Origin of the sequence: Sphingobium sp. YBL2 (genome assembly GCF_000943805.1) — a bacterium.
Taxonomy (GTDB): domain Bacteria; phylum Pseudomonadota; class Alphaproteobacteria; order Sphingomonadales; family Sphingomonadaceae; genus Sphingobium; species Sphingobium fuliginis.
In genome coordinates this window covers 3,098,357-3,155,125 of sequence record NZ_CP010954.1, presented here as the reverse complement: position 1 = coordinate 3,155,125, position 56,769 = coordinate 3,098,357, and the positions used below count along the sequence as shown (strand labels likewise).

Sequence of the window (56,769 nt, the reverse complement as noted above, 5' to 3'; positions counted from 1 at the left end):
GCTCGCGCGTGTAGTTGGTGCGCTTGTCCTGCCGCGCCTCCATCTGCCGCTCGACCACCATCTGCGTCGCGATGCCGGCATGGTCGGTGCCCACCACCCACAGCGCATCCTTGCCGCGCAACCGTTCGTAGCGGATCGCGATGTCCTGCAACGTGTTGTCGAGCGCATGGCCGATATGCAGGCTGCCCGTCACGTTCGGCGGCGGGTTGACGATGGTGAAGGGCTCTGCGTCGGGTCGTTCCGGGCGGAACAGCCCCTTCTCCTCCCAATGGGCGTACCAGCGGGATTCGATTTCGGCGGGGTCGAAGGTCTTGGGCAGTTCGGTCATAGGCTGGCCTTTACGCAAGGCGGCGGCGGCGTCAACTTTCCGCCGCCTCGGGGGGGACCTTATTTCTTCGTCCACCGGTCCAGCCAGCCCAGCGCCTCATCATACCATTGCAGCGAGTTGCGCGGCTTCAGCACCCAGTGATTCTCGTCCGGAAACACCAGCAGCTTCGATGGCACGCCGCGCCGCTGCAACGCGGTGAAGGCCGCCAGTCCCTGCGTATAGGGAATGCGGAAGTCCTTCTCCCCCGTCACCACCAGCATCGGCGTCTTCCACCGGGTCACATGGTTGACGGGGTTCCATTTCTCGAACTCCTGCGGATTTTCATAATAGGGTCCGCCATGTTCCCATTCGTCGAACCATAGCTCCTCCGTCTCATAGGCCATGGCGCGGGCGTCGAACACGCCGTCATGCTGGACCAGGCATTTGAACCCGTCGGGCCAGTTGCCTGCGATCCAGTTCATCATATAGCCGCCATAGCTGGCGCCGAGCGCGCAGCCATTGCCCGCATCGACCTGCGCATCCTTGGCCGCGGCGGCGGCCAGACCCAGCTTCAGGTCCTCCAGCGGCTTCCCGCCCCAATCCCTGTTGATGCTGTCGGTAAAGGCCTGCCCATAGCCGGTCGAGCCGTGGAAATCGACGATCACCGCCGCATAGCCATGGGCGGCGAACGCCTTGGGATTCCAGCGATAGGACCAGCTATCGTTGAAACTGCCCTGCGGCCCGCCATGGACCAGCAGAGCCACCGGCAGCTTGCCCGCCCCCTCCTTCGGCTTCACGATCTGACCCCAGACGGTGTCGCCATCGGCGCCCCTGAAGCTGAAGCGCTGCACCGACACGTCGTCGATCCCGGCCAGCTTGTCCGCATTCACGCTGGTCAAGCGCACGGCCCTGCCCTTGCCGCCGGGCATCTTCCAGAAATCGGCGGGCGCCTGGATGCTGTCGAGCGAATAGACGAAGCCGCCTTTGGGCAAGGGCAGGACGCTGCCCACATGCCCGGTCCGGGTCAGCCGCGCGACCCTGCCCGACGCAGCGTCCACCCGGAACACCGGATGATCCAGCACATCGTCCGCCGTGACCAGAAGGCCCTTCCCGTCCGCCGCCCAGGCGATGGACGCGACCGACCGGTCCCACGCCTCGGTCAGCGCCCTGGTCTCCCCGGTCGCGATGTTGCGCAGCATCAGCACCTGCCGGTCGCTCTCATAACCGGGCCGCTTCATCGCTGCATAGGCCAGCCATTTCCCGTCCGGAGAGACGGCGGGCATGCTGTCCATCGCATCATTGCCGTCCGTCAGGTTGACGGGCGCCGCGCTGCCGTCGGCGGGAACCGCGAAAATGTCGAGATCGGTCGAAAGGGATTCGATCCGCCCGGCCTCACGCAGCGCGAAGAACAGGGTCTTGCCGTCCGCGCTCCACGCAATCTCCTCTGCGCCGCCAAAGGGCTTGGACGGGCTGTCCCCGACCAGCGCCCCCATGACCGACACCGCCTTGCCGCCGCCAAGCGGCATCACGAATATCCGGGAACGCTGGCCGTCCGCCCACATGTCCCAATGGCGTACGAACAGTTGGTCATAGACCCGGCCCGTGCCCGCGCCGGGCGGCGGGGCCGCCTTCACATCGTCCAATGTCTTCGCGCCTACGGGCCGGTCCGCCCACAGCGCGACCCGATCGCCCGCCGGACTCAGCAGGAAACCGGAAATCCCGCCGGGCGCCTGCGTCACCTGCTCGCTTTTGCCGCCGGTCAGGGCAACCCGCCAAAGCTGGTCGTCGCCGCTCTGGTTGGAGAGATAATAGAGCGATTTCCCGTCCGCCGAAAAGGCAGGCGCGCTTTCATTCTTATCCGCGACGGAGGCGATCATGCGGGGCGCCGCGCCCGCCTGACTCAGGTCCAGCAGGTACAGGTCCGTCCGCCCCCTGTTTCCCGCAAGATCGGTCACGCGCAACTGATAGGCCAGCCATTGCCCGTCCGGCGAAACCGCCGGCGCCGACACGCGGCGGAGGCCGACCATGTCGCTGGGCGTGAATGGCCGGGCAGAGGCCGGCGCGACGGCCAACGCCGATTGGGCCAGGGCCAGAGCGCCAAGTCCCGCCTGCAGAAGATATTTCATGGATGAACACCCTTGGATCGGATCGCGCCGCTCTCGTGCGGGCGGCGTCGACAGCTATGGACAAGGGTGTAGGCAGCGTCCCGCCATGGCGCAAGGATCAACCACCTGAGCGTAACAAAAGAACAAAGATCGCCGGATCATGATGCGTAAGGCACGCAACGCGCCCAGGACCGGCAACCGTTCGCCACAAATAGGCGAATCAGCGCCTGCTGCCGGCTCAACGGCCGGTGATGCGGGCGATTTCCTTGGCCACCATATCCTCGACCATCTGCGGCAGCCGCGCGTCCAGCCATTCCTTCAGCATCGGCTTCAGCATCGAACGCACCAGCCCGTCCAGCGTATTGTCCTCGCCTTCCCTGGGCGTCACGAGCATGGAGGACAAGGCGGACAGCGAATGCCGGGCCGCCACTTCGCTCTCGACGGACAGGATGGACGCATCCTCCTGCTCGGCAACGGGCCGGGGGGTGCGGGACGTTCGGTGGGCGGGCATGGGTTCCTCCACAGCAACCTCGTCGGTCAGTTCCAGCACTTCGTCGCTGGCAGGGTCGGACATCGCCTCCGCGACCGGCACGGGCCTGACCTTCTGCGCGGCCTCGCCGCGCACGCGGCGCGGCAGGGTCTGCACCGCTTCCTCGCCCTCTTCAGCGATGATCCGCTTGATGGACGACAGGATGTCCTCCATCGAGGGTTCCTTGCTCATGTCGCCCATGGTCAACCCCTGTTCCAGTCCCCGTTAACGCCATAGCACCAAAGGAACGCCTTCGGGGTTAAAATTGCGTTAAGGCTGCGCCAAACCGGGGTCCACATTGGCGTTTTGCGCCGGGGAGTCAACGGTCCGCGTCGATTGGACCTTCGGTGCCGGGTCGAAATCCCAATCGAACCACTTGCCCTTCACCCGCTCATAATTGACCATCGGATCATAGAGGGTGCCGGTTTCAAGGTTCAGGTCGTCGGCCTCCGCATGGCCCATGGCCGCCAGCAGGCTGAAGCCGGCGACATAGGCATTGCGCCGCGCCGTCACCAGTTGAACCTTGGCGTTCACCGCCTCCTGCTCGGCATTCAAGATGTCCAGGATGGTGCGGCTGCCCACGGAATTCTCCGCCCTCACCCCTTCCAGCGACAGGTTCGCCGCGTCCACCGCCTTCTGGTTCGACTGGATGCTCTCCAGCGAGGCCTGCCAGCTCGCATAGGCGGATCGCGTCTGCGCGATGACGCCGCGCTCGACCTCGATCTCCTGTTCCATGGCCTGCGATTCGAGCGCCTGCCGCTGCCGCACCTGCGCGGCCGGACGCCCGCCCTGGTAGAGCGGAACGCTGATCTGCACGCCCGCGGACGCCTGCTTGTTGATCTGCGATCCGTTGGCGCTGTTCACGGCGTTGAGCGAGTCGAGATAATTGGTGTAGCCCGCCTGGGTGAAGGCGGAGAGCGTGGGCGACACCGCCGCCTTCGCCGCCCTCACATCATAGGCCGTCGCTTCCCGGCTCTTGGCCGCGGCCAGGATGTCCGGATTGTCCTTCAGCGCGACCTGCACCGCGGCGTCGGGCGTCGCGGGCAGTCCGGGCAGTTCGGGCGGCGGCTGAAGATCGCCCGGCGCCTCACCCACCAGCGCGATGTAATTTTCCCGGCTGGCGATCAGGTTCGCTTCCGCCGTCTGGAGATTGGAGCGGGCGAGCGCCAGCCGCGACTCGGACTGCGCGACATCCGTCCGGGTCACGTCACCCACTTCGAAACGGTCGCTGGTCGCCTGGAGATTGACCTCCAGCGCCTTCACATTGGCCTGGTTGAGCGCGACCACCGCACTGTCGCGGATCACGTCCATATAGGCGGCCACCACCTGCGAGAAGACGCTCGCCTCGGTCCCGCGCAGATCGGCCTGGCCCGCGGCAACGCGGGTCTTCGCCGCCTTCACGCCGTTGCGCACGGCGCCGCCGGAATAGACCGGCACGGTCAATTGCGCGTTCGCATCCACCGTCCGCTGCGGCGAGGTAAAACTGATCGTCGGCTTGAGAATGCTCTCCGTATAGGTTCCGGTCGCTCCCAGAGAGGGCCGACCCGCCGCCTTCTGAAGCGGCACATTCTCGTCGGTCGCCCGCTGCCCGGCACGCGCGCCCGTCAACGTCGGGTTGGACCGGTAGGCCTTGGCCAACGCCCCCTGCAACGTCTCCGCATGGGCCGCGCCCGCCAGCGTGGAGGACATCGACAGCAACAGGATGAGGGCGGCGCGCCCCGGAAGCTGAACTTTTGCCGTCATGTCCTCCCCAACAGGCCCTTTCAGAACACAAATCTTTCCGGCGCGGCGAAGCCCGGAAGCACAACCATTTCGATGTCGGCGAGGCGGGAAAGACCCAGCACGCCCGACACCACCCGGCCGCTGCACAGACGGGTGACGCCGCGCTCGACGATACCCGTCACCACCCGCGCGCCATCGGCAAGCTGCTGAACGAGCGCGGCGGGCACTTCCTCCACCGCGCCGTCGACAAACAGCACGTCATAAGGCGCGCCGGCCGCGGAACCGGCATTCAGGGGGCCGCGGACAAGGGTGATGCCGTCGACCGCGATCTGCGGCCCGCCCTCTTCCTCGACGGCGGTGACCTGCGCGCCCAGCGCCGCGAGCAGCGCCGCGCTGTACCCGGTCGCCGCGCCGATCAGCAGCACCTTGTCGCCCTTGAGGATCTGCGCTTCCTTGAGCAGGCGGCCCGTCACCAGCGGCGGATTGAGCGCACGCCCGTTCGCCAGCGGGACCGGCCGGTCGACATAGGCCATCGCCCGCCGCTCGGCCGGCACGAATTCCTCGCGCGCCACATGCGCCATCGCCGCGATCACGCGCTGATCATCCACATCGCTGGTGCGAAGCTGGCTTTCGACCATGGCGGTCCGCATCGATGAAAAATTCTGCTCGGTCACCACAATTCCTCGACTGGGATAGCTTTTAGAAAAGCTGTATTAGGAAAGCAATACAGCAAAGATATAATCGGACCTCTAAATCAGCGGACAAGCCACGCCAAGCGGCTTTGCGCACCGCGGCGCCAGAATCTTGCGCCCCAATATAACAGCGCTGCTTGACTTTGCATCAAAAGCCGCACATTTGCGGCCACCCATGCCGAGGCCCGATGGCGGAGTGGTGACGCAGCGGACTGCAAATCCGTATACGCCGGTTCGATTCCGGCTCGGGCCTCCAAAATCCTGTCAGCGCGAGCGTGTTGACAGTTGAAAAAATCCCAGATTTCCGCTAGTTTAAGGCTACTCGTCGGTTGTCGGCGATGGCCTCCATTTGCCTGTAGCCGCGAATGATGGGGGCCTTTTCTCGGGGCCTCACGAGGCCCCCACAGAAGCGAGGCCCCCAATGGCGCTGACCGACACGGCAATCCGCAACGCCAAACCAAGAGAAAAGCCCTACAAGATCACGGACGCGCAAGGACTTTATCTTCTGGTCAATCCAAAGGGCAGCAAACTCTGGCGCGTCAAATATAGAATGGACGGCGTGGAGCGAAAGCTGGCGCTGGGATCATATCCTGAAATCACACTGGCCGAGGCACGATCGGCGCGCGATGCGGCGCGCAGGCAACTCGCCCATGCGATCGATCCTAACGTCGCCAAGCGTCAGGCTCGCATTGAGGCCAGCATCCGGGCCAACAACAGTTTCGCTACCGTGGCCGAGGAACTGATTGAGAAGAAAACGCGGGAGGGGTTGGCGGAACCGACACTGGAAAAGATGCGCTGGTTCGTGAAGCTGCTTGGCGGCGATTTCGGCAAGCGTCCCGTCGCTGAAATCACGCCGCAGGAACTGTTGCATGAATTGCGTAAGCATGAACGACGGGGCCGGTTGGAGACGGCGAATCTTCTCCGAGCGTTCGCCAGCCGTGTGTTTCGCTATGCGGTGGCGACAGCGCGGGCCGAGCGTGACCCGGGCCAACTGCTGATAGGCGCGCTGACTACGGCGAAGGTCAAGCATTTCCCCGCGATCACCGATCCGGTAGCTTTCGGTGCATTGCTTCGGGCAATCGAGGATTATCAGGGCGATCCCGCTGTCATGTATGCCCTAAAACTGACACCTCATGTTTTCCAACGTCCGGGCGAAATCCGACAGATGGAATGGGCCGAGGTGAATTTTGAAAAGGCGGTCTGGATCATCCCGGAAGGGAAGATGAAGATGCGCCAGTCCCATTCGGTGCCCCTATCCCGCCAGTCGCTGGCAATCCTAACTGACATGCGGTCCCTGTCCGGCTCCGGGCGTTATGCCTTCCCGTCGATCAGGACACGGACAAGGCCGATCAGCGATAACACGATCAACGCCGCCTTGCGCCGCATGGGCTTTTCCAAGGATCAGATGACCGCCCATGGATTCCGCACGTCTGCGTCCTCGCTGTTGAACGAATCCGGCAAATGGAACCCCGACGCCATCGAACGGGCGCTGGCGCATATGGTCGCGGGTAGTGTTCGGCGCATCTACAACCAGTCGGCCTATTGGCCGGAGCGGGTCGAAATGGCCCAGTGGTGGAGCGATTATATCGATGAACTGCGTGAAGGAGGAAACCGATGCATGGCGGCAAGACACCCGCTCTCTCCCAAATAGAGCGTCCCGGTAGCGATCATCACCGCGCCCTTCCGCACATTGCTGCAAGGCTTCTGTATGCCAAGGAGGCAGAACGCGAGGCGCTTCTTGAGATCGACAACATTGCTGCCGGGATTGAGCGAAAGGTTCAAACCAGATTTCTGTTTTGCGCCATTGTGTTTTCCCTATCCGCATTTTTTGCGCTGATTGGCTTCTCAGTTTGGGGCGCGGAAACTTTAGCCCAGCATGATCTTGGCCAAAGGCCAGCCTACCTTATTTTCCCTTTGATCCTGATCGCTGCCGCAGCCGCCATATACTGGCGAAATTTTCAGTATGGGCTTGGCTTGGTTCGGCATAAACGCCCGGCCCTGTATGGAAAAGGCCGTCAGTCCACTATCGATACGCTTGAAAGGCTTTTTGACTATCTTGGCGACCGAACCGGTCCCAAAGCCTATTTTTATGATCGAAAAGGCACCAGGCATCCGGTTAGCCGTCGCCATTTTTTTGGCCGGTTGAGGGGGTTGCTCCTCTCTGAAGAACCCGGCGCGCGCTGCCTTGTAATGCCTCCCAAGGGATTTTGGTTCAGCGCACAGATATTCGTGGAAGCGGAACCGGAAGAAATCATCCGCGCCCTTAAGGTCAGGCCGCAGGCGGGAGGACGGCCAAAGGAATATGACTATGAGGCAATGCTCCTGACCCTGATCGAGCATCCGAGCCTATGCGCGATTGATCCCGAAAGCAGCCGTGTCGAAGCACAGATCATGAAATTGATCCATGCCCGCTGCGATCCCAGCGAGGATCATTGCAACAACATTTCGGTGCCTGAACCTACGGAATTGCGGAAATTCGCCAAGAGAATCATCGCGGCGATAAAAAATAACCGAAATCCACCTACTCCATGAAAGACCGCATTACCGAAAACGCGCGGGAAAACGTCGGTTCTCTCAAAACCGATTTACCGAACTTTTCGAACATTGGCGGATTCAGGCGGCTTTCAGGTTCCCGCACGACCCAGCCCCAGCCTTGTGCAACTTGAGGCGTCTCCCACCGCGAATCATCAACTACGGAGGCTCACATGGAACCACTTGCCATATCCATCAATGATACCGCCAAGGCGCTGGGCGTCGGGCGATCATCGGTTTACGCCCTGATAAAATCCGGCGGACTGGATGCGATCAAGATTGGCAGGCGAACCCTGCTGACCACCGAGTCAATCCGGCGCTTGGCGCAATCGCGAACCGTCATCTGACCCGCAGGCGCTACGCGACCCCAGCCTTTTGAGTTGGCGGGCCGCTCCGCGCCTACGTGCATCCCCCGAGCCCTGAACTCTCGCAACCGTGTTTTCACGGAAGGAGGCCCTATGCTCATTTTCCGCAAGGCAGTTGATCGACTTGCCGACCTGCTGCGCCGGGACCGCAACGTCACCTATCGCGCATTCATCAATGCCCGCATTGCGCCCTATGTAACGCCGCTGCTCGACAGGATTGTTGCCGACAACGAGGACGGCGACACGCTCCGCAATTCCCTGATCCCGTGGGGGCGAGGCGAACGTCCTTCCATCGCCATCTATCGCGGCGATATTTCCACATGCCGGATCGACGGGCCTTGGCAAATAGCGGACGATCATTGGCTTCCGTTAGGCGGCCTGATCGTCACGACAGGCGTGACCGCACATTTGGACCCGTTTGAGGCGCAGGAACTGCATAAGCGGATGCAGCGGGCAATCGAGGATGTGACCGTCGCATGGGTCCACGAGTATGAGCTTCGCAGCCACCCCCGAGGACCGGAGACCATCGACCGGAGCGTGTCCGATCTAGTCGCCAAGGCGATGATCGCGGCATGGATTTTCGGCAAGCGTGAAGCCGACACCAAGCCGGACCCAAGCCCGGACATGGCCCGCGATTCCTGTTTCGACGACCCCGGCGACCGCTTGTGTGCCCTTTGCCGGAAGGGACTGGGTCATGCCTGATCCAGTAGCCCAAATGGCAAGGTTGCTGGGCTGCGATGCTACGCATCGAGCCGACAATTCAGATACACACCTCACGCACGGGTGCATCCAGCATTTTTGCGGGTTTGACGGGATGCGGATAGCATCCCGTCAAACGGGAGGGTGCGGAAGTGGCGCAATTGCGCCATTTCCCGCGATGGCGAATAGCATCTCGGCTGGAGCGGCATCATGAGCGCCCGCGCCCAGACCGTGCGGCTCTCTCCAGCCCAGCACCGCACCCTTGCCGGCTTCGCCAGGCAGCGCGGCCTCAGCGAATATGCCATGCTCGCCCGCGTCGTGGACACGGGACTGGCCGCCCTCGTCCAGGGGACGGGTCGAGGGCTCGACACCCGCGAGATCGTCACCGAACTGACATCGGTCAGCACGCGCATCGTGGACGTAGAGCGGATGCTGGACCGCGCGCTGTTCACCGCCTGCGCCGCCTATTGCTACGCCCGCAGTGCGGCCAGCGGCGCGCGCAAGAGCGACGCGGTCGTCACCGAGGAGATCACCGCCGCCTACAATCGCCAGCGGCGGCTCGCGCGGGAGAACCGGCCATGACCCGCCCCGACGATCACCGCAACCATGCCGATGCCTTGCGCAAGCATCATCTCAGCACGCAAGGAGCCCGCCTCAAGCGGCAGGCGCTTGTCATGCTGGCCTCGGTTGCTCTCGGCGGCGTAGCACTGCCCAACGTGATGCTGGGCCGCGACACGATGCTTGCCGCCGGCACCTACTACTGGGCCAGGACCAAGCTCTGGGCCGTGTCCGGCTGGGAAGCCGATACCGGGATCGACGTGCACTTTCCCGACCATATCGAGGAAGGACGATCGGCGCGCCAGATCATCGCCCATCCCTATTTCCGGCGGCGCGTCGATTTGGTCTGGGCCTGGGCCAAATGGGGATGTTGGCTGGGCTTCGGCATCTGGTTTGCGGGCTTGATCGCCTCACGCGGCGCGCTGGCGCGGCGGCGCGAGCGTCTGCTGGCCGATCGCTGGATCGGCGGAACGCAGGTGGTGGACGAGAAGCAGCTTGCGAGGCTGACCGGCAGGCAAGCTGACGCCCGCACACTGTCGATCGGCAGGGTGCCGATCCCCGCCCGTCTGGAAACCCGGCATATGGCGATGATCGGCACCACGGGTAGCGGCAAGACCACCGCCTTGCGGCAATTGCTCGATGGCATCGAGGCGCGCGGCGAAGCCGCGCTGGTCTACGACACCAGCGGTGAGTTCATCGCGCACTATTACGATCCGGCGCGCGGCGACGTGATCCTCAATCCGTTTGATGCCCGCTGCGCCTTCTGGTCGCCCTTTGCCGAGATCGCCCATCCGGCAGACGCCGACCGCATCGCCCACCAGTTGATCACCGAGACCGGCCAGCACGACAGCGACGTGTGGCTAGATACCAGCCGCATCCTTGTCGCCAATATGATCCGGGCTTTGTGGCAGGAGAACAGGCGCACCCTGCCTGACCTGCTCCACGCCCTCAAGAACCGGCCCAAGGACGACTTGAAGGAATGGCTCGCGACCAGTTCGTCGGCGCGGACTTTCGCCGACGATGCCGACCGGGCCACCGGCAGCGTGCTGTTCATGCTGGCGAAGGCAGCGGACCTGATCCAGTTCCTGCGGGCCGAGGACGGCAAGGCCAAACCCTTCGCCTTCCGCAGCTTCATCGAAGCGCTAGACCGGCATCCCGGTGCGCGGCCATGGATATTCGTGCCGAGGAAGGAGGATTACTTCGAAGCCTCCAAACCCCTTCTCGCCTGCTGGCTGGAATGTGCGGCCAGCGCGGTGCTGGGCCTCCGCCCTTCCGAGGACCGGCGTATTTGGTTCGTGCTGGACGAACTGGCCGACCTGCCGCGCGTCGACAATCTGGCGCGGCTGCTGCCCGAGGGCCGCAAGTTCGGCGCAGCAGTGGTGCTGACCTTCCAGGCGCTGGGGCAGATGCAGCACCGCTATGGGCCGCAGATCGCTGAATCCATGCTGGGCTGCTGCAACACCAAGCTGTTCCTGCAAACCATCGACAGCGACACCCGCCAATGGGCCAGCCAGACCATTGGCACTTCAGAGATGGAGATCCGCACCAAGACCGACATGCTGGGTGACGGCGATGAAGGCCACCGCATCAATCTGGGCCGGATGCGCGAGGTGCGGCCCGCCGTCATGGAGAGCCAGCTCCGCCTTGCGCGGCACGACGGCTATCTCCTGCTCCCTGACGGCCTGCCGGTGGCCAGGATCAGGCTGGCCGCCGATCACATCGCGCGGCGTGGTGCGCCCCGCCAGCTGGGGTTCATTGCTGCCGATCCGGCGACCATGCTCTGGGGACAGGCTGCGCACGCAGCGCCGCCATCACCAGCGCCGTCCTCACCCTCCCCGAAGCCTGACAGTCAGGGACCGGTGTGATGGTGGCTTCCGTCTCTGCCCTCACCAGTTCGGCGCAGGCCAGCAGCTATTACGAGGCCGACGACTATTATGCCGAGGGCGGGCTGTCGCCCTCCCAATGGCATGGGGCTGGCGCGGAGGCGTTGGGTCTGTCCGGCGAGGTGGATCGCGGTGAGTTCCGCGCTCTGCTCGACGGCCAGATCGGCGATCAGCAGCTTGGCACGTTCCGCGACGGTCAGTTGGAGCATCGTCCCGGCTGGGACGTGACCTTGAGCGCGCCCAAGTCGGTGTCGATCATGGCCGAGGTAGCGGGCGACCGGCGGTTGATCGAGGCGCATGGGCAAGCCGTGAAAACCGCAATGACCCATGTCGAACGCCATATGGCCGCCACCCGTATCCGCGATGGCGGCACCGTTGCCCGCGAGGCGACCGGCAACTTAGTGATCGCGAGCTTCCTGCACGGCACCAGCCGTGCCCAGGACCCGCAGCTTCATACCCACAATGTCATCCTGAACGCGACGCACGGCGAGGACGGTGCCTGGCGCAGCCTGGAACCGCGCGCGATCTATCAGCTCCAAAAGCAGATCGGGGCGATCTACCGGCAGGAACTCGCCTTGAAGGTCCGGGAATTGGGCTATGAGATCGAGGCGGGCAAGGAGTCCACGTTCGAGATCAAGGGCGTCTCCAACCAAGTCATCGAGGCGTTCAGCACGCGGAGCGCGGAAATCGAGGCAGCACTTTCCGAGCGCGGCACGTCCCGAGAGACCGCCAGCGCCGCGGAGAAGCAGGTTGCCACGCTCGACACCCGCGAGGCTAAGGTTGCCGCTGATCATGCGGGGCTTGTTGCGGAGTGGCGAGAGACGGCAGCCAAAGCGGGGTTTGGGGCGGAGGTAAGATTGATGATGGTCAGGGAGGCCGAAGTCAGGGCGGCCGATCCCACCCATCGTGCGGCAATGGAATTTCAGGGCGAGAATGCCGCCGCCGGCACCGTCGCCCATGCCGCCGACAAGCTGGGCGAGCGGCAGTCGGTGTTCTCCGCCGCCGCCTTGCAGGAGGAAGCCGGAAGGATCGGACTGGGTCGGATCGGGTACGCCCAGATCGGGGCGGCGATCGAGGTGGCCACCAAGCAGGGCGATTTGATCGACCGCACCCATATCGACCGGCGTGGTGCGGAATTTGCCGGGTTCACCACGCGTCAGAATGTCGAGACCGAAGCCAGGATGCTGCGGATCGAGGCCGAGGGGCGCGGCGGCCTCGCCCCGATCGCTTCGCCGCTTGCCGCCGCCAGAGCTGTTGCCAGCGCAGCGGCGCAGGCCGGGCGCACAGGCCATGACTGGAATCCCGATCAGCGCGCCGCCACCGAGCAGTTGCTGACCAGCCGCAACCGGATCACCGCCGTTCAGGGCTATGCCGGCACCGCCAAGACCACAACCGTGCTGGCGACCTTCGCCCGCGAGGCCGAGGCGCGGGGGATAGCGGTGACCGCCCTGGCTCCGACCGCGTCAGCGGCGATGGTGCTGGGCGAGACCCTGGGCACGCGCGGCGATACCGTTGCCCGGCACCTGCTGTCGCCAGAGCGTGGAGAGCCCACCCGGCCCGCCGCGTGGATCGTGGACGAGGCATCGCTGTTGTCGGCGCGCGATACCGCGCGGCTGTTCGACCTCGCCGCGAAGCATGACGCCCGCATCGTGCTGGTTGGCGACGTGAAGCAGTTGGGTTCGGTCGAGGCGGGCGCGGCCTTTGCCCAGTTGCAGGGCGCTGGCATGGAAACCGCCAGGCTGGCGGAGATCGTACGGCAGAGCAATCTCGCCACCAAGGAGGCCGTGCTGGCGTCGATCGAGGGGGATGCCAGGAAAGCCATGGCCGCGCTGGACCGGGGTGGTGGGCAGATCATCGAGAGCGCGGAACGCTCGACACGCTTTGCGGCCATCGCCGAGCGGTACGCCGGGCTCGACAAGGCAGGGCGTGCCCGCACCATCGTAATCGAGCCGTCGCGCGAAGGGCGCGATGCGTTGACCGCCGACATTCGCGCGGCGCTCAGCGCATCGGGGGCGCTGACCGGGCCAGCCGTCACGGTGGAAGCCCTCGTCAACAAGGGGCTGACCCGTGCGGAGGCGCGCGATCCCTTGAGTTACGACAGGGGCGACGTGGTCCGCTTTAATCGCGACTATGCCGACAAGGGCGTGGTGCGGGGTGCAGCCTATCGCGTCGAGCGCATCGATCCGGCCAGGGCCGCCATCGCGCTCAAGGCGGAAGATGGGCGCGAGGTGGACTGGCGCTTGCGGCAATGGGGTGCAGGGCATGCCCAGGCCTTCTCGGCCCAGCCGATTGACCTGAAAGCGGGCGATGCCGTCCGGTTCATCCGCAACGACCGCGAAGCGGGACGGATCAACGGTGCACGTGCCGAGGTGATTGCCGTGGATCAGCAGGCTCGCACCGCGACCATCCAGACCACGCATGGCAAAAGGGAAACGCTTCATCTCGATTCCGCCCGCGACCGGCATATTGCTCACGCCTATGTCGATACCGCCTTTGCTGCCCAAGGGCGTACCGCCGACCACGTCATCATCCATGCCGACAGCAAGGCCACCAACCTGGTCGATCAGAAGTCCTTCTACGTGGGTATATCCCGAGCCAGGGAATCCGCGACCATCTTCACCAATGATCGCGGCAAGCTGGTCGCCGCGATCGGTGAACGGGCCGGCCAAGTGCAGACTGCTATTGCTCAGGTCACGGTGTCGGGGCTAGCCGCTGGTAACGCGAAAGGAGTTGGAATGGGATGAAGCTCGGCTCGCGTCCACGAGCCTGACCCGGCGGAGAAAATCAGTTATCCCACCCTGCCTTTCTAATCCGGCATTTATTTGTCTGCTTCAGCGCAATGGAATGACTAGTTCGACAGATGAATCAGACCGGCTTACGTTCGGCTTAGGAGGCACTCAGTCGCCAACTATTGAAAAGTGACATAGGTTGATCGGCATTAATGCATGCAATAAGGGTGATCAAGATGCATGATCGTAATAAACCGTCCCCATATGTACACGTTATCGTAGGAGCTCTCATACCACTTGCAAATCACGATATTAGACCCTCAATATAAGGCAAGAATCAAGGGGGTGTAAAATGCCAAATTATGACAAGACTATACTTTGCCTTGCCAACTCTCGGAAGACCAGTGGCCGGTGCATCGCTGGGAGGGAAATAGCCAACGGCAATCTGGGTGCGTGGATTCGTCCGGTGAGCGCCCGTGAGAACGCGGAACTGTCGGAAGAGGATCGTCGGTTCGAGAACGGACGCGATCCACGCGTTCTCGATATTGTCCGGATCACGCTGATTGAGCCGAAGCCACATGCTTTCCAGATCGAAAACCACCTGATCGACGCCGACTATTACTGGACCCTCCAAGGCAGGGCGACATGGCAGCAGGCGCGCGCCGCAGTGGACGGAACGGGGCGGCCGCTGTGGAGCAACATGTCGTCGAGCTATAGCGGCGTGCATGATCGCGTGGCAGAGGATCAAGCCGTCCCCGCCGACGGCTCCCTACGGTTGATTGAGGTGCATGATCTGCAGGTCAATGTCGTAGTGGAGGGCGCAGAGTTCGGCAACGGCAAGCGCAAGGTCCGCGGCCGTTTTACGCATGGCGGCGTGCAGCACTATCTGTCGATCACCGATCCGCCCGTGGAGCGCCAATATCTCTTGGGGCAAAACGGAGCGATCCAAGTGGGCCATGCTTTGCTTTGCATCAGTCTCAGCGAGCCGTTTAATGGCTGGGCATACAAGCTCATCGCTGCTGTCATCACTCCGCAAAACTGATAATCTGGCCGCCAAACACAGGAATCGACTAAACGGATATGATGCACGTTCTGAGCATAGGCCATTCGACACTCGACTATGAGCAGTTCGCTGCACGGCTCAATGCAGCAGGCGTCACCGCCATAGCCGATGTGAGAACGTCGCCCTTTTCCCGGAACTTCGCTCATTTCAATCGGGACGTGCTGAAGGACGCACTCGCCCGCGATGGAATAACCTATGTATTTTTGGGTAAAGAACTGGGCGGCAGGCCAAAGGGGGAGGAATATTACACCGATGGCATCGCGGACTATGAAAAGATGGCGCAGTCCGACCTGTTCCAAAAAGGGCTGGAGCGAGTCGAGCAGGGAGCCCGCAAATATCGCATTGCGATGATGTGCTCCGAGCGCAACCCACTGGATTGCCATCGCTGCCTACTGGTCGGGCGGTCGCTGGCCGAACGCGGCGTGACCGTGAGCCACATTCTTTCCGATGGAAGGACCTTGACACAGTCGGACATCGAGGAGCAGCTTCTGATCATGGCCGGAAATGAGCAGGACGACATGTTTGCCTCGGCGGCCCAGCGTCTCAACGACGCATATCGGGGACGCGCTCGCAAAGTCGCGTTCGCCGAAGCCTCACCGCCTTCCGACGCGGTGGCTGCCGAATAGGAGATTTATGTCCAAGACCTTCGTGACCACGATCGGCTTCACCAAGACCAATGCCGAAGGCTTTTTTGAACGACTCCTCAGCGCCGGAGTAAAGAAGGTGGTTGATGTGCGGCTGCACAACACCTCCCAACTAGCGGGTTTCGCTAAGGCTGACGATTTGTCGTATTTTCTTCGGAAGCTCGGGGCAATTCAATACGTCCACCAGCCGTTGCTGGCTCCCACCGACACGATGTTGAAGGCTTACAAGAAGGAGAAGGGCGAGTGGAGCGTCTATGAAGATCGTTTTCTCGGGCTCATGCGGGAGCGCAAGATCGAGACGCGATTGAAACCGGAAATGCTGGAGGGCGCTTGCTTGCTATGTTCCGAAGCGACCCCACACCATTGTCATCGGCGGCTCGTGGTCGAGTATCTCAACGGCAAATGGGGCGAAACGCTTGCCGTGAAGCATCTCTGAGAGGCCGACTAATGAGCAGCGTTTCCCCCGCTGTGAAGTTCGGAGAACAAGTCTTGAAACGCATGGTCAGCCCCCCACGCCTGGGCGGACGTGAACGCCAGCATCCGTTTCTGATCGGGTGTAAGCACTCCACCCTCGGGCTTATACCCGAGATCGTGATTTGCCTCCGACCAGGCGTGTTGAAATAGGGTCTTGATCTGAAGCTCGAAGAATTGGGGGATGCATTCTTTCGGCCATTCGGGAAGGATAAGCTCCTGTGGAAACAGGCATACAGAATGCCAGCCGAAATAGCCGAACTCCCACTCGGATGCGGGCACGAGATCCTTCGTCTCTACAGGCCTGAGATAACGCAAGAGGATTGCCCGGACGCGCTCCACATCTGCCTTGTAGAACACCGTCACGCGCGCGCCGACCTGGTCCTGAATCTGCGAGAGCGGCTCGGAATATTTGCGTATACCGGCGCCATCGACATTTTCCGCCTTTCTCAGAAACCGCTCGACCCCCTTGGGCCTGGCGCTGATGCGGTCGATCCGGGGTTCGCCGTTCAGATGTTCTCCGATCAACTCGGCAAGAGATGCCGCTAGCGGCACCAAGACCGCGTCATGGCGGGCCCGGTAGTCTGCCTCGACCGTCACCGTGAAACTCTCTCGAACTTGGTGCTGACTACTCGGCCCGTGGCGGAATAGGTCACATCCCCATTTTCATCGGGCTCGCCATGATCGAACACATTGTCGAACTCGGTCGCGGCGGCGGTCAGTATCGCTCCGGAGTCGAGCTCGACCGACTTGTAGGGAAGCTGCCGGTTGAACTCCTCTGCGCTGAATCTGAATTGCTCGTTCAGCAGCCCGGGGTGCTTCATCTGGCCGACGATCGCCTCGCGCGCTGGCTGCGACAGTCCGAAGCGGCCGAGGAAGTCACCGGCGGTCATCACCTGATCGTTCAGTCCGGCACCGAGGGTCGCCGCTGCGGTGATCTCCTTTTTGATTTCCAGATTGTCCGTGATCTTCGCCGCGTTGCGCATCGCGACGGCGAGGACCCGGGTGCCGGTCGCAGATGTGGTGCGAAAGTCTGACGCGAGGAATTCGGTTAGGGACTGTCAGGAATTTCGTGTGCGGCGAGGCGGTTGACCATCAGGCCGTCATGGCCCTGATGAAGCGTTCGCCGAAGAGAACGGCAAATTGAGCCTTCGCCATGTTCCACTCGCGCGGCGGCATTTTCCACTCTTTTTCCGATCGGTTCAAGATCAGATAGAGCAGCTTGGTGGCGGCCTCATCGTTGGGGAAATGACCTCGCGCACGAACGGCGCGGCGGAGCTTTGAATTGAGGGCCTCTATCGAGTTTGTCGTGTAGACGATCCGCCTGACTTCTTCAGGAAACGCGAAAAATGGGATGACTTCGGGCCACGCCCTGCGCCAGCTCTGGCCGATAGCCGGATAGCGTTGCCCCCAGAAGCCCGCTTCGAAGGCCGTCAGCGCTTCCTCGGCGGCTACGGCATCGACGGCGCGGTAGATGGCCTTCAGAGCTGCCCCAAGCGCCTTACGGTCTTTCCATGCCACGAAATCCATCGAGTTCCGCAGCAGATGGACGATGCATGTTTGAACCATCGCTTCGGGGAAGACGGCGGTGATGGCGTCGGGAAAACCCTTCAGGCCATCGACGACGGCCAGCATGATATCCTCGACACCGCGGTTGCGCAGTTCGTTCATGACGCGCAGCCAGAACTTGGCGCCTTCATTCTGCTCCAGCCATAACCCCAGGACCACCTTGGTGCCGTCGGCCATGACGCCCAGGGCAATATGGATCGCCTTGTTGCGGACCATGCCTTCGTCGCGGATCTTGACCCGGATCGCATCGAAGAAAACCAGCGGATAGGCTGGGTCCAGCGGGCGTTGCTGCCAGGCTGTGACCTCCTCCAACACCGCGTCCGTGATCGTGCTGATCAGGTCGGGCGAGGCCTCGATGCCATACAGTTCGCGCAGATGCCCGGTGATCTCCCGGGTGCTCATGCCGCGCGCGTACATCGAAATGATTTTGTCGTCGAAGCCGGGGAAGCGTCGCTGGTATTTGGCAATCAACTGCGGATCGAAGCTGCCAGCCCGATCGCGTGGCACCTCGATCTCGATCCGTCCTCCGTCGGTCGTCACTGTCTTGCGGCCATAGCCGTTCCGGCTGTTGTTCCCTTGCTCCTCCTGGCCAAGATGGTGATCCATCTCCGCATTGAGCGCACGTTCGGCAAAAGCCTTCTTCAGGGAATCAAGCAGGCCGCCCTGGCTGAGCGCTGCCGCCGCGTCAGTGCCGGCAAGCAGCTGATCGAGAATGTCGTTCGGTATCGAGGGTTCTTTGCGTCGTGACATATTGGGTCTCCTTGTTACCCATTATGCCTCGCCACACACGAAATTCCTGACAGTCCCATTCGGTTATCCAGTAGCGCGAAACTTCGGCCTCGCCGCTGTTTATCTGTTTATCGACCGCCTTGCCCGTCCAGTATCCCTGATCGTTGACCGTGTCCTGATAGAGCACGGCCTTATATGATCCGACGCTCTTCAGGAACACGCGTTCGACGAATTGGACGCTCAGCGCCTCCCGGTTTTCGTCTGCGAGAATGCCGCTGTGGGCCGCGAATCTAGCAATCACGATCTTGCGCTGCTGGCCGATCATCCCCGTCGCCAGAAACAGTAGGCCAAGCGCTGAACGTCGTGTCGAAAACGAGCCGAGGCGGGTCGCCAAGGACAGCCCCGTATCAACTGACGGCGCACGCGCATATGCCAGCAGCAACGTGCGGCAATCGTTGCGAGCGGTCCCGTCATCAGCCCTGTCAAACGCGATGTCTATCGCACATTCCCGTTCGGATTTTGCATAGACATCTTGGAGAAGATCGAAAACCTCGCCTTCCAGTGGCACGTCCGTCCCACCTATCGGGCGAGGAGGATCAATCCCCTTATTCGGGTACACCAAGTATGTGTGAAGATGTTCTATTGTCATACTCCCCCTTTGCCCCGGTCAACGCGTGATAGCCGCTGCGCACGACCATCCCATAAACTCTGATAGTGCAGATTTCCCAAATTAAGAAACGCCCATAGCGGGTGACCTGACCCCCTGATTTCCACCAGCGCGGATTAGAGGCTGGCAGCTTTGTTGCGCATGAGCGCGGGTTGAGCAATGGCCTGCGCAGCGGAGCCCGTAGGGCGTAGCGAAGCAGGCCATTGCTTATGCAGTTCAGCGGCGAAGGCCGCAGGGGTTTCGTATCCAAGGGATGAGTGCGGCCTCTCCTGGTTGTAATCCTCTGCCCAAGCGGCGATCACCACCCGGGCATGGTCCAGGCTCAGGAACAGGGTCTCGTTGAGCAGCTCGTCGCGCATCCGACCGTTGAAGCTCTCGACGTAACCATTCTGCATCGGCTTGCCCGGGGCGATATAGTGCCACTCCACCCCGACTTCCCCGCACCAGGCGAGGACGGCGTTCGAGGTCAGCTCGGTGCCATTGTCGCTGACAATCATCCCAGGTTTGCCGCGTTCGGCGATCAGCTCGCTGAGCTCGCGCACCACCCGACGCCCCGAGATCGAAGTGTCCGGCACCGCGCGCAGGCACTCGCGGGTTACATCATCGACGATGTTGAGCACCCGGAACCGGCGTCCCGTAGCCAGCTGATCATGGACGAAGTCCAGGCTCCATCGCTGGTTGGGTAGCGCCAGAACCGGAGCCGGTGCCCGTGCGCCGATGGCACGACGCCGGTTGCGCCTGCGTCGGACCGCCAGCTTCTCCTCGCTATAAAGACGCTGTGTCTTCTTCCGGTTGATCACCACGCCCTCCCGCCGCAGCAGGATGTGCAGCCGACGATAGCCAAACCGGCGGCGCTGCTGCGCAAGCTCGCGCAGCTTCGACCGAAGGTCAGCATCATCTTCCCGCTGTGACCGATAGCGCATGCTCTTCCGGTCAGCGCCGATAACACGGCACGCCCGCCGCTCGCTCATCCCCAGTACCGCCTGGAGACGAGCGACCGCCTCTCGCTTGGCAGCGGGCGTTACCAATTTTTTGCGAGAAGATCCTTCAGGCCGGCATTATCCAGCATCGCCTCGGCCAGCAGTCGCTTCAGCTTGGCGTTCTCGTCCTCAAGCGCCCGCAGCCGCTTGGCCTCCGAGACCTCCAGACCGCCATACTTGGCTTTCCAGTTGTAGATCGTCGCTTCCGACACGCCGTGGCGACGAGCCAAGTCGACAGTCTTCGCGCCAGCCTCCTGCTCCTTCAGCACGCCGATGATCTGCTCTTCTGTGAACCTTGCTCGCTTCATTCGTCCGTCCTTCCATCAGGTCAGACTCTAATCAAGCTTGGAGGAAAATCCGGGGGTCAGGTCACGGGAGCCAAAACAAGTTATAGTGTATCTGCATCCATTTTGATGGCCAATTGCGGCGGTCTCAAAAAGGGACGGCGATGGATAAGCCAACCTGAGGATTGAAAGTCCAATCAGGAATCATCAATGTTAGCGCTGTTTCGAAGCTTATGGTTTGGCATCGCCATTGTCTGAATGTGCATCCACGGCGGGCATTAACGGTCGCAAAATAATTCAAGCCTCCTCGGTCATGCCGCCTGATTAAAAATAGAAAAAAGCCTCGGCTCACGCGGTTGGCGGATCACATCATCCCAGCTGTAAGAGTCCGCGCGCTCCCGGACTATTTCGCCTACCACATTGCCGAGCTTGTCGCGCCTTTGTCCGAAAATGACGATTTCACCGGCATCGCGAAGTTCGGCCAGCTGGCTATCGACCAGAGCACCGATGACTGGCGTATCGTTAGCGCGTGCGGCGAAGAGCGATCGCTTCGTCATCTCGCTGCCGCTTTTCCACCCCGCATGCAGCAAGTCAGGTATCTGTTCCAGCAGCTGCTTTTTGGTTCGCGATGAGGCGTCGTCGTCGAAGACATAGTCCATCATCCCTTGCCTCACATCGACATTGGGATCGAACCCAAGCGAATCGAAGCCGGGCCCTCCGAAATGCTCTAGCGTGTTATTTGTTGCCCAAAAGACATTTCCCATCTCTTCTCGGGCTTGGTGGTGCTTGGAGAGATGGATCAACCAATAGTCTCGGTGCGACTCGGGCGGATGAACGAAGAACGGCGTATAGAATTCCGCGCCGGTACATCCTTGAATGTGCTTATATACTGTATTTTGAATGGCCCGTTTCCATCCTTTGAGACCAAACTCATCTTTGATGTCCAAGAGCGCGCGCACATCCTCTCGCTTGTAGTCGATCGCGGCAAGCGCACTAAGACTGGACGTCTTGTCATGCAGGAGATTGACGAGTGAATCGACCATGAAGGTCAATATAACCTCTGGATTCGCCAATTGGCCCATGATCCTGCGTACAGTAGCCATCTTGACGTCGCTCCACCCATACTGGTCGAGAAAAAACAGTGAGTGATGTGCTCTCCCTTTACTCCGGATGTCTGCGATGACGGATGGGGCAGTATCCTCGAATGTTGATGAGAAGAACCTGATCTTGCCAGCGTCAATCTGAGACCGGTATCCGCGCTTTATGATTTCCTCTTTCAAGAATGTGATATGGCTTGGATTCTCATCGATGAAGACGAAATCAACATCCAGATCAAAATCGGCGCGACGTGCCAGCAGGACGGCTCTCGCGCTCTCGATCGCCGTCAGTATTCGTAGGGGTGACCCGTCGACGGTATTGCCGTCGAACGAATAGAGCCCGCCGCCGCAGAAGCCATCCACGACAGTCATTTTCAATCGTGACTGGACGTGTCGCTTGGTCAACGTCGCGACATAGCGATCGACATAGGTGCTGTATATATCATGCTTCGCTAGACTATGCCGCCCAAGCTCCGGCAGCGCCAAATTGGGTCCCCAATGATAGCCAAGCTTTTCCTGTGAGCTTCGAACAGGCTTCGGTTTCGCCAGTTCATAGAGACCGGGCAGTGCCAGTGCGCCTTGATCAGTATCAGCCTTCTTTCTCGCCATGTTCGCTCTCGATCAGATCGCAAAATGTGAAGCAGTTATAGTGAACTGTGCACCAACCCATTGTCCAGTGTGATTCTGGAAAGTCGGCTTCGACCGCCGACTCTTCGGGAGCGAGCACCGACAGAATCTAATTCGATCATGCCACAATTGCCGAGACGTTTTTTCTTGAAATCGCCTGAAGTTTTGCTGTCGACCGTGTGCAGTTATTATCCGTCTGCCTTGAATTCGTAGATTGCTTCGCCAACAGCAATGAGCAGCCGCTCGCGGGAGGCTAGCGCTGACTGAGCGGTCGAGGCTTTGGCATTAAACCAAACCCAAGCCGATTGCGTGCGCCGCTCGACCTCAAAATTCAATTGAACCGCAGTCAATATAAAACGCAACTCCCACTGATCATCGCCCACCCTTTGACGAAGCTTTTCCTCCACCGCCTTGGCCAAATCCCGTAGTTTCTCAAACTCGCTGTTTGCTAGCCCTTCCTCCCGAACGACGATCTGGACGTAGCCGCCCGCCCATTTTCTCATGCTTATGCGACCCTTTGGCCGATCCCGCTCTCCCAAGTCGCAACCGAGAGAAGCGAATAGAGAATCCGCTTGCGCGAGACCTTCGAGGAGGCATCTTAGCCCGTCGCTATGCTGCACCTCCGGAATATCTCTAACTCGGTCTACATTGCCCCTAGTATCGACAAACCCGTAATTGCGGCAAATGTCGTTGAAGAGCGGGGGATAGGGGACCGTATTTCCATCGGAGGTTCCGTAATGCACCCGTAACGGCATTTCGTTCGCGCTCCCTCAGCTCATGGCGATGCGAGGAAGTCCATCCCAGGTCATCCCATCCAGCTCCCTACCGGCTGCCCTCTTGCCGATGCGCAGCATGGTGGTCCCGTCCTCGGCAGCAGCGCTTCTCGCCTTTGCCAGGTTGAGGCCCTGACCTGGGGCCCAGTCGCCCCACTGCTTGAAATGGAATGGAATGTCGGCTGCCATGCATTCATTAAGCAAGGTCCTGAACCAGGACGGGCTTGAGGGCCTGGCCTTCGGCCCGCTCTCCCCTCCGGTGATGACCCAATCGACCGCGTTGGTCCATTTGCGAAGCGATAATGGGCCAAGCAGCGGTTCCGCCGAGATAAAGCGAACCGCAGCCGGAATTTCCGCGAGAGATGCTAGTCGCATGTCTGCCCACTCCTGATTCTCGGTCGTGGTTCCCAGCCAGACATTTCTTGGCCATTTCGAGCCCCAAGGAACGCTCGACATCACTCGGTCAGGCCTTTTTGTAAGTAAAAGCCAATCGAGCGCTTCGGTGGACTCGATCAGCTTCCAGAGCCGCTCGCGGTGTGGGTCTAGATCGTCGCGGTCCTCGAACACATCCGCCATGGACGCACAAAATACACGCGCCCTCGAGTTCGTGGAGGAGGCTATCCGGTTCCATTGAAGAGGTTCACTCCAATGACGATCTCCAAAGAAGCGACGAGGGGCTTGGATGCCCCACACTGGTTCACCGAGCCGCTTGGCCCAACTCTCCGCGTAGCAATGCTTGCAGGCCGGAGACATCTTGACGCAACCCCACCACGGGTTGAAAGTGTGGGTGGTCCATTCGATCTTCGAGTTCTTCGCCAAGCATCGCTCCTGAACGTCAGCTCTATTTTATGCCGCCAACCACCTTAATGGCAGCACGCTTGGATGATTTAAAGTCACGGCCTTGCCTGCAAGTTTACCGTGTGCCTATCACAAGCCTTCGCCCGGAACAAGAAGAGAACGTGTGTCCGCTCTTTCCTATCCTGCAAACAACATGAACCTTGGCATGGACGATCGCATCGCCCGGTTCGTGTTGCAAAGGCAGGCCTCCGAGCTGGCCGCGCGCAAAAGATAGAGGTTGTAGAATGGCCCGGGCGCAGCGAAGAAAAGGCCTCAATTCTTCAACTTGGCACGGTCGTTGTTGGAGTGTTCAAGGGTAGCTCTCAGACCTTCAACATTAGCCGCTGCTTCGTTGAGCATGGTCGCCTCGTCCTTTTCGAAAGGGCCGCCTCTGTTTCATGGTCCTGTGGCAGGATGTTCGAAGTCGCCGCAGATGTAGAGCCGGGAGCATGCCGCAAATAGATTTCGGAACCGCTAGGGCTAGTCAACATCAGCGGATGTCGGTTCGCTTCCCGAACCCGAAAGCTTATAACCGGGTATACCCCCTAGCCCTTTAAGAAGGTTGCCAATGGCCGCAAACGCCCAGATTCAGCGGCCGCTACTGCGCCCTTCGCGATGAACGGACCACCACCTCGCTGCGATTGCGCTTGCCAAACAAGGGGGAATGCCGAAAGAATCCCGGCCAATGCGCACCGACATTGATCATCTTCCCCCGGCAAAACAGCGCGAGCTTGAGCGCATCGTCGAAGTAATTTTCGACGAGTTTCGCGGCGCAATTGAGAACGCCACCGGCGCCCGGAAGGGCGCACGCATCCTGAAGATCGTTCTCTTCGGCAGCCACGCTCGCTGCGACTGGATCGACGCGCCGCTGTCGGCGAACCAGTACAAGTCCGACTATGATATCCTCATCATTGTCAGCCAGAAGGAACTGACCGACCGGGCAGCTTACTGGGCAAAGGCCGAGGAGCGGCTGATACGTGCCTACACGATCGAGAAGACGCTGCGCACGCCGGTCAATTTCATCGTCCATTCGCTGCACGAGGTGAATGACGGTCTCGCCCATGGCCGCGTCTTCTTCATGGAAGTCGCCAAGGACGGGATCGCGCTCTACGAGGTAGATGGCAGCGAGCTGACGACGCCCAAGCCGAAAACGCCTCAACAGGCACTTGTCACGGCAAAAGAGTATTTCGAGGAATGGCTGCCCAATGCGGCTGGGTTCTTGAAAGGTTTCCACTTCTATGTGGCTGACGGAGATTGGAAGCGAGCTGCTTTCCTCCTGCATCAGGCTACGGAAAGCCTTTATCAGGGCCTGCTCCTCACGCTAACCTATTACACCCCATACAACCACAACATCGCCTTCCTGCGATCGCTGGCCGAAGGGCTGGACCGCCGCCTCTACGGCATTTGGCCAGAAACTACCCGCCGCGAACGCGCCATGTTCCAGAAGCTGAAAGAGGCCTACACCAAGGCCCGCTATTCCAGGCACTACCGGATCAGTGCGGAAGAACTGGCATGGCTTGGCGAACGCGTCGAGGAACTGGGCCGCGTCGTTCATCAGGTCTGCTCGGAACGGATCGCCGAACTGGAAGCCGCCGCCGGGAAATAGCGATCCCGCCAGACACCTTGTCCGGACTCCTCCTATCTGGCATATTCGACGGGACGGGATGGAAGGACTGGCGGCCATCCCGGGGATAACCCTGCTAGGCATCATGTAGGTCCGGCCCCTCCGGTCGGGCAGTTGCTGCAAGCCGTAGTGACGGCGCGCAGCGAACACCGCTTGCACCATCCGCGCCCGAGTGCGCGGACCGCTAGTGTGCGAGCTGCAAATGACATCCCGTACCGACGTTTACGCGCGCGAAGTCGTGATGGCGCGCGTCAACCATCTGGTTTGGCGCAAACAGAACGAGATCGAGCGCATCGCGCGTATCATTCGCGCCTGTTTCGAACCCGAAAAGGTCCAGGCAGCCCAGCCGGGGACCATCAGGCGGATCATCCTGATCGGCCCCTATGCGCGCCGGTCATGGTATGAGGACCGGCACACGATCCAGTTCTCGGATTATGAATTCTGGATCGTCGTCAACCATCCAGCCTTCAAGGATGAGCGCTGCTGGCAGCGCGTGCGCGATGTCATCGACAGCGAGCTGGGCAACCGGTGTGCTGTCGATTTCGACATTTACTCCAGGGCCGACATCCGCATCGCCGGGATCGAGCGCGATACCTTCATCCTCGACCGCATCGAGGCGGGCATCACGCTCTACCGCGCCTCGCGCGACGCGCCGCTGAACGAACGCGAACGTCGGGAGGCAGGGCGATGACCGCCACCCCTTCCACGACTGCCTTCGAGGCACTCTATCAGGCAGAGTACGCACGGGTCCTGCGTTTCTTCCGAAAGCGGGTAGGGGGCGAAGATGCTCCCGACCTCGCGCAGGAGGTTTTCCTCAAGCTGCTCCGCGCGGACGTGGCCGGACAGATAGAGAACCCACAAGCCTATCTGGTCCGGTGCGCGCGCAATCTGCTCATTGATCGCGCACGTCGGAAAACGCCCGCGCATATCGGCACCTGTCCGATCGATGAGGGGCGGGATACACCGGCCCCTCCCCAACAAGCGTGGCGAATCGAGGAAAGGGACGTCCGGAAGGTCTATCGACGGACACTCCTGGCCATGCCGCGAAGGACCCGCCGCATCTTCCTGATGCATCGGTTGAAATGCATGACCTATGCCGAGATTTCCAAACAAGTCGGCATCGGCTATAATGGCGTTGAATATCATATGATGCGCGCGTTGGCGCGATGCCGCAGGACGCAGGCGGCCCAGCCATCATCCCGCTAGTTGATGGTATGTTTGGGGGCACGAACGGGGGCCTTAGAGGCTCCCGTTCCACATAAGTTATTGTTTTTAAACTTAGCAAATGCTGGAATTCGATTCCGGCTCGGCCGTCAGGCGATCAACCGCCATCCCACCACCACCAACACCGCCGCCAGCAAGGGCTGAAGGACGCGGTCCGACGTGCGCGTCGCCAGCAGAGACCCGATCACGATGCCCGGCAGCGATCCGGCCAGCAGGTTGACCAGCAGCACGGGGTTGACGTTGCCGATCCACAAATGGCCAAGCCCGGCCACCAGGGTCAGGGGCACGGCATGGACGATGTCGGTCGCCACCAGCCGCTGCATCCGCATGCGCAGCGGGTAGAGCGCCAGCAGCAGCGTCGCCCCGATCGCCCCTGCCCCGACCGAAGTCAGCGTCACCATCGCGCCCAGCAACGCCCCCGCCAGCACGGTCAATGCCGGCTGCCAGCGGGTAAAGCGGTCGGCCGTGCCGACCCGGCGGGCCAGCGCCCATTGATGGAACCGCCCGCGCAGCAAGGTCGCGACCGCCGTGCCGATCAGCACCACGCCCAGCGCGCCCGTGATCACGCCGGTCTTGATCTGCCCCAGATGCATCTGCGACAGGATCGCCAGGACGATCAGCGATGCGGGAATGCTGCCGATCATCAGGCGCTTTACCACATCATAGTCCGGGCCGCCCTCCGCGCCGCCCTGATGGTGGTGCACCGCGCCCCCGACCGCCTTGGTGATCGATGCGAACCACAGGTCGGTGCCGACCGCCGTGGTGGGCGCGACGCCGAACAGCAGGATCAGGATCGGCGCCATCAGCGATCCACCCCCCACGCCGGTCATGCCAACCATCAGGCCGACAAAAAGGCCCGCGATCGCGTGCAACCAATCCATATTCCGCCCCAAACTCATTACGTCGTGAAATCGACCGACGTGTAAGGCCGAAAAACCATGCCAGCCAGCCCCCTTTTGGATTGGAAATTTATCGTCGCCAAAACAAATGCTGTTGAATGCATGAATGGCGCGATCCCCTCGACTTTCCGCGCCCGCCTCGTCTAAAGACCATTGGACAATGCGCCTTCATGGTGCATGGCGTCGCCGGCCCTTTTCGCCTCCCGGCCACCCAGCGGCATCCTGATATGAGCGGGTGGGAGGGGCAGAGAACCGGCACCGCATCGAAATTGGCTCTTTCGCGCATTTCCAAACAGGCTCTAAAGACAGGGGCATGATGAAGCTGTTCATTGGCAACAAGGCCTATTCGAGCTGGTCGCTGCGCGGCTGGCTGGCGTGCAAGCTGTCCGGCCTTCCCTTCGAGGAAGTGGTCGTGCCGCTTTATGACGAGGCATGGGAGAAGCGGCGCGAAGGCGACGAATTCGCGCCCTCTTCCGGCAAGGTGCCCATATTGTGGGACGGCGATGACATCGTCGTGTGGGACAGCCTGGCGATCGTCGAATATCTGAACGAAAAGTCGGGCGGCGACAGGTTCTGGCCGGCCGATACCGCCGCGCGGGCCATGGCCCGTTCGATGGCGGCGGAAATGCATTCAAGCTTCGCCGCGTTGCGCCGCGAGCACAGCATGAACATCCGCCAGATCTATGCCCCCGTCCCGCCGTCCGAAGCGGTGACTCAGGACATAGCCCGCATCATGCAGCTCTGGGCGCAGGCCCGCGCCCGCCATGGCGGCGAGGGAGAATTTCTGTTCGGAGACTTCAGTGCGGTCGATGTGATGTTCGCGCCGGTCGTGACGCGCTTCATCACCTATCAACTGCCCGTGCCGCGCTTTGCGGAGGCTTATATGCGCGCGGTCATCAACCATCCCTGGATGCAGGAATGGATCGGCGGCGCCCAGGCGGAAGAATGGGTGATCGACAAGTTCGAAACACCGCCGCAATTGGGGTGAGGCCGGTTTTGGCCAATCCAAGACATTCCCCTCCCACAGGCGGGAGGGGTTAGGGGTGGGTGCGAGCGCAGCGAGCTTCCAGCTTAGCCGTTGAAAATTCACGCTGATGTCGTGCCAGCCCACCCCCTAGCCCCCTCCCGCCTGCGGGAGGGGGAATGGCAGGAATCCACCCAAGCCGGGCTTTTAGAGCTAAAGGCGTCCCAGAACGCGCGCTGTTTCCACGAATTCCTCGACGCTGACGGTTTCCGCGCGGCGTTGCGGGTCTATGCCGACCGCCTCCAGCGCTTCCAGGGCGCCGGGCAGGCCCTTGAGGCTCTGGCGCAGCATCTTGCGGCGCTGGCCGAAGGCGGCGGCGGTGAGGCGTTCGAGATGCTTCAACTGCACGCCTTCGGGGGCGGGTTTGGGCGTGATATGGACGACCGCCGACATGACCTTGGGCGGGGGCGTGAAGGCGCTGCGGTGGACCTTCATCGCGATGCGGGCGTCGCTGCGCCATTGGGACAGCACGGCGAGGCGGCCATAATGATCGCCATTGGGTTTCGCCACGATCCGCTCTGCAACCTCCATCTGGAACATGAGCGTCAGGCTCGACCACCAGGGGAGTGGAGACCAGTCGGTGGAAAGCCAGCCGATGAGGAGGGCGGTGCCGACATTATAGGGCAGGTTGGCGATGATATGCGCGCCTTCGCCTGCTTCGGCGCGGGCGTCGACCGCCATCGCGTCGCCGGAAATCACCCGGAACTGGCCCGGAAAGGCCTCCGACAGTTCGGAAAGCGCGGGCAGGCAGCGCCGGTCGCGCTCGACCGCCACCAGCCTTGCCCCGGCGCGCAGGATCGCGCGGGTCAGGCCGCCGGGACCGGGGCCGACCTCGAAGGCGGGCTGATCCTCAAGCGGGCCGGGGATGGCCGCGATCCGGTCCAGCAACTGTTCGTCCAGCAGGAAATTCTGGCCGAGCGCCTTGCTCGCCTGCAATCCGTGGGCGGCGATGACGTCGCGCAGCGGTGGGAGCTTGGGCGGCGGGAGCTTGGAGCGGGTATCGGCGGCCATGAGCCTCAGCAGCCGGGGGTCAGCCGGGCGCGTGTCGCTTCGGCGGCCATCCTGATCGCGGCCATCATCGCGCTGGGATTGGCGCTGTCCTTGCCCGCAATGCCGAAGGCGGTGCCATGGTCGGGCGAGGTGCGCACGATGGGAAGGCCAAGGGTGATGTTCACCCCCTCGTCGAAATTCAGCGTCTTGATGGGGATCAGCGCCTGATCGTGATACATGCAGAGCGCCGCGTCATAGGTTTCGCGGGCGCGGCTGTGGAACAGGGCGTCGGCGGCGAGCGGCCCCTGAATGTCGTAGCCTTCCGCCTGGAGCGACTCCACGGCGGGGCGGATGACGTCGATCTCCTCCCGCCCCAGCGCCCCGCCCTCGCCCGCATGCGGATTGAGGCCCGCGACGACCAGACGGGGACGGCCGATGCCGAAATTGCGCTGAAGCCCCTTTGCCGTGGTGATGGCGCGGGCGCGGATCAGGTCGACCGTGAGCACGGACGACACCTCTGCCAGGGGGATGTGGATGGTGATCGGCACGACCTTCAGCGACGGCCCCGCCAGCATCATCACGGCGTTGTGGGGCGCGACGCCGCAGCGTTCCGCGATGAATTCGGTCTGTCCCGGATGGGTGAAGCCGACGCCGTAGAGCTGTTCCTTGCCCACCGGGGCAGTGACGATCCCGGCCGCCGAACCGCTGCGGGCGAGGCCGACCGCGACCTCCAGCGCCTGAAAGGCCGTGCGCGCGCCATCCATGCTGGGCGTGCCGGGCGTGATCTCGCCCGCCTCCGCCACCTGCAGGCATGGCAGGGCCTTGTCGAAGACCTCCACCGCTTCCTCCGGCGTGCTGACCGGCTCGACCGGGCCGAGCCAGACGGCGCGCAGGGACGCGGCGTCGCCCACGGCGAAAAAGGGCGACAGGCCCCGCGCCTCTCGCATGACCCAGCTTTTGGCGACGATTTCCGGCCCGATTCCCGCCGGATCACCGAGCGACACGGCGAATGGCGGCATATCCGCCGGATCAGTTATAGTCGATAACGGCATCGCGGCGGAGATCGCGCAGATAGATGCGGGCGCGCTTGTTGACCCGTTCTTCCTCCAACTGCGCCATGATCTGTTCGGCATTGGGCGCGGCGGCGGAGGAGGCTTCGTCACGGCCGCAGACGACCAGCACGCGCACGCCGTCGTTGATCGAGCCGAAGGGCGGCGTCGCCTCACCGACCTGGAGGTTCAGGAGGATGTCCTGCAATTGCGGGGGCAGGTCGCGCAGCTTCACATTGTCGTTGTCGACCACGTCGGCGCCGATCTTGCCGCCCAGTTCATTGGCCTGGCCGCAGCCCTTGATCGTCTTGACCTGCGCGGCGAACGCGGCCGCCCTGGTGCTCGCCTGTTCCTTGGTCGTGCCGGCGGGGAAGCTGACGGAGAGCTGCTTGAGGCTGAGCAGCGCATCGCGCGGATCGGCGGTCAGCACCTTGCGCTTGTCCATGACATAGATGATCGAGACGCCGCCCGGCACGCCGATGGGGCCGGCGATCTGGCCGACCTGCATTTCGGCCGCCGCCTGCGCCAGTTCGTCGGGCAGCTGGACAGGGCGGACCCAGCCCAGATCGCCGCCGACCGCCGCCGTGGAGGCTTCGGAAAATTGCCGCGCATAGGCGGCGAAGCTGCCGCCCTGCTTGATCTGTTCGATGATGTTGCGGGCGTTCGCGACGATCTGCTGCTGGTTTTCCGGCGTGGCCGACAGGTAGATCTCGCCGATGCGGAACTCGTCGCTGCCCTTGGCCGCGTTCATGCGGTCGACCACCGACTTCACCTCGTCCTCCGACACGTTGACGAAGGGCTGGATGTTGCGGCGGAGCAGGCGGCTCCAGGCCAGCTCGCCCTCGATCTGGCGCCTGATGCTGGCGGCGGAGCTGCCCTGCTGGCGCAGATATTGGTCGAACTGGGCGGGGGACTGGCGGAAATTGGCCGCGACCCGCTCATAGCTCTGGTCGATCTCGGCCTTATCCACCTTGATGTCGTTGGCGGCGGCTTCCTGGATCTGGAGCGTCTCGTCGATCAGGTTGCGCAGCACCTGGACGCGCAGCCTTTCCTTTTCCTCGTCCGACACCTTGCCGCCATTGGCCGTGATGATGAGGGCCAGCCGCTGGTCGACGTCCGTGCCGGTGATGATCCGGCCGTTGACGATGGCCGTCGCCTTGCGGACATTGGGGTCGCTCTTGCCGAAGACGGTCACATCCCTGGGCAGGTTGAGCTGTTGCGTGGCGACATTGTCATCGTCGGCGACCGTCTGGGCCAGGCTTCCGCTGACGCCGGTAGCCAGCAGCGCCGAGGACAGAAGCACGGTCCGCAGGCCCCTGTAGGCCGTGCTGCCAATGCGGGAAAACGGGGAAACGACAGGCTGCATCGTCGACAAAACTCTCCAATCGGTTCGGCACGAGATGCGCCGATCCGCCTTAACCGACCCTGAGCAGGAAGCGGGAAGGCTGATCCTTATATGCCAATATTGCGAAAAGCCAGCCGAAGCTGGAAGCTGTTGCCCTTTCGTGCGTCGCCCAGCACCTGATAGTCGCGCCGCCAGGTGACGCCGAGCGTCAGGCAATCGTCCTCATAGGCTATCCCCAGACGATGGCGCACGGGTTCATAGCCGTCCGCGACGGACAGCGGATCTTCCTTCGTGTCGGTCAGGTCGATGACGGTCGAGCCGAAGACCGACCAGAAGCGCGCGAACTGGACGCGACCGCCCAGCCGCAGTTCCTCGCGGTCCTGCAAATCCTCCAGATTGAGGTTCGCATCGCGGTTGAGGCGCAGATAGCCGACCGTCGCATAGGTCTTGCGGCTGCCGATGGTGGCGTCGATCTCGTTGCGGCGGACCGACAGATTGTCCTTGTCCAGCCGGAAGCGGTGGGTGAAGCTGATGAAATCCTTGTAGCGGACGGTGGTGCGCCCGACGACGTCGGACAGGCGGTCCGACAGGCCGGTTCCTTCCGGCAGGATGCTCTCTCGCTTGTCGAGGCGGTAGCTTTGCCCCACCACGCTTTCCAGCGAGAAGTCCGGAAGCGACAGGCTATATTCCATGCCATAGGTGACGCGGGTCGAATCCTCGAACCGGTCATATCCGGAAAAGCGGTTGAGCGCGAAGAGGTTGCTGTCCTCCAGGTCGATGGCGCGCGCATCCTCATTGGGGACGGAGAGATTGGCGATCTTGGGCGCGGCGACGATCTGGACGCGGGGGGCGATGCGCTGCACGCCGCCGAACGCCTCGCCCATGAAGGGCCAGCGCATGTCGATGGCCGCCGCCGCGATGCCGCGCGCCTTCCAGCCCGGATCGCCGGCATAGCTGACGATGCTGTTCATCAGATTGTCGCTGCTGTGATAGACGTCGCCGCGCAAATAGGTGGTGAAGGTCAGTTCCTGACCCATCGGCGTCAGCTTGCGCAGGTTCCATTCGAAGGCGGCAAAGGCGCGCTGCGTGTCCTGGCCATGGGTGCGGGTGATGGCCAGGCTGTTCGCCTGGAACTGCGCCACGCCGCCCAGCAGCGGGTCCTTCATCCGCAGGCGATAGTCGATGACGGGCAGCGCAATCGGCATCTGCCCCTGCGAATCGCCGGTGCGCAGCGTCTGCACCGCCCAGCCGGCGATGGAGAAATAGCTGTTCTCCCCGATTCGCTGGGCGTTGAGCGTAGAACGCAGCCGGTCGTCCCGGCTGATGTCGTAGCGGCGCAGGAAGGTGCGGTCGGTCGCGGCGCGGATCGACCCGCCGATGCTCCATTCCGGCGTCAGTTGCAGCGCGCCGCTGGCGTCGAGATAGCCGCGGAAATCCCTTTCCGATCCCGCCGGGGCGGTGGAAGAGGCATTGCCGGTGGCGACGCGGCTGCCATAGGTCGCATAGCCGGTGATCTGGTAGGCGCCCCGGTCCCATAAGTGGCGGTAGTTGGTCTCCAGCATCGGCAGCGTGTCGGTATAGACATGCGGCGTGACGGTGAGGTCGCGATTGGGCGCCAGCTTCAGATAATAGGGCAGCGCGACCTCGAACCCGTTGGTGCGGTCGTAGCGAAGATTGGGCACCAGCAGGCCGCTGCCGCCATTGTCGCCCACCGGATGGGAGAAGCCGGGCAGCGGGATCAGCGGCAGGCCGAACAGTTCCACGCTGGCATTGGTATATTTGACGCGGGCCTTGACCGGGTCATAGACGACCCTGACCGCCTTGATCTGCCAGGTAGGCTCCTTGGGGCAGCCCTCATGATCCTCCACCACGCAGCCGGTATAGGCGGCCTTGCGCAGGGTATAGACCCCGTTCACCCGCTGGCCGCTGGCGGCGGCCAGCCGCCCGCCCGATTGCAGCACCAGCAGCATGTTCTGGACCATGCCGTCCTGCAGGGAATCGGTGACGTCGAACCGGTCGCCATAGGCGATATTGCCTTCCGGATCGGTGACGGAGACGTTGCCGTTCGCCTCCACCTTCCCCGTGGTGCGGTTCCAGACGACCTTGTCGGCGCGCAGCCGGTTGCCCTCCCGCAGCAACTGCACATTGCCGCTGGCGGTCACGACCTCGCTGTTGCTGTCATATTCCAGCGCATCGGCGGCGAAGCCGATCTGTTCGTCGCTTTCGGGCACGGGGGCGTCGGGCGCGCTGATCGTCGCCTGCGGTTCCTGGAGTTGCTGGGCCGTAGCATGCGGGACGGCGACCAGGCACGGAAAGGCAGCGCCGGCGGCCAGGAGAGGTTTCAAACGCAAGGGGAAAGGGCTGTTCTGCAAAAGGATGGGGCCTCTTTGACGGGGCGCTTTGTTTCCCGCCTATCGCACTGCTTTGTCTGCGCTGCAATCGTCTCCGCCAAGAGTTTTGCGGGAAAATCAGTCGAACGGCTTTGCCAGACAGGGTAAGCCGCACTATCTGGCCATAGAGATACAAGCCTTGCAGGAAATAAAGGACCCTAGATGGAAATCGCGTTCAGCCCCGTCCGTCCCGAAGCCGATACGCTGGCCTTCGCCGTGCCGAAGGGCGGTTTCGACGCCTTGCCCCTGAGCGCCGCGCCCGTGTTGGCGGCGGGCGCCGCCGCGGCGCGCTTCACGGGCGAAGCGGGGTCGAGCTTCGAGAGCTTCGTGGAGGAAGGCGGCAGGGTGCTGCGCGTGGTGCTGGTCGGCACCGGCGGGGGCAGCGATGCCGATTATGAGCGCGCGGGCAGCGCGCTGACGGCGCGCCTGTCGACCAGCGGCGCGACCCATGCGGCGGTCGAATTCTTCGGCGGCGCGAGCGGGGACAAGGCGGCGGCGCTGGCCTTCGGCGCGTCGCTGCGCGGCTGGCGGATCGACACCTATCGCACGCGGCAGGCGGAAAAGGCCAAGCCGACGCTCAAGCGGATCACGCTGGTTTCGAGCGACGCCGGGGCGGCCTGGGAAAGCCGGTCCGCGGTCGCGGCGGGCGTGGCCTTCACCCGCGAGCTGGTGTCGGAACCGGCGAACATCCTCTACCCCGAAAGCTTCGTCGAGCGCTGCAAGCCTCTGGAGGAGCTGGGCGTCAAGATCACCGTGCTGGACAAGACGGCGATGGCGGATCTGGGCATGGGCGCGCTGCTGGGCGTGGCGCAGGGTTCGGTGCGCGAGCCGCGCCTGCTGGCGATGGAATGGGACGGCACGGGTGGCGCGACCGAAAAGCCGCTGGTCTTCGTCGGCAAGGGCGTGACCTTCGACACGGGCGGCATTTCCTTGAAGCCCGGGCCGGGCATGGAAGACATGAAATGGGACATGGGCGGCGCCGGGGCCGTGGCGGGCGCTATCAAGGCGCTGGCAGGGCGCAAGGCGAAGGTGCGCGTCGTCGGCATTTGCGGGCTGGTCGAGAATATGCCGGACGGCAATGCGCAGCGGCCGGGCGACATCGTCACCTCCATGTCCGGGCAGACGATCGAGGTGCTGAACACCGATGCCGAAGGGCGTCTGGTGCTGTGCGACGTCATCACCTGGGCGCAGAAGACCTATGCGCCGGAGGTGATCATCGACCTTGCTACGCTGACCGGGGCGATGATCATCTCGCTCGGCAATGAATATGCGGGCATCTTCTCCAATGACGACGGGCTGGCCGACGATCTGATCGCGGCGGGCAAGGCGGCGGGCGACCAGTTGTGGCGCTTCCCGCTGGGCGACGCCTACAACAAGCTGATCGACAGCCCGATTGCCGACATGAAGAATATCGGGCCGCGCTATGGCGGGTCGATCACGGCGGCGCAGTTCATCAAGCGCTTCGTCGATGAGGGCGTGAAATGGGCGCATCTCGACATTGCGGGCATGGTCTGGGCCGACAAGCCCGGCGCGACATGGGACAAGGGCGCGACCGGCTATGGCGTGCGGCTGCTCGACCGCTATGTCGCGGACAAGTTCGAGAGCTGATCTTTCTTCCCGTTCGGTTTGATTTGGTCCGGACCGAGGGCAAGCATTGTCTGGCTAAAACCCCGCCCCGTTCGGGCTGAGCCTGTCGAAGCCGTTGGCCTCGCCGACCTTCGGTTCGACAAGCCCGGGGCGAACGGTTAGAGCGTGAAGAATGCAAGTCGATTTCTACCAGCTCAGCCGCGATCCGGTGGAACAGGTGCTGCCCGCCATAGCGGGCCGTATCCTGGGCATGGGCGAGCGGCTGCTGGTGGTGGCGCGCGAGCCTGAACGGCTGGAGCGAATCTCCGCCGGGCTGTGGGCGGGGCCGCCGGAAAGCTTCCTGGCGCATGGCCGGGCGGGCGAGGGCGGCGAATCGGTGCAGCCGGTGCTGCTGGCGCAGGATTGCCCAAGCGTCGATCTGACCGCCAATGGGGCACGGCATGTCGCATTGGCCGATGGCCTCTGGCGCGAAGAGGCGCTGGGTTTCGAGCGGGCCTTTTACTTCTTCGACGCGGAAACCGTCGAAGGCGCGCGGGCAAGCTGGCGCGATCTCGCCAAACGCGATGGCGTCACGCCACGATTCTGGCGGCAGGAAGGCCGCAAATGGGTGCAAGGTCCATAAGCATGGGCCAAAAATCAGCCCTCTTGCGATAGGCTGCGGCCCGGTCTAAAGGGCGCGCCAACTTATCCCAACAATTCGGAGCTTTTGAGCCTTATGGCCGTGACCCGCACCTTTTCGATCATCAAGCCCGACGCGACCCGTCGCAACCTGACGGGCGCCGTGACCAAGAAGCTGGAGGAAGCGGGCCTGCGCGTCGTCGCTTCCAAACGCATCCGCATGAGCCGCGAGCAGGCCGAGGGCTTCTACGCCGTGCACAAGGAACGCCCCTTCTTCGCCGATCTGGTCGCGTTCATGATCTCCGGCCCGGTGGTCGTGCAGGTCCTGGAAGGCGAGGACGCCGTGAAGCGCAACCGCGACATCATGGGCGCCACCAACCCCGCCAATGCCGATGAGGGCACCATCCGCAAGGAATATGCCGAATCGATCGAAGCCAATTCGGTCCATGGTTCCGACAGCGAGGAAAATGCCGCGATCGAGATCGCCTATTTCTTCAAGCCGGACGAAATCGTCGGCTGATCCGGCATAGTCGGATTGGAAACGGGCCGGGGGCGACAAGCCTGCCGGCCCTTTTCTTTTGGAATCTTGGGTGGGAACCGGATTTTAAGCCCCTCCCCTTCAGGTTCAAACGTGACCCGCTTGAAGGGTGGGGTGGGGGAGTGCCGTTACAGATCAACTTTCCCCTGCCCCACCCGTCAATCCCCTCTCCTCAAGAGTAGGGGAAAAGCCAACGTGCGCCACTGGCCATTTCCGGACCCCCTTCAAATGATCCAACCCGCCAAACCTGGAACCGGAATGACTTCACCAGGGACCACCCGTAACCCAATCGCCACAGGCCAACCAAAAAGCATCCTATTTTCGACCGAAACATGATTTCGGCCTGTCCTATGCCGCATCCACGGGTCTATCCCGCTTCCTTCCTTGAAACCTCCGGTAAACCACACGCACCCGCCCACGCGCGCGCAGGCACGCGCGCGCATATCGTGTGAACTTCGGTGTAAAAGATTTGAGAGCAGTCCCGCGGAAACGGGTCAGGGCGTCTCGGTTTCCGCCGCCTTGGGCGCGGGCACCTTGTCCTTCGCGCTCAGCACCGTCGCGGGCGGCCCCTTCTCTATCGCCGCCGCCAGTTGTCCGACCGCCGCGCAGTTCACCTTGCACAGCCCCTGCGCCTGGGCGAGATTTTCCTTCGCCTTGGCGATGGCGCCCTTCTCGACCATCGCCTCGCCCTGACCGACCAGGGCGGCGACGTCATTGGGCTCCAGCAACAGCGCCTCGCGATACAGCCGGATCGCCTTGCCCTGCAATCCCTGGGCCCGCGCGACTTCGGCCAGCTCGATATAGGCCATGCGGTTGCGGGGATCGACCGCCAGCGCGCTTTCCAACGCATCGGTGGCGCCCTGATAATTGCCCGCCTTGCGCGCTGCTTCGCCCGCCTTCTGCCACTCGATGGACAGCGGCGAAATCTGCGAATCCGGGCGCTGCGTCAGCCCGACGCTGGAAACGGTGGTCAACAGGACGGCCAGGGCGATCGAAGCGGGGGTAAAACGCATGCACAACTCCAGCCATGTTTCAGGCGCTGATTCCGTCCAAGTCTCGCGATTTTGCGGGCGCTTGTCCATCGACTCTTTCACGCCGTCCGTCGCAGCCGCGCGAAATAGAAACCGTCCGTCCCGTCATGCGCCGGCGTCAGCAGCAGCCCGTCGCCATGGGCACGGCCCGTCGGCACATCGGCCGGTTCGGCCATCCATCCCTCATGCCGTGCCAGAAATGCCCGCACCTGATCCCGCCCCTCCCGGTCCGTCAGCGCGCAGGTAGCATAGACCAGCAGGCCGCCCGGTGCCAGCAAAGGCGCGGCGAAATCCAGGATTCGCGCCTGCTCCGCCACCAGCCGGTCGAGCCGCGAGGGGGTCAGCCGCCAGCGCGCCTCCGGATTGCGGCGCCAGGTGCCGGTGCCCGAACAGGGCGCGTCGACCAGCACCACGTCGGCGCGGCCATGCAGGCTTTGCAGCGCGCCCGCCTCATGCCCCTGATCCAGCAGCAGCGTCTCGATGAAGGTCGCCCCGGCCCGCTCCGCCCGCGGGTCGAGCCGCGACAGCCGCGACCGGATGGTGTCGGCGGCGATCAGCGTGCCCTTGCCCGCCATGGCGCTCGCCAGCGCCAGCGTCTTGCCCCCCGCCCCGGCGCAGAGATCGATCACGGTCATGCCCGGCTGCGCCCCGCAGGCGGCGGAGATCCATTGGCTGCCGGCATCCTGCACCTCGACCTGCCCCCATTTCCAGGGATCGCTCTGCTCGACCGGCGCGCCTTCGGGCAGGCGCAAGGCCTCGGGCAGGCCGGACAGACGCACCGCATCGGGATAGAAGGACGCCACCCTTTCCGGGTCGGCCTTCAGCCGGTTGATGCGCAGGTCGACCGGCGCCCGGCCCAACAGGGCCTCGCGCTCCACGGGCGCGGCCAGCAGAGGGTCGATCCAGCCGGGCACGACGCCTGCCGCCGTTCCCGCCTCGTCCGCGGCAATCGGCGCCGGCCCATGGGCCGATCCATTGAACAGTTCCGCCAGTTCCGGCCGCTCGCGGGCCAGCCCCACCATCGCGGCGCGCCCGCTTTCGGGACGCTCGGCCGCGCGGCGCACGGCGTCATAGACATGGTCGCGCACCGCCCGCCGGTCCCGCGATCCGGCATAGCGCCGATCCTTGAAATAGCGGGCAATCAGCGTATCCGCCGCCGGCCCGCCGTCACGCGCCGACGATATGATGGCGTCGAGCAACTCAATCGCGGCCTGAACGCGTGCGGACGGGGTCATGCGCTACTCCCCCATCACGGGAAAGGAAGAGAATGGAAAAAGGGCCTTACCGCGTCGGATAATTGGGTGCTTCCCGCGTGATCGTCACGTCGTGGACATGGCTTTCCGACAGGCCGGCATTGGTGATCTGGACGAAGCGCGCCCGTTCCTGAAGGTCCTTGATCGTGGCGCTGCCGGTATAGCCCATGGCCGCCTTCACGCCACCGACAAGCTGGTGGATGACGTCCTTCGCCGGCCCCTTGAACGGCACCTGGCCTTCGATCCCCTCGGGCACCAGCTTCATCTGGTCCTTGATGTCCGCCTGGAAATAGCGGTCGGCGGAACCCCGCGCCATGGCGCCGACGCTGCCCATGCCGCGATAGCTCTTATAGGCGCGGCCCTGATAGAGGAAGGTCTCGCCCGGAGCTTCCGTCGTACCGGCGAGCAGGGAGCCCACCATGACGCAGCCCGCGCCCGCCGCCAGCGCCTTCGCCACGTCGCCGGAGGTGCGCAGGCCGCCATCCGCGATCACCGGCACGCCCTGCTTCGCGGCTTCCTCGGCCGAATCCATGACGGCGGTCAGCTGCGGTACGCCCACGCCCGCGACGACGCGGGTGGTGCAGATGGAACCCGGCCCGATCCCGACCTTCACGCAGTCCGCGCCCGCGCCGATCAGCGCCTTGGTCGCTTCGGCGGTGGCGACATTGCCGGCGACCACCTGGACATGGTTGGACAGCTTCTTCACCGCCTCGACCGCGACGGCGACCTGGCGGCTGTGGCCATGGGCCGTGTCGATGACGATCAGGTCGCATTCCGCGTCGATCAGCGCCTTGCTGCGCTCCAGCCCCTTGTCGCCCACGGTCGACGCCGCCGCCACGCGCAGGCGGCCCGAAGCGTCCTTGGTCGCCTGCGGATAGGTGACGGCCTTTTCGATGTCCTTGACGGTGATCAGGCCGACGCAATGATAATTATCGTCCACCACCAGCAGCTTTTCGATGCGGCGCTGATGCAGCAGGCGCATCGCTTCGTCCTGGCCCACCCCGGTCTTCACCGTGGCCAGATTGTCGCGGGTCATGAGTTCGCTGACGGGCTGGGCGGGGTTCTCCGCAAAGCGCACGTCGCGATTGGTGAGGATGCCGACCAGCTTGCCCGACGCCTCGACCACCGGAATGCCGCTGATCTTGTGGCGGGTCATCAGCATCTGCGCATCGGCCAGCGTCGCATTGGGCGTGATGGTGATCGGATTGACCACCATGCCGCTTTCGAAGCGCTTGACCGCGCGTACCGCGTCGGCCTGTTCCTCGACCGACAGGTTGCGGTGCAACACGCCAAGGCCGCCCAGCTGGGCCATGACGATCGCCATGTCCGCCTCCGTCACCGTGTCCATGGCGGAGGAGAGGATCGGGATGTTGAGCTTGATTGCGCGGGTCACATGGGTGCTAGTGTCCGCCTGGCTGGGCAGCACATCGGATTCGGCGGGCTGCAAAAGCACGTCGTCAAAGGTGAGGCCAAGGCGGATGTCCATGTGAAGCCACTTTCTGCTGCGCGTTTCATGCGGGGGCCTGGCATGATCGCTGGGGGATTCGTGGCGGCCCATGTAACCATTAACCGGCAAAACAGCCAGACCCCCGAAAGCATTTTATTGCGGAGGCGAGAAAATCCCTGCGCGGCGCGCAACGGGGTGGAAGGTGAAGGTTCGAGAGAAGCAGGCGATTCCCGTCGCCGCCCCGGATTGGCGGCGTCCGGCGTCTCGACGCCGGCGCGTTTCGCTCCCTCGTCCGCTGCGCGGAGGGAGGATTGGGGTCTGGCCCGCCAAAGGTCCAGACGCTTCAATCCCCCAGGATCACGTCCACGCCCGCACGTGCATGGATGCTGGTGCCGTCATAGATCGGCAGGACGTTCGCCTTCACATCGACGATCATCTCCAATTCGGTGCACGCCAGGATCGCCGCCTGCACATTCTCCTTGGCGATGTCGGTGAGTTCGGACTTCATATAGCGTTCCGACTCGCGGCTGACCTTGCCGATGGTCAGTTCGTCATAGACGATCCGGTCGATCCGCTCGGCCAGTTCCATGTCCGGGGGCAGCAGCGATATGCCGTGCGCCACCAGCCGCTGGCGATAGAATTTCTCCGTCATTACATTGCGGGTGCCGATCAGCGCGGCCTTTTCGATGCCGTCGGCCTGCATCTTGCGCCCTACGGCTTCGGCGATGTTGACGATCGGAATGTCGACGCCCGCCTGCACATCGTCATAGACGCGGTGCATGGAATTGGCGCAGATCAGCAAGGCCGCCGCCCCGCCCTGCTCCAGCCGCCTGGCGGACGCGGTCAGCACATCGGCCGCATGGGCCCATTCCTCTTCGGTGATGGAACGGCCTATGTCCGCGAAATCCAGGCTTTCGATCAGCAGCGGAGCGCTATGCTGGCCGCCCCGGGCGCGATACACCGCCTGGTTGATGATCTGATAATAGCGCGCCGTCGACGTCCAGCTGAGACCGCCTATCAGGCCGAGCTTCTTCATGAATCCGCTTATCCCCATGCGCCGACAAAACCGGACAGGCTTGTCCCTCGCCCAAATCGTTAGGGACGGCGTCCCGCATCGGCAAGCCCCTTCCTGCCCGCACCGCCGCAAAGGCGCGCGCCGAACAGGCTGCCCGCCGCGCCCGCCAGCCCTCCCGCGACGGCCATCGGCATATTTTCCATCAGGAAAGCGGACGCCGCCAGCGACCAGCCTGCAAAGCCGCCCACCAGCGCCAGCGCAGGTCCGGTTCCCCACGACAAGGCCCATTTCACAACCGTCCAGCCCGCAAGCCATGCGGCTCCGACGCAGGCAAGGAGCCTGCCCAGGTCCGGAGTCGCGATGAAGGCCGCGACCAGCCCGCCGGTCGCCGGCAGCATGGCAGCAGCCGCAAGCGGATGCCACCGCCCCGCCGCCCCGCGCCACAGGACCGCCGCCCCCCCCGCGCAGGCCATGGCCCCGCAGGCGACGGCTGCGCCGATCGCAGCGGCGCCCTCGATGCGCAGCCGGTCCGTCGCATCGTCCAGCAGGCCGAAGGCATGCGGATCGCGCAAGGCCGCTCCGCCGATGAAGACGGCCGCCAGGCCGGCCTGTCCGATGAGACCGCTCATCAGCGATGGAAGCGCGGATCGCGGCATGCCGCGCCCCAGCGCCAGCCCGATCGCGCTTCCCGCGATCAGCGCCGCGCAGATTTGCGGCAGGGCCATGACATCATGGCTGTAGAGGGTCACGGCGCCCGCAACCATCATCGCGGCGCCCGCCAGATGCGCGCCCCGCCGCAACCCGCCGCCAAGCGGGGCCAGCAGAGCCGCCGCGAACAATAAGGCAGCCAGCGACCAGCCGGCGAGGATCGCCGCGTTCACGCCTTCCATCATGGCCGCGGCGGCATGCCGATCCGCCGCGCCGTCACCAAACCGCCGCAAAACCCGGCGCTGCCCGCTACTATCGCCAGCAGGCCCAATGTCCGGGCGATACTGCTGCCCGCCTCCGCCGCCACGATCAGCGCGCCGACCAGAATGGCGGATGACAGCATCTGAAGAACGGAAACGAGCGCCCAGCCCTCGTCCGGCCGCGCCCGCCATGCAACGAGCGCCCCGACGATGCAGGCCGCCAAAAAGCAGGGGAGAAGGAACGGCGTCATCTGCTCCCCCTTCAGCGATCAAGCCTGGCTTAGCTAGCGATCAGCAGCACGACCAGAGCGGCGACGACGGCGCTGGCGATGGTTCCCCATTTGATGAGGGCCACGAACCCTTCATAGGTCTGGGTTGCGCTGTTCATATTCCCGTCCGAAGCCATGCACTGTCCCTCTCTGTCCGTTTCGCGGCATCCTCTTATCGCCAAGCCCTCTCCCCCTCAAGCCGTCAGCGGACAAGAAAATTTTTCCGGTTAAGCCGGTCTTTACCCCTCTTCCCTACCTTCGGCACCAGTTCGCTTATGAGGGGTAAGGATGGCGCGCGACGGCGTTCCGATGCTGATGTTGATCGACGACGAGCCGGCGCAGCGCAGGCTGGTGTCGGCTCTCGCCGCCCGTGCGGGATGGCGCACCATCTTCGCCAATGACGGCGACACCGCGATTGCGATGCTGGGCACGCAGGACGGCATGCGGCTCGACGCCGTGCTGCTCGACCAGTGGAGCCCGAGCTATGAGCCGACCGGCCTGATCCGCGAACTGCGCGCCCGCCGGCCGGCCCTGCCCATATTGATCCTCACCGCGCATAACAATGTCGCCGTCGCGGTGGAGGCGATGCGGGCCGGCGCCACCGACTATCTCGCCAAGCCGATCGCGCCTGAGCGGCTGCTCGCCGCGCTCAACGCCACGCTGAACGGCGAACATGGCAAGGGCGAGTTGCGCCCGCTGACCGAAAAGATCCCTGCCGCCCTGTCCTTCGAGGATGTGGTCGGCGCCGCGCCGCAGTTCCGCGCCGCGCTCGCCATCGCGGCCAAGGCGGCCCGCGCCCGCGTCCCCGTGCTGATCGAGGGCGAAAGCGGCGTCGGCAAGGATGTGATCGCCCGCGCGATCCACGCCGCTTCCCCCCGCCACAAGCAGGCGATGATCACCGTCAATTGCGGCGCGATCCCGGCCAATCTGGTGGAATCCGACCTGTTCGGCCATGAACGCGGCGCCTTCACCGGCGCCTTCGACCGGCAGGTCGGCAAATTCGTCGCGGCCGACATGGGCACGATCTTCCTAGACGAAGTGAGCGAAATGCCGCTGGACGCGCAGGTGAAGCTGCTGCGCGTGCTTCAGGACGGCGAAGTCCAGCCCATAGGCGCGCGCCGCCCGATCCATGTCGATGTCCGCGTCATCGCCGCCACCAACAAGCGGCTGCATGACGAGATCGAGGCGGGGCGCTTCCGCGAAGACCTATATTACCGCCTCAACGTCGTGCAGCTCACCATTCCGCCGCTGCGCGAACGTCTGGGCGATGTGCCGGCGCTGTGCCGCCATCTGCTCGCCCGCATCGCGACCCAGCCGGGATTGCGCGGCCTTGGCCTTACCGACGACGCGCTGGCGCTGCTGATGCAGCATGACTGGCCGGGCAATGTGCGCCAGCTTCAGAACGCCCTGTTCCGCGCCGCGGTGCTGTGCGAGGGCGATGCTCTTACGCCCCAGGATTTTCCACAGATCGCCGCCCATATTCGCGGGCGCGGCCATGGCGAGTCCCGTGGCCGGCTTCATGCCGTGCCGCAGCCGCATCGGGAGGCCGCCGGCATCACCCTGTTCGAAGGCGACGGCCATGTCCGCCAACTGGCGGAGATCGAAGCGGACGTCATCCGCCTGGCCATCGGCCATTATCGCGGGCGCATGACCGAAGTGGCCCGGCGGCTGGGCATCGGCCGTTCGACCCTCTACCGCAAGCTCGCCGAACTGGGCATCGACAGCGCTGCCTGATCGGACCGGCTGCCGCGGGCGGACGCCCCGCACTGCCGTCGTCCCATCGCGCCACACGCGGTTGCGGCGTTGAAATGTCGCGGCGGCTATGCTTTGGGGGAGCGATGAAAAGCGCCATCCTCGCCGCCGCCATGCCCCTCCTCCTGCTGGTCGCCTGCGGCCGCGCGGAACCGGTGGAGGACCTCCCAAGCCAGGACGAACTCGCCGCCGCCGCCAATGCCGCCGCGGCTAGGGCGATGGCCGAAGCGAAGGCCGACACGCCCGCATCCCGCAACTATGTCAATGTCGAGCGCGGCTTTTCCATCACCTTCCCCGAAGGCTGGCAGAAGGACGCGGCCTCCAGCAATGCGGATGGCGTGGTCTATCAGGACCCCGGCGCGGGCGCGGACGTCCGCATCTTCTGGCAGAAGAAGGAGGGCGACCAGACGCTGCAACAGATCGTCGAGACGGTGAGCGAAGGCTCCGAAGGGGTGAGCGGCGACTATATCGGCGATAACGAATATCGCGGCACCGCCAATGACGGCGAGGGCAACAATGTCGCGCTGCGCCTGATGAAACAGCCGGACGGCTCGATCGTCACGGCCAGCTTCGTCTATCCTGAAATGCTGAGCGAGCAATATCAGGCGATGGCGGAAAAGACGCTCGACAGCCTCCGCATCTTCGCGCCAAAGGCGCAGACGCCGGAGGGCGGCGCGGTTCCCGTGGCGGCGGAGAATGCCGGCACACGCCGAAGCGGCCGGTCATGAAGGGATCATGGGCGAGAGGGGAAATGTCCCCCGATCGACCAGGAACACCCCCAGCGCAAACTCACCCGCCAATCGGGACGAAGGCGCCCTTTTCCCGATCCTTCACCACCCTGTCGGCCCGGAAGACCGACCCGCTCATCGTGATGTAAACGCCCGGCGCGGCAAGCTGCACCGTCGCAAAGGCCATGCCGAGGTTGAAGCTGGCGTCGCTTTCCCCGAAACGCGCCGGGGCGAGCGCGCCCACCAGCACGACCGTCTTGCCGGCGATGGCGGAAAGCAGCTTCGCCGTCTCCGTCATCGTGTCGGTGCCGTGGGTGATGACGATATGGCTTTCAGACGCGGCGGCCACATGGTCGCGGATCAGGGCGCGGTCGGCATCGTCCAGTTCCAGGCTGTCCTTGCGCACCACTTCCTCGATGCGGAAGGGCCGCTTGACGCGGGCGATGTCCAGCAGCTTCGCCACCACCGTTTCGCCCACCTGATAGTTCGACAGCGCATCGAAATAGATCTTGTCGATCGTCCCCCCGGTGGTGAGGACAAGGATGGACGTTTCGGGGGACAGCATCGCAGGACTCCAAAGGAGGGAAATGTCGTTTCTCTATGGGATTTTCGGGAAGAGGTGAACCGCCCCGGCCCTATTCGCCCCGGGCCATCGCCTCGCCCCGGTCGCGCGCGGCGACCAGCGTATCGGTGAGCAGCTTCAGCAACCGGCCATCGGCATCGAGCACGTTCAGACCCTGCCGCGTCATGCCGCCGGGGCTGGCCACGCGATCCGCCAGCACGGCCGGGCTTTCGCTCGCCATGGCAGCCATGCTGGCAGAGCCGCGCACGGTGGCGAGCGCCATGCGCCCGGCCTGCTCGGCGGAGAGGCCGATCGCCTCGCCCGCCCGCGCAAGGGCATCGACGAAGCGGAACAGAAAGGCGGGTCCGCAGCCGGACAGCGCGGTGACTTCGTTGAACTGGCCTTCATCCGCAATCCATTCGGCAAGGCCTAGCGGGGCGATGAACGCCTCCACCGCCTTGCGCGACGCCGCCGGGAATGCGGCATCCGCATGGAGCGCGGTGACACCCTCCCCTATGCCCACCGGCAGGTTGGGCATGGCGCGGACGATTTCCGCCGCCGCGGGGAAGACGGCGCGCAGATCGGCCAGCCGCGTTCCCGCAAGGATCGAAACGATCCGCATATCGGCGCTGCAAAGCGGCGCAAGCAGGCCCGCGACATCGCCAAGCTGATAGGGCTTCATGCCCAGCAGGATGGTGGTGCCGGCGGGCAGAGAGGCGGGATAGTCGGTGACGACCCTCACCCCTTCCGCCACCGCCTTGCCGCTGGGACGCAACACGACCACCCGCGCCGGATCGAGGCCGCAGGCGAGCCAGCGCCGCAGCATCTGCCCCGCCATATTGCCGCAGCCGACAAGGAAAAGATGGTCGGGCCAGATGTCGGTCATGGGAAAGGGTCTCAGGCTTCGCCGCGCGTTTCGATGAGGCTGGCGGAAATCGCCTCCGTCGGGGTCTTGCCGCCCCAGAGGACGAACTGGAACACCGGATAGAAGCGCTCGCACTCGTCTATGGCGGTTTCCACCAATATCTGCGCCTGGTCGAGCGTCAGCGTGCCGCCCGCCCCCAGCAGCGCGCCGTGGCGGAACAGCACGATGCCGCTGGAGGACCAGAGCTCGAAATGGCCGAGCCAAAGCTGTTCGTTGATCAGGCCCAGCGTTTCGTAGATGGCGCTGCGCTTGTCCTCATTCACCCTGATGTCGGGCAAGGCGAGCATCTGCAGCACCTGGTCCTCGTCGCGCCAGATGCCGCGCAGCTCATATTGCGCCCAGGACCCCTGGGTGCTGGCGACGATCTCATCCTCACCGACCTGATCGTAGCTCCAGCCATGCGCCTCGAAATAGGCGGCCAGCATGTCGATCGGCGCGGCCTCCTGACCGCCATTTTCATATTCGTCGCTGTCCATCATCTGCGCGCCTTAAAGCATTTTTTGCGCCGGTGGAAACCGGGGCGGCATGGAAAATGCGTGGACAACTCCGCTTCCGCCGGAAATCAGCCGGTTATTCGCCGTCCCTGGGCTTGGCCCGGACCGTCTGCTTGACCGGTTCGGACGCCTTGCCCTCCAGCGCGTCGAGACGGGCCTTCAGCAATTCCACCTCCTCCCGGGCGGCGGCGGCCAACGCCTTGACCGCGTCGAATTCGTCGCGGCTGACGAAATCCATGCCGCCGATCCACTGCTTGGCTTTTTCGCGGGCATTGGTCTCGAATTCCCGGCTCATGCCCGCGACGGTTCCGGCCGCGCCGTTCACCAGCTTGGCAAGGTCGTCGAAAAAGCGGTTTTCGCTCTGCATGATGCTTATCCTTCCGTGCGGCGCCGCGATGGGCGGCGCCAAAAATCATATCTGGGTCTGGAGCGCGGGTTTGCCAAGGCTTTCCGCGTCCGGATTGAGGCGGCCGATCTCATAGTTGAGGTAGGAGGCGAAGGCCAGCCAGCACAGATAGGGCAGCAGCAGCAGGCCCGCGACGCGGCGGACGCGCCAGAACAGCGCGGTCGTGACGGCGACGAGCAGGAACAGCAGGACGATCAGCAGCAGCGCCTGGTCCACCAGATGCGCGCGGAAGAAAAGCGGGGACCAGAGGAGGTTGAGGCCCAGTTGCACGATGAAGGCCGCAATCGCGATGCCCCGCCCTCGTGCGCCGCGCGCGTGCAGGACGATGGCGAAGGCGAGCGCCATCAATATGTAGAGCACGGTCCAGGCAAGGCCGAAGACCCAGCCGGGCGGGATCAGCTCCGGCTTGGCGAGGGCGGCGAACCAGCGATTGCCATAGCCACTATTGGCGAGCTTGCCCGAAAGAAAGCCAAGGAAAACAATCGCAGGCACAGTAACCAGCGCCCAGCGCGCATAGGCAAGACGTAATTGACCCGGAGACGCAATCTCGTTCATCGGCAACGAAGCTCCACCTTTTATTCGGCGGCTTCGGGCGAATCCTTCAAGGCCGAGTCAAGCCGCCGACTGACGGTTTGCGGTGAAACGGTTCGTCCTGCAACCCGCGAATAGAGGATCGGGATCAGGAACAGCGTGATCAGCGTCGCCAGGCTGACGCCCGAAACCACCACCACGCCGATGGAATGGCGCGCCGCCGCGCCCGCGCCGCCGCGAATGACCAGCGGCACGGCGCCGATGACCGTCGCGATGGAGGTCATCAGGATCGGGCGCAGGCGCCGGGCGGCGGCCTGACGGATGGCCGCGCCGATCTCCAGCCCCTCGTCGCGCAGCTGGTTGGCGAATTCGACGATTAGGATGCCGTTCTTCGCCGCCAGCCCCACCAGCATGACGATGCCGATCTGGCTGTAGAGATTGACCGATCCGCCCGTCAGCGCCAGCCCCAGCACGCCGCCCGCCACGGCCAGCGGCACGGTGGCGATGATGACGCCGGGATGGACGAAGCTTTCGAACTGCGCGGCGAGCAGCAGATAGACGATCAATATGGTGAGCCCGAAGACCAGCCAGATCGACCCGCCGGTCTCGCGCAGCGACTGGCTCTCGCCCCGATAGCCGAGCGCCAGCACCTCAGGCGACTGGCGCGCCTGTTCCTCCAGGAAACCCAGCGCCTCGCCCAGCGAATAGCCCGGCGCGAGAGCGGCCGTCAGCGTGATGGCGCGCAGCTTGTTGTAGCGGTTGAGCTGGCGCGGACCGGCGACCTCGCGGACGGTGACCACGGCGGACAGCGGCACGAGGACGCCGGTGCGGCTGCGCACATTGATGCGTTCGAGGTCCGCCTGGGTCTGCCGCCCCTCCCGCTCTGCCTGCACCAGCACGCGATATTCCTCGCCCCGGTCGACATAGGTGGTGACGCGGCGGGAACCGAGCAGCGTCTGCAAGGCCTGGCTGATGTCGTTGGCAGACACGCCCAGGTCGCCCGCCCGCTGCTGATCCACCTCGATCCGCATCTGCGGCTTGGTCTCCTTATAGTCGGAATCGAGGTTGATCAGGCCCGGATTGGTCGCGGCGGCGGCCATGATGCGGTCGCGCGCGGCCACCAGCCCCTCATAGGTCGCACCGGCCAGCACCAGATTGACCGGCAGGCCACGGCCACGGCCCAGCCCGGAACGCGGCGCGACATTGCCGCGCACCCCCGGCTGGTTGGCGATCACCTTGTTGATGGTGTCGGCCACCTGCGCCGTGGTGATCGTGCGGTCCTCCCAGGGCCGCAGGAAGGCGATGATGTTGCCGCCGTTGAAATCGTCGCTGGTGCCGAAGCCGGCGGGGGCACGGATGTTCAGCACCTGCAGCGTGCCTTCATCGCGCAACGGCTGAAGATCGGTCTCGATCCTATGCATATAGGCGTTCATGCGGTCGAACCCGGTGCCTTCGGGCGCTGTCACCTGCCCATCGACGACGCCGGTATCCTCCGCCGGGGCCAGTTCGGTCGGCAGCGTGGTGAACAGCACGCCCGCCCCCGCCAGGAACAGCAGCACGGGCACGAGAGCGAGGACGGGCCGTTTCAGCACACGGTCCAGCAGCCGCGCATAGCCCGCCTCCAGCCGCTGGAACCGGTCGTCGACCCAGCGCGACAGGCGTGACCGTTCGGAATGACGCAACAGCTTCGAACAGAGCATCGGCGCGAGGCTCAGGGAAATGAAGCCCGAAAAGGCGATGGCGGCGATCATCGCGATGGCGAGTTCGCGGAAGAGCAGGCCCGTCTGCCCGGCGAGGAACATCACCGGCACGAACACCGCGCAGACCACCAGCGTGGTCGAAATGATGGCGAAGCCCACCTGCCGCGTGCCGAGATAGGAGGCGACCAGCGGGTCCTCCCCCTGTTCGATGCGGTGATAGACATTCTCCAGCACGACGATGGCGTCGTCCACCACCAGGCCGATGGCCAGCACGAAGGCGAGCAACGTGAGCAGATTGATCGACAGCCCCAGCAGCCACATGACCGCGCAGGTCGCCAGCAGGCAGATCGGCACTGTGACCGACGGAATGATCGTCGCGCGCAGGGAGCCGAGGAAGAGGAAGATGACCAGCACGACCAGCAGCGCCGCTTCGGCCAGCGTGTCGTAGACATTGTCGATGGCGCGGCTGATGAACAGCGATTCGTCCGATCCGATGGTGACTTTCATGCCCGCGGGAAGCGTGGGCCGCAGTTCAGCGATCAGCGCCTTCGCCTTTTCCGCGACCTCCAGCGTGTTCGCGCCCGACTGGCGGATGATGCCCACGCCGACGCCTGTCGCGGCGTTGGAGCGGAAGGAGGTATAGGGGTTTTCCGCGCCCTGCTCGATCCGCGCGACGTCGCCCAGCTTCACCTGATAACCGTCCGCACCGCGCCCGACGACAAGCTGGGCGAATTGTTCGGGCGTGGAAAAGGCGCGCTCGACGCGCAGCGTCTGGTTCTGGTCCTTCGATTCGAAGCGCCCGGCGGGCAGTTCGACATTCTGCGCGCGCAGGGCGGCCTCTATGTCGCCCGGCGTGATGCCGAAGGCGGTCAGCTTCTCCGCATTCAGCCAGATACGGGTGGAGGGCCGTTCGTCGCCGCCGCCGGTGACGCGGGCGACGCCGTCAATGGCCGAGAAACGGTCCAGCACATTGCGGTCGAGATAGTCGGCGATCTGCGTCGGGGTCCAGCCGTCCCTGGTGAACACGATGAACAATATCGACCGCGCATCCGCATCGACCTTGCGGATTTCGGGCGCGAGCGCATCCTCCGGCAAATCCTCCACCACGCCGCCCACGCGGTCGCGCACGTCGTTCGCGGCGGAATCGATGTCGCGCGACGGATCGAATTCGATGCTGATCGAGGAGACGCCGTCGCGCGAGGTCGAGGTGATGTTCTGTATGCCCTGTACGCCCGCGACGCCATCCTCGATGATCTGGGTGATACGGGTTTCCACCACCGACGCCGCCGCACCGGTATAGGTCGTCTCCACCGAGACGATGGGCGGATCGGTATCGGGATATTCGCGAATGGAAAGGCTGAGATAGCCGACCACCCCGACGATGCAGAGCAGCACCGCGACGACCGCCGCGAAGACCGGGCGACGGACGGACAGGTCCGAAAGCTGCATGGCCGCGCCTCCCTAACCGGCCGCCCGGCCGGCGCTGGCGCTTTTCGCTTCCGGCTTGTCGCCGGGCAGGCGGACGGGCACGCCGTCGGTCAGCTTGACGACGCCGTCGGTGACGACCGTCTGGCCCGGCTTCACCCCGCCCAATATCTCGACCAGCCCGTTCTGGCGGATGCCGGTATCGACCCTGGTCCGCCTGGCCTTGCCATCCTCCACCAAGAAGACGAAGCGATCCTCGCCATCGCCCACGACCGCCAACTCGGGCACGGCCAGCGACTGGCGCTGCTTCGCAAGCACATTCACCGTCAGCAGCATGCCGGGCTTCAGCGCGCGGTCGGGATTGGGCAGGATGGCGCGTATCCGGACGGCGCGGGTGGCGGGGTCGATCACCGGATCGATGGTGGCGATGGTGCCGGTGAAGGGCCGGTCGGGCCAGGCGGCGGAGACCGCCCTGATCGGCTGCCCCTCCCGCACCAGCGCCAGGCGGGTTTCGGGGATGGTGAAGTCCAGCTTGATCCGCGAAATGTCGCTGACCGTGGCGATCGGCGTGCCGGCGGTGACGATGGCGCCGGGCGACACCATGCGCAGGCTGACCCAGCCGGAGAAGGGTGCGCGCACCACGCGGTCCCCGATGGAGGCGCGGGCCTGCTGCGCGCTGGCGCGGGCGGCATTGGCCAGCGCGACCTGGCTGTCGAGGCTGGCGGCGGTTGCGAAGCCCCGCTCCTTCAACGCCTTGATGCGCTCCAGTTGCTGCTGCGCCTGAAGCGCCTGCGCCTGGGCGGCGGCGAGTTCCGCCTTCTCCTGACCCACGGCCAGGGACGCGATCACCTGCCCCTTGCCGACATAGCCGCCGTCGCTGAAATTGAGAGAGACGATCCGCTCCGTCACCGGGGCGGACAACACCACCTGCTCATTGGCGAAGGCGGTGCCGACCGCGTCCAGATTGTCGGTGAAGGTTTCGCGCAATATGGGCGCGGCTTCGACCAGTGCGGAAGGACGCGGCTTCTTTTCCTTTTGACCGCCACAGGCGGAAAGGGTCAGCGCGATCAGGAAGACAGGCAGGATGGTGCGCATGGGATCGGGCTAATCGGCCTTTGCAAGCGACTCAAATGGGCATTTGTCGCAGATGATGACTATAGCGGCGAAACGAACAGGATGGGATTATCCGCCAAATATTGCGAAGAGGAGAAATTCGACATTGCCCTGTGGGCCGGTAATCGGGCTGGCGGTTATGCCTTCGACCTGCCACCCGCGTGACAACACCCATTCCCGGACGTCGTTGCACACCCGTTCATGGATCGCGGGATCGCGCACGACACCGCCCTTGCCGACTTCCTCCCGCCCCGCCTCGAACTGCGGCTTGATGAGGGCGACCAGGCGCGCGCCGGGACGGGCGAAGCTCAAGGGCCGGTCCAATACCTTGGCGAGCGCTATGAAGCTGGCGTCGCAGACGATGATGTCCACCGGCTCCGGGATGTGATCGGCGGTCAGGATGCGGGCGCTGGTCTGTTCATGGACGATGACGCGGGGGTCGGAACGCAGCTTCCAGGCAAGCTGGTTGGTGCCGCTGTCCACCGCATAGACCCGCGCCGCGCCATGGGTCAGCAGGACGTCGGTGAAGCCTCCGGTCGAACTGCCGACGTCGATGGCGACGGCGCCGGTCACGTCGATATGGAAATGTTCCAGCGCATGGGCCAGCTTGATGCCGCCCCGCGACACCCAGGGATGGTCGCGGCCCTTCACCTCCAGTCCGGCGTCGGCGGCGACCTGCTGCCCGGCCTTGTCGATCTTCCGGTCGCCCAGGAAGACGAGGCCGGCCAGGATCAGCGCCTGCGCGCGCGCCCGGCTTTCGGCAAGGCCGCTGTCGACGAGCAGCTGATCGGCGCGGACCTTGGCCATCAGGGCACCAGCGCCGTCAGCGTGGCGGGCGTCAGAAGCTGCGGCAATGTCTGCGCCTCCCGGCCGGGCGCATACCAGAGGTAGAGCGGGACGCCGGAACGCCCCTGCCCTTCCAGAAAGCGGGTGATGGCGGGGTCGGCATTGGTCCAGTCGCCCACCATCACCGTGACGCCGGCCCTTTTGAAGGCCGCGCAGGTCTCTTCGCGATCGATGGCGGCGGCTTCATTGGCCTTGCAGGTCAGGCACCAGTCGGCGGTGAAATAAAGGAAAACCGGCTTTTTCGCGGCGCGAAGGCTGGCGAGGCGGGCTTCGTCGAAGGGGACGCCATGGGCCGATGCCGCGGCGGCCGGCGCATGCGCCGGCAGCAAAATGGCGGCTCCTGCGAAGAGGATGAGCGCCGCGCAGATCATGGCAAGCCCGCCGCGCCGGCCGTGACGCTGCCTGCGCCCAAGCCACCACAGGCCGGCGCCGAGGATCAGCGCCGCGCCGACGCCCAGCATGATGGCCATAACGCCGCGCTGCTGGCCGAGCAGCCACAGCAGGCCCAGCGCGGTCAACGCCATCGGGATGGCGAGAATCTTCTGAAGCCGCCCCATCCACGCGCCGGGCCTGGGCAAACGCGTGCGGAGCGGCGGGATATAGGCCAGCGCCAGAAAGGGCAGCGCCAGGCCAAGGCCAAGCCCCGCGAAGATCGCCAGCGCCGCGCCGAGCGGCAGGACCAGCGCCGCGCCCATGGCGGCGCCCATGAACGGTCCGGTGCAGGGCGTGGCGACGAAGGCGACCAGCGCGCCGGTCCAGAAGGCGCCGGACGCGCCGCCCTTGTCCGCCAGCCTGTCGCCGCCGCCGAAGGCGCTGAGTTCGAACAGCCCGGCGAGGTTGAGCGTGATCGCCGTCACCAGCAGCAACAGCAGCAGGATGATGCGCGGGTCCTGCAACTGGAACGCCCAGCCCACGGCCGCGCCCGCCGCGCGCAGGCCCAGCAGCAGGCCGCCCAGCGCGAGGCAGGTGAGGATGACGCCAAGGCTGTAGGCCAGCGCCTCCCGCCGGACGACATGCTCATCGCCCCCCGCGCGGGCGAGCTTCATCGCCTTCAGCCCCAGGATCGGAAAGACGCAGGGCATGATGTTGAGCAGCAGGCCGCCGACCAGCGCGCCGCCCAGCGCGAGGAGGACCGTCTGGAAGGTGGCGGGCCGCACCGCGGCAACCGCGCCGGGCCGTGCCGTCAGCAGGAAACCGACATGGTCGCCGGTGCGCAGGACGGCCTGGACCGGCCCGGATTTCATGCCTTGTCCGGCTTCGGTTTCGATCAGCAGCCGATCGCCCTGCCGCATGACGCTTTGCGGGGCGGCATAGCGGATGAGGCCGTCGGCCAGCGGGAAAAGATGGACATCGCGGGCGCTCGCCGCCGCGGGAAAAGGAATGGACAGGCGCAGGCGACCGTCTGCCATGGCATAGGCCGCCTCGCTGCCCAGCGGACGCGGGAGGTGGCTGCGCCAGCCGTCGAACTGCGCCCTGCTGCCCGGCAGGACGGAGCCGTCGCCCGCCATCAGGTCCAGCGCCAGTTCCGCCCCCTCGGGCACGCAGACCTTGTCGGTGCAGGCCAGCCAGTCGGCGCGGACGCGGATCGGCAGCTTCGTGCCCTTGGGCACGTCCGGCGCGACGGTCAGCTTCGCCAGCACGCCATAGGGGCCCTCATAGACATGGTTCATGAGGCCGGAGATCAACAATGTCTCCGGCACCGGATAGCGCAGCGGGCCAATGGCGACCCCCTTGGGCAGCGTCCATTTGACGGTCATGCCCAGCCCTGCATCGCCGGGATTTTCCCAATAGCCGTGCCAGCCCGGCTCCGGCGTCATGGAAAAGGCGATCGTCGTGCCCGACGCCTGCCCCTCGCCCGGCCTCGGCACGGCGCTTTCGACGGCCAGTTCCGCCGCGATATGCGGCGCGCCCCCGCCGAACGCGCCCTGCGCCCGCGCCATGGCTGGCGCGAACAGCAAAAGCACTGTCATCAGAAGGACATGAAAAATCCGCATCGGGCCTCTGTTCCGGTGGACGCAAGGGGGCTAGGTCCGCTTGCATGCGCCGTCAAGGCATCAGAAGGTCTCCTCCCCCATGTTCAAAAAAGTCGCCGCCGCCCTGCTCATCGCCAGTTCGCTGCCCGCGCTGGCCCAACCAGCGGCCACTCCCACGCCTTCCGCCCCGCCCAGGCTGATCGTCGCCATCGCCGTCGACCAGTTTTCCGCCGATCTGTTCAGCGAATATCGCCAATATTATAGCGGCGGCCTCAAGCGGCTGACGGAACAGGGCATCGTCTTCCCGCGCGGTTATCAAAGCCATGCCGCGACCGAAACCTGCCCCGGCCACAGCACCATCCTGACCGGCAGCCGCCCGTCGCGCACCGGCATCATCGCCAATAGCTGGTTCGACCTGCGCACCGCCCGCGCCGTCAAGCTGGTCTATTGCGCGGAGGATGAGACGCAGCCGGGCACCGACAGCGAAAATTACCAGGCTTCGCCCACGCATCTCAGGGTGCCGACGCTGGGCGGGCGGATGAAGGCGGCCCATCCGGCGACGCGCGTCGTATCGGTCGCGGGCAAGGACCGCGCGGCGATCATGATGGGCGGACCGACGGCCGATCAGGTCTGGTGGCTGGGCGGGCCGAAGGGCTATGTCAGCTACAAGGGCGTGGCGACGCCGCCGCTGGTCGCCAGGGTCAATGAGGTGATGGCCCAGCGTCTGGCAGAGGGCAATCCCGGCTTCGAACTGCCGCCGCAATGCGCGGCCAAGGATTTTCCGGTAAAGGCGGGCGACCGGATCGTCGGCACCGGCCGTTTCGCGCGGGAGGCGGGCGATTACAAGGCCTTCCGCATCTCGCCGGAGCAGGATGCGATGACCCTCGCCTTCGCCGCCGCCGCCATCGAGAACATGGCCCTGGGCCGGCAGGCGCAGACCGACATCATCTCCATCGGCCTGTCCGCGACGGACTATATCGGCCACACCTACGGCACGGAGGGTACGGAAAGCTGCATCCAGGTCGACCGGCTGGACCGCGAACTAGGCGCCTTCTTCGACCGGCTGGACAAGGATGGCATCGACTATGCCGTGGTGCTGACCGCCGACCATGGCGGCCATGACCTGCCCGAGCGGCACCGGATGAACGCCATGCCGATGGAGCAGCGCGTCGACAGGGCGCTCACGCCCAAGGCATTGTCGGCGGCGGTCGCGGAAAGGACCGGCATCATGGGCAAGACGC

Annotated in this window: 54 protein-coding genes and 1 tRNA gene (2 of these 55 only partly in view); 21 read left to right on the top strand and 34 right to left on the bottom strand. The window is 64.1% G+C overall.

What is annotated here, in order from left to right:
* The 5 genes from TZ53_RS14560 to TZ53_RS14540 form a co-directional block, all read right to left on the bottom strand.
* On the bottom strand, positions 1-328 hold the 5' portion of the coding sequence (locus TZ53_RS14560) for a valine--tRNA ligase (protein WP_044661748.1). 2,396 nt of this gene lie to the left of the window's left edge; only the first 328 of its 2,724 coding nucleotides appear in the window; it begins with the start codon at positions 326-328; the stop codon falls past the left edge of the window.
* A gap of 59 nt (positions 329-387) precedes the next feature.
* Positions 388-2,433, bottom strand: coding sequence for a S9 family peptidase (locus TZ53_RS14555; protein ID WP_044661747.1), 2,046 nt, complete (start codon positions 2,431-2,433; stop codon positions 388-390).
* Between the two features lie 217 nt (positions 2,434-2,650).
* Complete coding sequence (locus TZ53_RS14550; protein ID WP_044661746.1) at positions 2,651-3,142, bottom strand: DUF2497 domain-containing protein; 492 nt, start codon at positions 3,140-3,142, stop codon at positions 2,651-2,653.
* Between the two features lie 69 nt (positions 3,143-3,211).
* Positions 3,212-4,684: a TolC family outer membrane protein gene (locus TZ53_RS14545; RefSeq protein ID WP_044661745.1), complete on the bottom strand. Its 1,473-nt coding sequence runs from the start codon at positions 4,682-4,684 to the stop codon at positions 3,212-3,214.
* A gap of 20 nt (positions 4,685-4,704) precedes the next feature.
* The gene (locus TZ53_RS14540) at positions 4,705-5,337 is read right to left on the bottom strand and encodes a protein-L-isoaspartate O-methyltransferase family protein (RefSeq protein ID WP_044661744.1); all 633 of its coding nucleotides are present in this window, start codon (positions 5,335-5,337) and stop codon (positions 4,705-4,707) included.
* 200 nt (positions 5,338-5,537) lie between these two features.
* Between TZ53_RS14540 and TZ53_RS14535 the strand changes: the two genes are divergently transcribed.
* The 11 genes from TZ53_RS14535 to TZ53_RS14480 all read left to right on the top strand — a co-directional run bounded on the left by TZ53_RS14535 (position 5,538) and on the right by TZ53_RS14480 (position 16,264).
* A tRNA-Cys gene (locus TZ53_RS14535) sits at positions 5,538-5,611 on the top strand.
* A gap of 165 nt (positions 5,612-5,776) precedes the next feature.
* On the top strand, positions 5,777-7,006 hold the full coding sequence (locus TZ53_RS14530; RefSeq protein WP_044661743.1) for a tyrosine-type recombinase/integrase: 1,230 nt from the start codon (positions 5,777-5,779) through the stop codon (positions 7,004-7,006).
* Positions 6,970-7,887, top strand: coding sequence for a hypothetical protein (locus TZ53_RS26860; protein ID WP_157009828.1), 918 nt, complete (start codon positions 6,970-6,972; stop codon positions 7,885-7,887). Before TZ53_RS14530 ends, TZ53_RS26860 begins: the two co-directional genes overlap by 37 nt.
* A 173-nt stretch (positions 7,888-8,060) precedes the next feature.
* Positions 8,061-8,234 carry a helix-turn-helix domain-containing protein gene (locus TZ53_RS14515; RefSeq protein ID WP_021225338.1) on the top strand — a complete coding sequence of 58 codons (174 nt, stop codon included), beginning with the start codon at positions 8,061-8,063 and terminating at the stop codon, positions 8,232-8,234.
* A 111-nt stretch (positions 8,235-8,345) separates the two neighbouring features.
* Entirely contained in the window at positions 8,346-8,954 is a 609-nt protein-coding gene (locus tag TZ53_RS14510; protein ID WP_052628217.1) for a hypothetical protein, read from the top strand.
* 207 nt (positions 8,955-9,161) lie between these two features.
* Positions 9,162-9,533, top strand: coding sequence for a hypothetical protein (locus TZ53_RS14505; RefSeq protein ID WP_044661740.1), 372 nt, complete (start codon positions 9,162-9,164; stop codon positions 9,531-9,533).
* Positions 9,530-11,374 carry a type IV secretion system DNA-binding domain-containing protein gene (locus tag TZ53_RS14500; RefSeq protein WP_044661739.1) on the top strand — a complete coding sequence of 615 codons (1,845 nt, stop codon included), beginning with the start codon at positions 9,530-9,532 and terminating at the stop codon, positions 11,372-11,374. The genes TZ53_RS14505 and TZ53_RS14500 overlap by 4 nt, the downstream gene beginning before the upstream one ends.
* The gene (mobF, locus tag TZ53_RS14495; protein ID WP_044661738.1) at positions 11,374-14,136 is read left to right on the top strand and encodes a MobF family relaxase; all 2,763 of its coding nucleotides are present in this window, start codon (positions 11,374-11,376) and stop codon (positions 14,134-14,136) included. Before TZ53_RS14500 ends, mobF begins: the two co-directional genes overlap by 1 nt.
* Positions 14,137-14,473: 337 nt before the next feature.
* Positions 14,474-15,163: a dual OB domain-containing protein gene (locus tag TZ53_RS14490; RefSeq protein WP_157009827.1), complete on the top strand. Its 690-nt coding sequence runs from the start codon at positions 14,474-14,476 to the stop codon at positions 15,161-15,163.
* Between the two features lie 38 nt (positions 15,164-15,201).
* The gene (locus TZ53_RS14485; protein ID WP_052628216.1) at positions 15,202-15,810 is read left to right on the top strand and encodes a DUF488 domain-containing protein; all 609 of its coding nucleotides are present in this window, start codon (positions 15,202-15,204) and stop codon (positions 15,808-15,810) included.
* Positions 15,811-15,817: 7 nt separating this feature from the next.
* Entirely contained in the window at positions 15,818-16,264 is a 447-nt protein-coding gene (locus TZ53_RS14480; RefSeq protein ID WP_044661736.1) for a DUF488 domain-containing protein, read from the top strand.
* Positions 16,265-16,272: 8 nt separating this feature from the next.
* Here the strand turns inward: TZ53_RS14480 and TZ53_RS14475 are convergent, their stop codons facing one another.
* From TZ53_RS14475 to TZ53_RS14435, 8 genes are all read right to left on the bottom strand, one after another.
* Positions 16,273-16,899, bottom strand: coding sequence for a GTP pyrophosphokinase (locus TZ53_RS14475; protein WP_044661735.1), 627 nt, complete (start codon positions 16,897-16,899; stop codon positions 16,273-16,275).
* A complete protein-coding gene (locus TZ53_RS14470; RefSeq protein ID WP_044661734.1) occupies positions 16,896-17,285 on the bottom strand; it encodes a hypothetical protein in 390 nt (129 codons plus the stop codon). The genes TZ53_RS14475 and TZ53_RS14470 overlap by 4 nt, the downstream gene beginning before the upstream one ends.
* A gap of 109 nt (positions 17,286-17,394) precedes the next feature.
* Complete coding sequence (locus tag TZ53_RS14465; protein ID WP_044660505.1) at positions 17,395-18,618, bottom strand: IS256 family transposase; 1,224 nt, start codon at positions 18,616-18,618, stop codon at positions 17,395-17,397.
* Positions 18,554-19,165 (bottom strand): hypothetical protein, encoded by a 612-nt coding sequence (locus TZ53_RS14460; RefSeq protein WP_157009826.1) that lies wholly within the window; start codon positions 19,163-19,165, stop codon positions 18,554-18,556. The genes TZ53_RS14465 and TZ53_RS14460 overlap by 65 nt, the downstream gene beginning before the upstream one ends.
* A 215-nt stretch (positions 19,166-19,380) precedes the next feature.
* Positions 19,381-20,552 (bottom strand): IS3 family transposase gene (locus TZ53_RS14455; RefSeq protein ID WP_101756503.1). Its coding sequence is split into 2 segments (ribosomal slippage): positions 19,381-20,300 and positions 20,300-20,552, totalling 1,173 coding nucleotides; the frame shifts between segments, so codons are not numbered across the junction.
* Between the two features lie 287 nt (positions 20,553-20,839).
* On the bottom strand, positions 20,840-22,234 hold the full coding sequence (locus tag TZ53_RS14445; RefSeq protein WP_084694382.1) for a three-Cys-motif partner protein TcmP: 1,395 nt from the start codon (positions 22,232-22,234) through the stop codon (positions 20,840-20,842).
* Between the two features lie 206 nt (positions 22,235-22,440).
* Positions 22,441-22,755, bottom strand: coding sequence for a hypothetical protein (locus tag TZ53_RS14440; protein ID WP_044661731.1), 315 nt, complete (start codon positions 22,753-22,755; stop codon positions 22,441-22,443).
* Positions 22,756-23,022: 267 nt separating this feature from the next.
* Positions 23,023-23,844, bottom strand: coding sequence for a DUF5131 family protein (locus TZ53_RS14435; protein ID WP_044661730.1), 822 nt, complete (start codon positions 23,842-23,844; stop codon positions 23,023-23,025).
* A 703-nt stretch (positions 23,845-24,547) separates the two neighbouring features.
* On the opposite strand from TZ53_RS14435, the gene TZ53_RS14430 reads away from it, so the two are divergent.
* The 3 genes from TZ53_RS14430 to TZ53_RS14420 all read left to right on the top strand — a co-directional run bounded on the left by TZ53_RS14430 (position 24,548) and on the right by TZ53_RS14420 (position 26,692).
* The gene (locus TZ53_RS14430; RefSeq protein ID WP_044661729.1) at positions 24,548-25,468 is read left to right on the top strand and encodes a nucleotidyltransferase and HEPN domain-containing protein; all 921 of its coding nucleotides are present in this window, start codon (positions 24,548-24,550) and stop codon (positions 25,466-25,468) included.
* 220 nt (positions 25,469-25,688) lie between these two features.
* Complete coding sequence (locus tag TZ53_RS14425) at positions 25,689-26,177, top strand: hypothetical protein (RefSeq protein ID WP_238320060.1); 489 nt, start codon at positions 25,689-25,691, stop codon at positions 26,175-26,177.
* Complete coding sequence (locus TZ53_RS14420; RefSeq protein WP_052628215.1) at positions 26,174-26,692, top strand: RNA polymerase sigma factor; 519 nt, start codon at positions 26,174-26,176, stop codon at positions 26,690-26,692. Before TZ53_RS14425 ends, TZ53_RS14420 begins: the two co-directional genes overlap by 4 nt.
* Positions 26,693-26,799: 107 nt before the next feature.
* On the opposite strand, the gene TZ53_RS14415 is transcribed toward TZ53_RS14420, so the two are convergent.
* Positions 26,800-27,591: a sulfite exporter TauE/SafE family protein gene (locus tag TZ53_RS14415; protein WP_044661728.1), complete on the bottom strand. Its 792-nt coding sequence runs from the start codon at positions 27,589-27,591 to the stop codon at positions 26,800-26,802.
* A 331-nt stretch (positions 27,592-27,922) separates the two neighbouring features.
* Here TZ53_RS14415 and TZ53_RS14410 point away from each other — a divergent pair, with 331 nt between their 5' ends.
* Positions 27,923-28,597, top strand: coding sequence for a glutathione S-transferase family protein (locus tag TZ53_RS14410; RefSeq protein WP_025549127.1), 675 nt, complete (start codon positions 27,923-27,925; stop codon positions 28,595-28,597).
* A gap of 189 nt (positions 28,598-28,786) precedes the next feature.
* Here TZ53_RS14410 and rsmA read toward each other — a convergent pair whose 3' ends face one another.
* The 4 genes from rsmA to TZ53_RS14390 all read right to left on the bottom strand — a co-directional run bounded on the left by rsmA (position 28,787) and on the right by TZ53_RS14390 (position 34,389).
* A complete protein-coding gene (gene rsmA, locus TZ53_RS14405; RefSeq protein WP_044661727.1) occupies positions 28,787-29,644 on the bottom strand; it encodes a 16S rRNA (adenine(1518)-N(6)/adenine(1519)-N(6))-dimethyltransferase RsmA in 858 nt (285 codons plus the stop codon).
* Between the two features lie 5 nt (positions 29,645-29,649).
* A complete protein-coding gene (pdxA, locus tag TZ53_RS14400; RefSeq protein ID WP_025549697.1) occupies positions 29,650-30,675 on the bottom strand; it encodes a 4-hydroxythreonine-4-phosphate dehydrogenase PdxA in 1,026 nt (341 codons plus the stop codon).
* A complete protein-coding gene (locus tag TZ53_RS14395) occupies positions 30,653-32,038 on the bottom strand; it encodes a peptidylprolyl isomerase (protein ID WP_044661726.1) in 1,386 nt (461 codons plus the stop codon). The genes pdxA and TZ53_RS14395 overlap by 23 nt, the downstream gene beginning before the upstream one ends.
* An 86-nt stretch (positions 32,039-32,124) precedes the next feature.
* On the bottom strand, positions 32,125-34,389 hold the full coding sequence (locus TZ53_RS14390) for an LPS-assembly protein LptD (RefSeq protein ID WP_044661725.1): 2,265 nt from the start codon (positions 34,387-34,389) through the stop codon (positions 32,125-32,127).
* Between the two features lie 180 nt (positions 34,390-34,569).
* Between TZ53_RS14390 and TZ53_RS14385 the strand changes: the two genes are divergently transcribed.
* The 3 genes from TZ53_RS14385 to ndk all read left to right on the top strand — a co-directional run bounded on the left by TZ53_RS14385 (position 34,570) and on the right by ndk (position 37,132).
* Complete coding sequence (locus tag TZ53_RS14385; protein WP_044661724.1) at positions 34,570-36,015, top strand: leucyl aminopeptidase; 1,446 nt, start codon at positions 34,570-34,572, stop codon at positions 36,013-36,015.
* A gap of 151 nt (positions 36,016-36,166) precedes the next feature.
* Positions 36,167-36,616 (top strand): DNA polymerase III subunit chi, encoded by a 450-nt coding sequence (locus TZ53_RS14380; protein WP_025549699.1) that lies wholly within the window; start codon positions 36,167-36,169, stop codon positions 36,614-36,616.
* A gap of 93 nt (positions 36,617-36,709) precedes the next feature.
* Positions 36,710-37,132, top strand: coding sequence for a nucleoside-diphosphate kinase (ndk, locus tag TZ53_RS14375; protein WP_007684133.1), 423 nt, complete (start codon positions 36,710-36,712; stop codon positions 37,130-37,132).
* A gap of 512 nt (positions 37,133-37,644) precedes the next feature.
* Here ndk and TZ53_RS14370 read toward each other — a convergent pair.
* From TZ53_RS14370 to TZ53_RS14340, 7 genes are all read right to left on the bottom strand, one after another.
* Positions 37,645-38,163 carry a tetratricopeptide repeat protein gene (locus TZ53_RS14370; RefSeq protein WP_044663058.1) on the bottom strand — a complete coding sequence of 173 codons (519 nt, stop codon included), beginning with the start codon at positions 38,161-38,163 and terminating at the stop codon, positions 37,645-37,647.
* Positions 38,164-38,240: 77 nt separating this feature from the next.
* Entirely contained in the window at positions 38,241-39,416 is a 1,176-nt protein-coding gene (locus tag TZ53_RS14365) for an RsmB/NOP family class I SAM-dependent RNA methyltransferase (protein WP_044661723.1), read from the bottom strand.
* Between the two features lie 46 nt (positions 39,417-39,462).
* Positions 39,463-40,920 carry an IMP dehydrogenase gene (gene guaB / locus TZ53_RS14360; protein WP_025549701.1) on the bottom strand — a complete coding sequence of 486 codons (1,458 nt, stop codon included), beginning with the start codon at positions 40,918-40,920 and terminating at the stop codon, positions 39,463-39,465.
* A gap of 304 nt (positions 40,921-41,224) precedes the next feature.
* Complete coding sequence (locus tag TZ53_RS14355) at positions 41,225-41,917, bottom strand: aspartate/glutamate racemase family protein (protein WP_025549702.1); 693 nt, start codon at positions 41,915-41,917, stop codon at positions 41,225-41,227.
* A gap of 59 nt (positions 41,918-41,976) precedes the next feature.
* Positions 41,977-42,789, bottom strand: coding sequence for an NAD(P)(+) transhydrogenase (Re/Si-specific) subunit beta (locus TZ53_RS14350; RefSeq protein ID WP_044661722.1), 813 nt, complete (start codon positions 42,787-42,789; stop codon positions 41,977-41,979).
* The gene (locus TZ53_RS14345) at positions 42,786-43,055 is read right to left on the bottom strand and encodes a proton-translocating transhydrogenase family protein (RefSeq protein ID WP_044661721.1); all 270 of its coding nucleotides are present in this window, start codon (positions 43,053-43,055) and stop codon (positions 42,786-42,788) included. The genes TZ53_RS14350 and TZ53_RS14345 overlap by 4 nt, the downstream gene beginning before the upstream one ends.
* Before the next feature lie 29 nt (positions 43,056-43,084).
* Positions 43,085-43,192, bottom strand: coding sequence for an aa3-type cytochrome c oxidase subunit IV (locus TZ53_RS14340; RefSeq protein ID WP_226869800.1), 108 nt, complete (start codon positions 43,190-43,192; stop codon positions 43,085-43,087).
* A 169-nt stretch (positions 43,193-43,361) separates the two neighbouring features.
* Between TZ53_RS14340 and TZ53_RS14335 the strand changes: the two genes are divergently transcribed.
* A complete protein-coding gene (locus tag TZ53_RS14335) occupies positions 43,362-44,807 on the top strand; it encodes a sigma-54-dependent transcriptional regulator (RefSeq protein ID WP_044661720.1) in 1,446 nt (481 codons plus the stop codon).
* 104 nt (positions 44,808-44,911) lie between these two features.
* Positions 44,912-45,553, top strand: a complete 642-nt coding sequence (locus TZ53_RS14330) for a hypothetical protein (RefSeq protein ID WP_044661719.1) — start codon at positions 44,912-44,914, stop codon at positions 45,551-45,553.
* 61 nt (positions 45,554-45,614) lie between these two features.
* On the opposite strand, the gene TZ53_RS14325 is transcribed toward TZ53_RS14330, so the two are convergent.
* From TZ53_RS14325 to TZ53_RS14285, 9 genes are all read right to left on the bottom strand, one after another.
* Positions 45,615-46,118, bottom strand: coding sequence for an asparaginase domain-containing protein (locus TZ53_RS14325; protein ID WP_044661718.1), 504 nt, complete (start codon positions 46,116-46,118; stop codon positions 45,615-45,617).
* Between the two features lie 70 nt (positions 46,119-46,188).
* Entirely contained in the window at positions 46,189-47,001 is an 813-nt protein-coding gene (locus tag TZ53_RS14320; protein WP_044661717.1) for a pyrroline-5-carboxylate reductase family protein, read from the bottom strand.
* Between the two features lie 11 nt (positions 47,002-47,012).
* Positions 47,013-47,519, bottom strand: coding sequence for a YbjN domain-containing protein (locus TZ53_RS14315; protein WP_025549709.1), 507 nt, complete (start codon positions 47,517-47,519; stop codon positions 47,013-47,015).
* A 91-nt stretch (positions 47,520-47,610) separates the two neighbouring features.
* The gene (locus TZ53_RS14310) at positions 47,611-47,901 is read right to left on the bottom strand and encodes an accessory factor UbiK family protein (RefSeq protein ID WP_007683948.1); all 291 of its coding nucleotides are present in this window, start codon (positions 47,899-47,901) and stop codon (positions 47,611-47,613) included.
* A 45-nt stretch (positions 47,902-47,946) separates the two neighbouring features.
* On the bottom strand, positions 47,947-48,495 hold the full coding sequence (locus tag TZ53_RS14305; protein WP_025549710.1) for a TspO/MBR family protein: 549 nt from the start codon (positions 48,493-48,495) through the stop codon (positions 47,947-47,949).
* A 20-nt stretch (positions 48,496-48,515) separates the two neighbouring features.
* Positions 48,516-51,620: an efflux RND transporter permease subunit gene (locus tag TZ53_RS14300; RefSeq protein WP_044661716.1), complete on the bottom strand. Its 3,105-nt coding sequence runs from the start codon at positions 51,618-51,620 to the stop codon at positions 48,516-48,518.
* Between the two features lie 12 nt (positions 51,621-51,632).
* Positions 51,633-52,691 (bottom strand): efflux RND transporter periplasmic adaptor subunit, encoded by a 1,059-nt coding sequence (locus TZ53_RS14295; RefSeq protein WP_044661715.1) that lies wholly within the window; start codon positions 52,689-52,691, stop codon positions 51,633-51,635.
* An 87-nt stretch (positions 52,692-52,778) separates the two neighbouring features.
* A complete protein-coding gene (locus TZ53_RS14290; RefSeq protein WP_025549713.1) occupies positions 52,779-53,516 on the bottom strand; it encodes a TlyA family RNA methyltransferase in 738 nt (245 codons plus the stop codon).
* Complete coding sequence (locus TZ53_RS14285) at positions 53,516-55,549, bottom strand: protein-disulfide reductase DsbD family protein (protein WP_044661714.1); 2,034 nt, start codon at positions 55,547-55,549, stop codon at positions 53,516-53,518. Before TZ53_RS14285 ends, TZ53_RS14290 begins: the two co-directional genes overlap by 1 nt.
* A 79-nt stretch (positions 55,550-55,628) precedes the next feature.
* Here TZ53_RS14285 and TZ53_RS14280 point away from each other — a divergent pair, with 79 nt between their 5' ends.
* Positions 55,629-56,769, top strand: partial view of an alkaline phosphatase family protein gene (locus tag TZ53_RS14280; RefSeq protein ID WP_044661713.1) — the 5' portion only. 512 nt of this gene lie beyond the right edge of the window; the window shows 1,141 of its 1,653 coding nt (coding positions 1-1,141); the start codon lies at positions 55,629-55,631; the stop codon falls past the right edge of the window.

Coding starts and splice junctions, on each gene's coding strand:
- TZ53_RS14555 (WP_044661747.1), bottom strand. CDS start 2,433: ATGAAATATCTTCTGCAGGCGGGACTTGGCGCTCTGGCCCTGGCCCAA.
- TZ53_RS14550 (WP_044661746.1), bottom strand. CDS start 3,142: ATGGGCGACATGAGCAAGGAACCCTCGATGGAGGACATCCTGTCGTCC.
- TZ53_RS14545 (WP_044661745.1), bottom strand. CDS start 4,684: ATGACGGCAAAAGTTCAGCTTCCGGGGCGCGCCGCCCTCATCCTGTTG.
- TZ53_RS14530 (WP_044661743.1), top strand. CDS start 5,777: ATGGCGCTGACCGACACGGCAATCCGCAACGCCAAACCAAGAGAAAAG.
- TZ53_RS26860 (WP_157009828.1), top strand. CDS start 6,970: ATGCATGGCGGCAAGACACCCGCTCTCTCCCAAATAGAGCGTCCCGGT.
- TZ53_RS14515 (WP_021225338.1), top strand. CDS start 8,061: ATGGAACCACTTGCCATATCCATCAATGATACCGCCAAGGCGCTGGGC.
- TZ53_RS14510 (WP_052628217.1), top strand. CDS start 8,346: ATGCTCATTTTCCGCAAGGCAGTTGATCGACTTGCCGACCTGCTGCGC.
- TZ53_RS14505 (WP_044661740.1), top strand. CDS start 9,162: ATGAGCGCCCGCGCCCAGACCGTGCGGCTCTCTCCAGCCCAGCACCGC.
- TZ53_RS14500 (WP_044661739.1), top strand. CDS start 9,530: ATGACCCGCCCCGACGATCACCGCAACCATGCCGATGCCTTGCGCAAG.
- mobF (WP_044661738.1), top strand. CDS start 11,374: ATGGTGGCTTCCGTCTCTGCCCTCACCAGTTCGGCGCAGGCCAGCAGC.
- TZ53_RS14490 (WP_157009827.1), top strand. CDS start 14,474: ATGCCAAATTATGACAAGACTATACTTTGCCTTGCCAACTCTCGGAAG.
- TZ53_RS14485 (WP_052628216.1), top strand. CDS start 15,202: ATGATGCACGTTCTGAGCATAGGCCATTCGACACTCGACTATGAGCAG.
- TZ53_RS14480 (WP_044661736.1), top strand. CDS start 15,818: ATGTCCAAGACCTTCGTGACCACGATCGGCTTCACCAAGACCAATGCC.
- TZ53_RS14470 (WP_044661734.1), bottom strand. CDS start 17,285: ATGCGCAACGCGGCGAAGATCACGGACAATCTGGAAATCAAAAAGGAG.
- TZ53_RS14465 (WP_044660505.1), bottom strand. CDS start 18,618: ATGTCACGACGCAAAGAACCCTCGATACCGAACGACATTCTCGATCAG.
- TZ53_RS14445 (WP_084694382.1), bottom strand. CDS start 22,234: ATGGCGAGAAAGAAGGCTGATACTGATCAAGGCGCACTGGCACTGCCC.
- TZ53_RS14440 (WP_044661731.1), bottom strand. CDS start 22,755: ATGAGAAAATGGGCGGGCGGCTACGTCCAGATCGTCGTTCGGGAGGAA.
- TZ53_RS14430 (WP_044661729.1), top strand. CDS start 24,548: ATGCGCACCGACATTGATCATCTTCCCCCGGCAAAACAGCGCGAGCTT.
- TZ53_RS14425 (WP_238320060.1), top strand. CDS start 25,689: ATGACATCCCGTACCGACGTTTACGCGCGCGAAGTCGTGATGGCGCGC.
- TZ53_RS14420 (WP_052628215.1), top strand. CDS start 26,174: ATGACCGCCACCCCTTCCACGACTGCCTTCGAGGCACTCTATCAGGCA.
- TZ53_RS14415 (WP_044661728.1), bottom strand. CDS start 27,591: ATGGATTGGTTGCACGCGATCGCGGGCCTTTTTGTCGGCCTGATGGTT.
- TZ53_RS14410 (WP_025549127.1), top strand. CDS start 27,923: ATGATGAAGCTGTTCATTGGCAACAAGGCCTATTCGAGCTGGTCGCTG.
- rsmA (WP_044661727.1), bottom strand. CDS start 29,644: ATGGCCGCCGATACCCGCTCCAAGCTCCCGCCGCCCAAGCTCCCACCG.
- pdxA (WP_025549697.1), bottom strand. CDS start 30,675: ATGCCGTTATCGACTATAACTGATCCGGCGGATATGCCGCCATTCGCC.
- TZ53_RS14395 (WP_044661726.1), bottom strand. CDS start 32,038: ATGCAGCCTGTCGTTTCCCCGTTTTCCCGCATTGGCAGCACGGCCTAC.
- TZ53_RS14385 (WP_044661724.1), top strand. CDS start 34,570: ATGGAAATCGCGTTCAGCCCCGTCCGTCCCGAAGCCGATACGCTGGCC.
- TZ53_RS14380 (WP_025549699.1), top strand. CDS start 36,167: ATGCAAGTCGATTTCTACCAGCTCAGCCGCGATCCGGTGGAACAGGTG.
- ndk (WP_007684133.1), top strand. CDS start 36,710: ATGGCCGTGACCCGCACCTTTTCGATCATCAAGCCCGACGCGACCCGT.
- TZ53_RS14370 (WP_044663058.1), bottom strand. CDS start 38,163: ATGCGTTTTACCCCCGCTTCGATCGCCCTGGCCGTCCTGTTGACCACC.
- TZ53_RS14365 (WP_044661723.1), bottom strand. CDS start 39,416: ATGACCCCGTCCGCACGCGTTCAGGCCGCGATTGAGTTGCTCGACGCC.
- guaB (WP_025549701.1), bottom strand. CDS start 40,920: ATGGACATCCGCCTTGGCCTCACCTTTGACGACGTGCTTTTGCAGCCC.
- TZ53_RS14355 (WP_025549702.1), bottom strand. CDS start 41,917: ATGAAGAAGCTCGGCCTGATAGGCGGTCTCAGCTGGACGTCGACGGCG.
- TZ53_RS14350 (WP_044661722.1), bottom strand. CDS start 42,789: ATGATGGAAGGCGTGAACGCGGCGATCCTCGCCGGCTGGTCGCTGGCT.
- TZ53_RS14345 (WP_044661721.1), bottom strand. CDS start 43,055: ATGACGCCGTTCCTTCTCCCCTGCTTTTTGGCGGCCTGCATCGTCGGG.
- TZ53_RS14340 (WP_226869800.1), bottom strand. CDS start 43,192: ATGAACAGCGCAACCCAGACCTATGAAGGGTTCGTGGCCCTCATCAAA.
- TZ53_RS14335 (WP_044661720.1), top strand. CDS start 43,362: ATGGCGCGCGACGGCGTTCCGATGCTGATGTTGATCGACGACGAGCCG.
- TZ53_RS14330 (WP_044661719.1), top strand. CDS start 44,912: ATGAAAAGCGCCATCCTCGCCGCCGCCATGCCCCTCCTCCTGCTGGTC.
- TZ53_RS14325 (WP_044661718.1), bottom strand. CDS start 46,118: ATGCTGTCCCCCGAAACGTCCATCCTTGTCCTCACCACCGGGGGGACG.
- TZ53_RS14320 (WP_044661717.1), bottom strand. CDS start 47,001: ATGACCGACATCTGGCCCGACCATCTTTTCCTTGTCGGCTGCGGCAAT.
- TZ53_RS14315 (WP_025549709.1), bottom strand. CDS start 47,519: ATGATGGACAGCGACGAATATGAAAATGGCGGTCAGGAGGCCGCGCCG.
- TZ53_RS14310 (WP_007683948.1), bottom strand. CDS start 47,901: ATGCAGAGCGAAAACCGCTTTTTCGACGACCTTGCCAAGCTGGTGAAC.
- TZ53_RS14305 (WP_025549710.1), bottom strand. CDS start 48,495: ATGAACGAGATTGCGTCTCCGGGTCAATTACGTCTTGCCTATGCGCGC.
- TZ53_RS14300 (WP_044661716.1), bottom strand. CDS start 51,620: ATGCAGCTTTCGGACCTGTCCGTCCGTCGCCCGGTCTTCGCGGCGGTC.
- TZ53_RS14295 (WP_044661715.1), bottom strand. CDS start 52,691: ATGCGCACCATCCTGCCTGTCTTCCTGATCGCGCTGACCCTTTCCGCC.
- TZ53_RS14290 (WP_025549713.1), bottom strand. CDS start 53,516: ATGGCCAAGGTCCGCGCCGATCAGCTGCTCGTCGACAGCGGCCTTGCC.
- TZ53_RS14285 (WP_044661714.1), bottom strand. CDS start 55,549: ATGCGGATTTTTCATGTCCTTCTGATGACAGTGCTTTTGCTGTTCGCG.